Raw genomic sequence first — 57,671 nt, 5'->3', positions numbered from 1 at the left:
CTACTCCGGCTTGGCGCGCGACACCCGCTCGCTTCTCGACGCCCTGTGGCAGGACACCACGTCCCCCAGCCCAGCCGGCCTCACCGGCCGTGCTGTGTTGGACGTCGGCGGCGGCCCCGGCTACTTCGCCGATGCTTTTTCGGACACTTTCTACATCGGCATGGAACCCGACGTCTCCGAGCTTTCCGCCGCAGGACTTTCCGGCTTCGGCGCGGTGCGCGGCGACGGGGCGCACCTGCCCTTTGCCGACGACACCTTCGATCTCGTCTACTCCTCCAACGTGGCCGAACACATTCCCAACTGGCGCGCCATGGGCGAGGAAATGCTGCGCGTGGTCAAACCCGGCGGGCTGGTCGTACTGTCTTACACCGTGTGGCTGGGCCCCCTCGGTGGCCACGAGACCGGGCTGTGGGAGCACTACGTCGGTGGCGAATTCGCACGCCGCCGCTACGAGCGCACACACGGAAGACCGCCCAAGAACGTGTGGGGGACCTCCCTGTTTGCGGTCTCGGCCCGCGAAGGGCTCGAGTGGGCGGAATCGACCGGCCGCTTGCTCACCGCCTTCCCGCGCTACCACCCGCATTGGGCATGGTGGCTTTCGCGCGTGCCCGTCCTCCGAGAGTTCGCGGTTTCGAACCTGGTGCTTGTGCTGCGGGGATAGGCTCGCCAGATTCCATTGCAATTACGGGGTGCGTGATACATACTTGCCTAGAGGTTGCCGACAGTAGCAGCCCGTATTGATGATCTCCCTGAAAGAGAATGACCGCAATGCAACTCCCATCCCAACTTCAAGCTGCAATGAAGCAGATTCCTTTCACCCCACAAACGGTGGGAGCGCTTCTGGCGAGCGTAATTGCCCTGGTTTCCCTTGTGACAGCTGTCGCAGTTGGGGAATCTTCCTCGAAAGCACCAGCCGTCGAGCCCCGCGGCGAGAAGTCTGTGATCCAAGTCGTCACGGTAGATGGAAAGACAGCAGGTGTATGCGCACTCGGAGGCCTGCGCCAGGAGAAGGTGCACTACACCGACAAGAATTCCGTCTACTACTGGGAACTCAAGCCCGGCGAAGAACGCATTGACGCATCATGCCCCAGTGTTGATGCCCTTTCCTCCGGTAAAGGGCGTTTGGAAGGCCACGCGATAGTAAAGAGCTTCGAAGCACCGCAAGTTGTCAAAATCACTGTGCAATAGCGTCGGGACAGTTTACAAGCAGCGTCGTGAAACGGCTGCCCCATTCCACTTCCGGATTTGCGGGATCTGCTAACACGACGTGGCGACTCACCACGATCGCATGCGCTTTCCTATCAGTCGCCCTTTTAGACCGCAAACACCGTCTACCAGAGCGATGTTTGCGGTCTAGGGCAACTTGCGTTGAACCTTTCCATGGGTAGAATGGGGTAAAGAAAGTGAGGACAAGGTCCCTCGCTATGAGTGAGTAAAGGTCTACAGGACAATTCGCGCCTGTAGGCCTTTCCTCTTTTTCTACTGAGGCCGGGCCGAGTAAATTTTCTTGACGGTACTCGTGCCCGTGAGCCACTGCTCGAGAACTGGGTCTATACTCCCTACCAGCGAAAACGCGTCGCCGATCACATCGAGAACGTCAACATTGAGCAAACTATCCATGTGCGACACTCGATTACGCAGCAGATGAAGGTGGGCTACTCTCCAGTACGTCGTGTGCCCGTCAGGATCTACTGCATACGGAAATGCCGCTTCTAGTGCTTCTTCCCACATCCGAACACGATTCCTGTTCTCTCTCTTCTCCGGATCAGCATCAGGGGCATGGTTGGGGAGGATGTCTTTCCACATCCCAAACATGGTGTTCGCCAAAGCGTCATCATGCGTAATCTCAGCTCCATAGCGAGGATGATGCATTGAACGATCCCTCGCAGACTTCTCCGCTCGTCTCACCGCGTCTCGTCGCTTGCCTTGGGTAAGGCCTCGCAGCGGGGAAGCCGGAGCGTCGAGAAGCCAACTAGGATTTCCGGTTTCCCGACGGTTCCACTCCTGCAACTTCTCATTCATCGCGTTGCGAACAAGTACCTCAGTAATGCCCAGTGTTTCTTGAACCGATGCCCCCAACTCAACGCTCCATCGATACAGCGCAAGAGCCCTTTTCTTGTTGCCTTTCGCAGCAGAAAGATACGGGGCCATCCGAGCTGCCCCTAGGGCACCAACTACCGTATCCCTCGTGGCTGATTTCATAACTTAAATACTGCCACAGTAACTATGCAGAACAGCCCATCCGCGGAAATCACCATCCCGAAGAAAAGTCCCCGTCCTCCTCTGAGAGCACGGGATACAGCACAGAGCGAAGCTAGCAACACTCGCCGCAAAATTCGCAAAACAAAAGGCCCGCCAGTTCACACATTCAAACAGGCGGGCCTTTTGCGTCAGCAGACTAGGAGCGCGCTGCCTTCACGCGCTCGGAGAGCTGATCAAGCTGGTCGAACAGTTCCTGCGGTACGCGGGAGCCGAGGCCCTCGAGGTAATCGCGGCCGTCCGCCACGTCGTGAGCCCACAGCTCCGGATCCGGGTAGAGCGCCTCCTTGACGTCCTCGGCCGGTGTGTCCAGGCCGGTCAGGTCCAGGTCCTCCACCCGTGCGGTGTGGCCAACCGGGGTCTCCTCGGCCCCGACCTTGCCCTCGATGCGCTCCACGACCCACTTGAGCACGCGGGAGTTCTCACCGAAGCCCGGCCACAGGAAGCGACCGTCCTCGCCGCGACGGAACCAGTTGACCAGGAAGATGGACGGCAGACGGTCGCCACCGCGCTCGCCCATGTCCAGCCAGTTCTGGAAGTAGTCGCCCACGTTGTAGCCGATAAACGGCAGCATCGCCATCGGGTCGTGGCGCAGGGAACCCACCTTTGCTTCCGCAGAGGCAGCGGTCTGGCCGGAGGAGAGCATCGCGCCGATGAGGGTGCCGTGCTCCCAGCTCAGTGCCTGGGTGACCAGCGGGACGGTGTCCGGGCGACGGCCACCGAACAGGATTGCGTCCAGCTTCACACCGCGCCAGTCGTCGAACTCCGGTGCAGCGGTCGGGCACTGCTTGATCGGTACGCAGTAGCGGGAGTTCGGGTGCGCCGCCTTCTCGCCAGAATCCGGGGTCCAGTCGTTGCCACGCCAGTCGATGAGGTGGGTCGGCGGTTCGCCGTCCATGTCCTCCCACCACACGTCGCCGTCATCAGTGAGCGCAACGTTGGTGAACAGGGTGTTGCCCGGCTCCATAGAGCGCATCGCGTTCGGGTTGGACTTGTAGTTTGTGCCCGGCGCAACGCCGAAGAAGCCGTTCTCCGGGTTCACGGCGTACAGGCCGTCCTCCTTGAGGTGCAGCCACGCAATGTCGTCGCCCACGACCTCGGAGGTCCAGCCCTCCAGCGTCGGGGTGAGCATGGCCAGGTTGGTCTTGCCACAGGCGGACGGGAATGCTGCCGCGACGTGGTAGTTCTTGCCCTCCGGGCTGGTGAGCTTGAGAATGAGCATGTGCTCGGCCATCCAGCCCTCCTCCTTGGCCATCACGGAAGCGATGCGCAGCGCGTAGCACTTCTTGGCCAGGATGGCGTTGCCGCCGTAGCCGGAACCGTAGGACCAGATCTCCTTGGTCTCAGGGAACTGGGAGATGTACTTGGTGTCGTTGCACGGCCATGCAACATCTTCCTGGCCCGGCTCGAGCGGAGCGCCGACGGAGTGGAGGCAGTGGACGAACTTGTCGCCCTCAATCTTGTCCAGGGCCTCCTGACCCATGCGGGTCATGATGCGCATGGACATGACCACGTAGGCGGAGTCGGTGAGCTGGACGCCGAGCTTCGGGTCCGGATCACTAATCGGGCCCATGCAGAAGGGCACCACGTACATGGTGCGGCCCTTCATGGAACCAGCAAAGTGTTCCGTCATCTCTTCCTTCAGCGCGGCCGGTTTCATCCAGTTGTTGGTCGGGCCGGCGCCCTCCTCTTCCTCAGTAGAGATAAAGGTGCGGGACTCCACGCGGGCAACGTCAGAGGGGTTGGAGCGAGCCAGGAAGGAGTTCGGGCGCTTCTCCTCGTTCAGCTTGAGCAGGGTGCCCTTCTCAACCAGCTCTGCGGCCAGGCGGTCCCACTCCTCCTGGGAGCCGTCGGCGAAGACCACTTTGTCGGGCTGGAACAGCTCGACCGACTCGTTTACCCAGGCAATAAGTGCTTCATTGTCCGTCGGAGCCGTACCCTCCAAACGGTTCACTGCAGTGGTCATGTGCTCTCCTTCATAGTTCACGTCCGCTTTGCGTCCCCGCACATATCCTCGGGATTTCCAGCGTATCTGAATCGCGGGCGCGCCGGATAAAATCCACGTTTTCCCAGGTAGAACGCTTCACCCTGAAGTGACGCACACCATACATTCGCGTGCGAATTTGCGGCCAACGCATCCCCATTTGGGGGTATACGACCGCCGCAAAACAAACCCGGAACTGCGCAGCTTACTGGGCAAACGGGGGACCGTGCGGGGGTCAAACGGACACCGTTGCCCGACCTGCCTGGCGCCTCCCCCTGGAATGGGGTGGCAAGGGGGGCGTCGATAAGCGCACGAAAGCCCCTCACAAACTTGCGTCACCGCACGTCATGTGGACAATAAACACAATGAATAACGCTGATTTTTCCCAAACTCCCCGCGAGGGGACTGGCGAGCTGCCCGCCGGGCGCCCGCTGCAAACTGACTTTGGCACCGGGCTGGACTACCCGCGGCTCGGCTCGGTGACCTTCCGCCGCGGCACGCTCACTGAGAACCAGGAGGCCCTGTTCAACGAGCACTGGCCGTGCCTCGGCCGTGTGCTCACGAACGAGACGGACGGGCACATCGATGTGGACGAGTGGTTCGGGCGCGCGGGCCACCCCACGATCATGGAGATTGGCTCCGGCACCGGCACCTCCACCGCCGCGATGGCGCCGCTGGAGGCGGACACCAACGTGATCGCGGTGGAGTTGTACAAGCCCGGCCTGGCGAAACTCCTGGGCGCGGTCGTGCGCGGCGGGATTGAGAACGTCCGCATGGTGCGCGGCGACGGCGTGGAGGTGCTGGCCCGCATGTTCGACGAAGGATCGCTCGACGGCGTGCGCGTCTTCTTCCCAGATCCGTGGCCGAAAGCGCGCCACCACAAGCGGCGCATCATCCAATCGGGCACGCTCAACCTCATCGCCACCCGCCTTAAGCCCGGCGGAGTGCTGCACGTGGCCACCGACCACGCCGACTACGCCGAGTGGATCGACGAGCTGGTGGACGTGGAGCCGCTGCTGGAGTACAAGGGCTGGCCGTGGCCGGACGCCCCGCTGCTGACGGACCGCCAGGTGATTACTAAGTTTGAGGGCAAGGGCCTGAACAAGGACCACGTGATCCGCGAGTACCTCTGGGAGAGGAAGTAACCAATGGTTCTGCAGGACAAGACGCACCCGTACACCGAGGGCGCACCGGCCGGGCCGGAGTCCTACCTGCTGGTGTGGGACGCACCGAACCTGGACATGGGGCTCGGCGCCATCCTGGGCAGCCGCCCCACCGCCGCCTACCGTCCCCGCTTCGACGCGATCGGCCGCTGGCTGGTCGGCGAGGCGGACGAGCGCTCCGCGGAGACGGACACGCAGGTCGAGCCCGAGGCCACCGTGTTTACCAACGTCTCCCCCGGCAACACCGAGGCGGTGCGCCCCTGGGTGGAGGCGCTGCGCAACGTCGGCTTCGCCGTCTTTGCCAAGCCGAAGGTGGACGAGGATTCGGACGTGGACCAGGACATGCTGGACCACATCGAGCGCCGCTACGAAGAGGGTGTCCTGCGCGGCCTCGTGGTCGCCTCCGCGGACGGGCAGAACTTCCAGGAGCGCATCGAGGAGCTCGCCGCAGAGGGCATCCCCGTGCAGGTGCTCGGATTCCACGAGCACGCCTCGTGGGCCGTGAACTCTGACGCGGTGGACTTTGTGGACCTGGAAGATATTCCGGGTGTGTTCCGCGAGCCGCTACCGCGCGTCAACCTGGACCACCTGCCGGACGGCGGCGCCTGGATGCAGCCGTTCCGCCCGCTGTCCTCGCTGCTGCATAACCGCGACTAAGGAGGCCTCCCTCGTGTTTTACAGGTGGGGCCGCGTCGCCTTCCGCCACCGCCGGGTCATCCCGCTGGTGGTCATTGCCATCATCCTGGTGATGCAGGTCCTCTTCGGCGCCAAGCTGGGCGACCGCCTCTCGCAGGAGGGCTGGGAAGACCCCGGCGCCGAATCCACGGCCGCCGCGCAGATCGAGCAGGACACGTTCGGCCGCGACAACGCCGGCGATGTCATCGTGCTCGTCTCGGCCCCCGGAGGCGTGCAGGACAAGGCGCTTATCGACGCCGCGAATACCCAAATCGCCGCCATCCAGGACAGGCACGCGGCGCACATCGACCACGTCACCAGCTACTTTGCCAAGCCGAACCAGCAGCAGATCAGCGCGGACGGCACCCAAGCGTTCGCCGCGATCGGGTTGAAAGGTGATGGGGAGCAAACGCTCAAGGACTTCCGCGCGATCGAGCCGGACCTGCGCGCCATCGAGCTGCCAGGCGACGCGACCGTGCAGATCGCGGGCGCGACCGCCGTGGCCGACGCACTGGATGACGGCATGGCCAACGACATCGCCCGCGCCGAGAAGGTCGGCCTCATCTTTGTGGCCGTCATCCTGCTCTTCGTCTTCGGCGGCGTGGTCGCCGCGGCGATGCCGCTGATCGTGGGCATCCTGTCTATCCTCGGTTCCCTCTCGCTGCTGTCCGTCCTGGCGCAGTTCCAGCAGGTCAACATCTTCTCCCAGTCCGTGATCACGCTGCTGGGCCTGGGCCTGGCCATTGACTACGGCCTGTTCATGGTCTCCCGCTTCCGCGAGGAGCTCGACCGCGGCCTGGACGTCGAAGAAGCGGTGGCGGTGACCACCACGACGGCGGGCAAGACCGTGTTCTTCTCCGCACTCATGGTGGGCGTGGCGCTGTCCGGCCTGCTCATGTTCCCGCAGGCGTTTTTGAAGTCCGTGGCCTACGGCGCGATCAGCGCGGTCGTCCTTGCCGCGGTGATTTCGGTGGCGGTGCTGCCCGCGCTGTTCGGCATGCTGGGCAAGCGTATCGACATGTGGTCGGTGCGCCGCACCAGCCGCACGGCCCGTCGCCTGGAGGATACGGTCTGGTACCGCATCCCGGCGTGGGCCATGCGCAACTCCAAGAAGGTGGTCGTGGGCATCACCGCCCTGCTGTTCCTCATCACCGCCCCCGGCGCCGGAATCACCTTCGGCGGCATCAACGAGTCCTACCTGCCGCCCACACAAGAAACGCGCCAGGCCCAGGACGAGTTCAACGAGGCGTTCCCCGCCTTCCGCACGGATCCGGTGAAGCTGGTGGTGACCGGGGCGTCGAACGAGCAGCTGGGCAACATTGTCATGCAGACTCGCCAGGTCTCCGGCCTGGCCTCACCGCTGAAGCCCTCGCACCCCACCCAGGACGGCACCACGATCCTCTCCGCCCCGCTGGCGGACCGCAACGGCGGCCAGGAGGTCGTGGACCAGCTGCGTGACCTAGACGTCCCGGACGGCGTGCAGACGTACGTCTCGGGCACACCGGCGATGGAGGTCGAGTCCATCGAGGCGCTCCTCCACCGCCTGCCGTGGATGGCGCTGTACATGGTCGCCGCGACCTTCCTGCTCATGGCGCTCCTCTTCGGCTCGCTCATCCTGCCGGCCAAGGCCGTGATCATGAACGTGCTGGGCATCGGTGCCACGCTGGGCTTCCTCACTGCCGTCTTCGTCGGCGGCCACGGCGCGAGCCTGCTCAACTTCACTGCGGGCCCACTCATGAGTCCGGTGCTCGTGCTCATCGTGGCCATCCTCTACGGACTCTCCACGGACTACGAGGTCTTTTTGGTCTCGCGCATGGTGGAGTCCCGCCACAACGGCGCGTCCACCGACCAAGCGATCAAGGAGGGCACGGCGCACACCGGCGGCATCATCACCGCCGCCGCAGCCATCATGATCGTGGTCGCCGCCGCCTTTGCCATGAGCGACATCGTCATGATGAAGTACATCGCCTTCGGCATGATCTTCTCGCTGGCGCTCGACGCCACCATCATCCGCCTCCTGCTCGTCCCCGCCGTGATGCACCTGCTTCGCGACGACAACTGGTGGGCACCCCGCTGGGTCAAGCGCGCCTACGCCTCCCTCGGTGAAGGCGACGAGAGCAGCGCGGGCACTGCGGGCAGCCAGCCCGCGCCTGCCGCACCCGCGCAGCCCGCCGACGACCCGGAAACCCACCCGGGCCGCGCCGGCGTCTCGGTGGAAGAGAACCACGAACTCGTCCCGTTCCGCGAGCTCATGCGCCAGCTGGAGGAGCGCAAGGCCCTCGAGTACACCCAAAAGCGTGAGCTCGAACGGTAGCCGCGCGCAGGTACTGCGGTGGGTGCGCTGGCTCGCGCCCGTCGTCTTGCTCGCACTCCTCGTCGCCGCGTTCTGGGAGGAGCTCGACTTCCTCGCGGACTCGTGGCGGGCCCTGCGCCGCGCCGTCGCTCACGCGCCCGGCCCGATCGCCGGCGCCGTCGTCGCCGCGTTTGGCGCGATTGTCGCCATGGCCGCGGTGATGAAGATCCTGCTCAACGTCGACGCCAAGCGCACGGACATGGCGCGCACCACGGCGCTCACACTCGGCTCCAACGCCTGGTCCACCACCCTGCCCGGCGGCCCCGCGCTCTCCGCGTGGTTGACCTACCGCGTCCAGCGCTCCTGGGGCGCATCCCCCGGCCTGTGCGGCTGGTTCTTCGTCATCTCCGGCGCGCTGTCCACGGTGTGGATGGCGCTGATCGGGCTCGCCGCCGTCCTCTTCCTCGGCGCCGACCTGTCCGCGGCCACTCTGTGCACGTCGATCGTGCTCACCGTCCTCGTCATCGTCGCCATGTTCTGGGCCACCCGCCACCCGGCACTGCTGATCCGCTGGACCCGCTTCCTCCCCGGCTCCGTGCGGGGCAAGGTCGCCGACGTGATCACGCAGGTCTCCCACATCCGCATGACCATCGGCCAGTTCTTCTCCTCCGCGTTTTGCTCCCTGTGCAACCGGCTCTTGGACGTCGTGGTCTTCTACTTCTGCGTCTGGTCCGTCGTCGGCGACGCGCCCGGACTCCACGCGGAGCTCAACCGGGCGAGCCTCATGGGGGTCACGCTCGCGTTCATCATGACCAAGCTCGCCGGCGCCGCCCAGGTCACCCCGGGAGGGGTCGGCACCGTCGAGGCCGCCGCTGCCGCCTCGCTCGTCGCAGCGGGCATGACGCTTATCGACGCCACCGCCGCCACCCTCATCTACCGCATCATCTCCTTCGTACTCATCACCGCGATCGGCTGGGTCGTTCACATTGTCTGCTACGCCGGTCGTGGCTACATGCTCGGAACGCCGCGCGAAGTCCAGACGATGGGTCTATCGTACGACACATGAGCGTATCTGATGGTCTCGCAAGGTCCCTCGCTGGCGTGCGCAGCGTCGACGGAGAACGAGTCACTCCAGTGGGCTGGCATGCGCACAGCCAGGGCGTGGAGACCCTACTGGCGAGCTTCCGGCAGGTCCCCGCGGGCGAGCGCGTCCGCCTGGCCAAGCGCACGTCGAATTTGTTTCGCAAGCGCGTCGAGCCCGGCGCTGGCCTCGATGTCAGCGGCCTCGGCGGGGTCATCGCCATCGACCCGGTTGCTAAAACCGCGGATGTCCAGGGGATGTGCACGTACGAGCAGCTTGTCGACGCCACCCTGCCCTTCCACCTCGCACCCCTGGTCATCCCCCAGCTGAAGACCATCACACTCGGCGGCGCCGTCTCCGGCATGGGTGTGGAGTCCACCAGCTTCCGCAACGGCCTGCCACACGAGTCTGTCATCGAGATGGACGTGCTCACCGGCACCGGCGACATTGTGCGCTGCTCACGCGAGGAGAACGTGGACCTCTTCCGCGCCTTCCCCAACTCGTACGGCTCCCTCGGCTACGCGGTGCGCCTGAAGATCGAGCTGGAGTACGTCGCGCCATACGTGGAGCTGCAGCACGCACGCTTCCACTCCCTGCGTGACTTCCAGGAAGCGCTCAGCGCCGTCTCCGCCTCCGGATCGTGGGACGGCCGCACGGTGCACGGGCTTGACGGCGTAGCCTTCTCCCCGGAAGAGCAGTACCTGGTGCTCGCCTTCCAGGCCGACGACGCCCCGGGCGCCTCCGACTACACGCGCGACGCGATCTTTTACCGCTCCCTACAGCACCCCGAGGGCATCACGCACGACTTCCTCACGATCCGCGACTACATCTGGCGCTGGGACACCGACTGGTTCTGGTGCTCGCGCGCCTTTGGCACGCAGCGCCCGAAGGTGCGCCGGTTCTGGCCCCGCGAGCTGCGACGCAGCGCCTTCTACTGGAAGTTGGTCGGGCTGGACAAGAAGTACGATCTGGAATACCGCTTCCTCAAAAAGCCCAAGAACCTGCCGCGCACCGAGCGCGTCGTGCAAGACATCGAGGTCACCGACGCACATGTCGCCGAGTTCCTCGACTGGTTCTTCCAAGCCAGCGAGATCGAGCCCGTCTGGCTCTGCCCCATCAGGTTGCGCAGCGACTCGGCTGCGCTCTCACAGCTTGGTCTGCCTGAGCACGCCCCGTGGCCGCTCTACCCGCTCGAACCGGGCACAACCTGGGTCAACGTCGGGTTCTGGTCGGGTGTGCCCGCCGACCACGTCTCGCCCGCCCAGGAGCCGGGCGCCTTTAACAAGGTGATCGAGCGCAAAGTAAGCGAGCTGGGCGGCCACAAGTCGCTCTACTCCGAGGCCTTCTACGACCGACCCGAGTTCGAACGCCTCTACGGCGGCGACCTGCCAGAGCGGATGAAGGCCACGTACGACCCGGACCGACGCTTCCCGGGCCTGTTTGAGAAAACTGTCAACAACGCATAGCGCACAGGAGAAGAAAGCACATGAGCAAGTTCGTACCAATGACCGTGGCAGACATCGTGGATACCCTGTTCCCCACGTACAACCCGTTCCGCTGGGAAGCATTCGACGGGTCCTCCACAGGGCCGGTGGGCGCGGAGCACACGGTGCGCGTGAACAGCCCGGAGGGGCTGTCCTACATCGCCACCGCACCTGGCGACGTCGGCCTGGCGCGCGCCTGGGTCACCGGCGGACTCGGGGTCGAGGGCGAGCACCTAGCCCACCCATACGCGGTGTTTGATAAGCTGCGCAACCTCTACGCCCACTACAAGCGCCCGAACCCAAAGGAACTCTGGCGCATCGTGCGCTCCCTGCGCGGCATGGGTGCGTTCCAGATCCAGCCCGTGCCAGAGGCGGAGCAGGCCTCCTGGTTTGAGCGCACCGTTCGCGAGGGCCTCGCGCCCCACTCCAAGGAGCGCGACGCGAAGGTCATCTCCTCCCACTACGACGTGGGCAACGACTTCTACGAGCTGTTCCTCGGTGACTCCATGGCCTACACCTGCGCCTACTACCCCACCGAGGACGCCAGTCTGGACGAGGCCCAGGAAAACAAGTTCCGCCTCGTCTTTGAAAAGCTCCACCTCAAGCCGGGCGACCGCCACCTGGACATCGGCTGCGGCTGGGGCTCGATGGTGCGCTACGCCGCCAAGCGCGGCGTGAAGTCACTCGGCGTCACCCTGTCCAAGGAACAGGCCGAATGGGCGCAGGCGAAGATCAAGGAGGAGGGGCTCGAGCACCTCGCGGAGGTGCGCCACCTGGACTACCGCGACGTCTCCGAGTCGGGCTTTGACGCGGTCTCCTCCATCGGGCTCATGGAGCACATCGGGGTAAAGAACTACGCCTCCTACTTCGACTTCCTCTCCAGCAAGCTGCGCCCGGGCGGCGTGATGGTCAACCACTGCATCACGTTCCCGGACAACCACAAGACGAACAAGGACGATTTCATCGGCCGCTACATCTTCCCGGACGGCGAGCTCACCGGCTCCGGCACTATCGTGCGCAAGATGCAGGACCACGGGTTTGAGGTCGTCCACGAGGAGAACCTCCGCTTCGACTACATGCGCACGCTGCGCGATTGGTGCGAGAACCTTAAGGAACACTGGGACGAGGCGGTCGAGCTCGTCGGGCTGAACACGGCCAAGCTCTGGGGCATGTACATGGCGGGCTCCGAGTGGGGCTTCGAGCACGACATCGTGGAGCTGCACCAGGTGATGGGCATCAAGCTGGATAGCGAAGGCTCCCGCTCCGGCACGCCCGAGCGCCGCTGGTGGAACGACTCGGTATTCTAGGCGCGGTGTTTTCAGTACCGCGAGGCGCTAGCATGGCGGGTATGAAGAAAACGATTTCGAAGCCGTACGCCATCGCCGCTGACTACGTCGCTATCGCGGTGTTTGCGCTGCTCGCGCGCGCCGCGCACCAGACCGAGGAGATGCCGTTTAACTTCACCGGCTGGCTGTCCACGCTGTGGCCATTCGCGCTCGGAGTGACGCTCGGCTGGCTCATCGCCCGCGATAACAAAGGCGGCATCATTTGGCCGGTCACCGTCATCACCGGCCTGGTCATTTGGGGGATCCGCAACCAGTCCATCCCGCACTGGTCCTTCATCATCGTGGCCACCGTGATGTCCGCGCTGCTCATGCTCGGCTGGCGCGGCATTGCCAAGCTGGTGGCAAAGAAGGGCTAGAAGCTCGAGCCGAAGTTGTACATCGGGTCGCCGGTCTGGATGCCGTTGACAAACCAGACGAGCATGCTGATCAGGTCGCCGGCGAGATCGAGGGTGGAAGAGAGCATCGAATCTATACCTTTCTGGTGAGGAGATCGTACGGTTAGCCTATCGGCACCGTAACCATTTCGTTACAGCGGGCTGATCGTGTGCTTCTTCGGCAGATCGGACTCCCGCTTGGTGGAGAGCTGGCGCAGGGCTCGTCGTAAAGCAATGCGAGTCTCGTTCGGCTCGATCATCTGGTCAATGTACCCGCGCTCCGCGGCGACATAGGGCGAGGTCATGTTCTCGTCGTAGAAGTCCATGAACATCTTCTTCATCGCCTCGCGCTGCGCGGGATCCTCGATGGCAGCGAGTTGCTTGCCCTGGATCATCACCACGGCAGCAGAGGAACCCATCACCGCGATCTGGGCGGTGGGCCACGCCAGGTTGATGTCGCCGCAGAGGTTCTTCGAGCCCATTACGGCGTAGGCGCCGCCGTAGGCCTTACGCACAATCAACGCGACCTTGGGCACGGTCGCCTCCACGCCCGCGAAGGCGAACTTCGCGCCGCGGTGGATCAGGCCCTCGCGCTCCTGCTGCACGCCCGGCAGGTAGCCCGGGGTGTCCACCACGTAGACGATGGGAATGTTGTACGCATCGCAGGTGCGGATGAAGCGCGCGCCCTTGTCGGCAGCATCGGCGTCGATGCAGCCAGCCTGGTACATGGGATTGTTGGCCACAAAACCGACAGCGCGGCCGTCGATACGCCCGAAGGCACAGATGAGGTTCTCGGCGTAGTTCGCCTGGATCTCCACCAGGTCCTCGTCGTCGCCGAGCTGGACCAGCAGGTCCATCATGTCGTAACCGGCGTTCGTGTCGTCGGGCATGAAAGAGTCCAGCTCGCTGTCGTCGAGTTCCTCGTCCTCCGGTGCATCGACGACCGGGGCCGGGTCGAACGTCGAGGTAGGCAGGTGCGCGAGGAGGTCGCGCACGTAGTCGAAGGCCTCCTCCTCGGAAGCCACCACCGCCTGGATGTTGCCCGACTGCTCCTGCACGCGCGCGCCACCCAGCTCTGCGGAGGTGATGTCCTCGCCGGTCACCTCGCGGATCACGTTCGGGCCGGTCACATACATCTCGGATTCGCCATCGACGGCGACCACGAAGTCGGTAGTCACCGGGGCGTAGACCGCGCCACCGGCGGACTTGCCTAGCATGATGGAGATCTGCGGGCTGCGGCCCGACAGCGGGAGCTGGCGCTTCGCAATCTCGGAGTACATGGCCAGCGACGTCACCGCGTCCTGAATGCGGGCGCCACCCGAGTCCTGGATGCCGATGACGGGGCAGCCGATCTTGATGGCAAACTCCATCACCTCGACCACCTTGCGGCCAAAGGTCACGCCGACAGAACCGCCGTAGACGGTCTTGTCGTGCGCGTAGATCGCCACCGGGCGGCCGTCGATACGCCCGTAGCCCGTGACCACACCGTCGGAGTAGACAGCCTTGTCATCACCCGGGGTACGCGCGAGCGCGCCGATCTCCACAAAGGAATCCTCGTCAAGCAGAGCGGCGATGCGCTGGCGCGGAGTCGTTCGGCCGGCGTCATCGCGGCGCTTCCGGGAACGCTCCGACCCGGGGTCCTGGGCCTTCTCCAGCCGGGCGCGCAGGTCTGCAAGCTTATCGGCGGTTGTCATGCTCAATCCAATCGTTCATGTGCTTGCCCACGATCCCCACCGCGGGCTCGTCCACCACGGCGAGGTGGTCGCCGGGAAGGTGCACGATGGTCAGGTCGTCCACGATAGCGCCCCAGCCGCCGTCCTCGTCAATGTGCGCGTAGTTCGGCTCCAGCTGGATCGCGCCGTCGTGCATGCGCTCCGCGCGGAACAGCAGCACGGGCACGGTCACGTCGGCCCAGCGGGTGAAGTCCAGGTGGTTGAGGATTTGGTTGTCCACAAAGGACGCGCGCTGGTGCTCAAGCACCCCGGCGGCCAGGCCGTGCTCGGAGGCGTCGGTCGTAGCGAGGAACTGCGAAAGCATCTCTAACAGCGCGTCCTCGCCCGCGGTCTCGAGCAGGTCGTAGGGCACCTCGAAGTCCAGGCCGTACGTCTCCTTGGCAAAGGCGGCGTAGCGGCCCCAGCGCGCCTTCGTCTCCTCCGGCGTGTCCGGGATCGGCTCGCTCGGCTGCGTGGTGTCCAAAAGCGCGATGAAGTCGATTGTGTCATTGCCCAGCTGGTGCGCGACCTCGTAGGCCAGCGCGCCGCCGAAGGACCAGCCGGCGAGCACGACCTTGCGCCCCTTCGCCAGCTCGGTGATGTCCTTCACGTACGCCGCGGCACGCTCCTCAAGCGAGCCCTCGAGGCGCTCCACGCCGTAGACCGGCACGTTGTCGCCGAGTCGGCGCGCCAGCGGGGCGTACACGCTCGAGGACCCACCCGCCGGGTGGAACACAAAGACGGGGTTGACCTCGTCGGAGCCGTCGCGGAAGACGCGAATGTTGCCCTCCACCTCGGTCTCGAGCCCCTCGCGCACGATGTTCGCCAGCGGCTCCAGCGTCTCCGCCTCGAGTACCTGCTGCGCGGTGACCTCGATGCCGGAGCGCTCGGTGAGGTGGGTCGCAATGTCGTGCGCTTGGGCCTCGCTTATCGACGCCAACGTGGACGTCACACCAGCCGCGGCCTTCCCTGCGTACTTCGCCCAGGCGCCAAACACCATGCGCTCGGAGGCGTCGCGCGGGGCGACGCCGACGCCCTGCGCCGGTTCCGCGGATTCCGCCTGCGCGGAACGCTTGCTGGGCTCCGCCGGCTCCGCGGCCGGAGCTTCCGCCTGTGCGGAATTTTCGCGTCCAGCGACTGCGTCTTCGACGATGCGGATGACGTCGGAGACGGAGGCGTCGCGAAGCGTCTGCACCTGCAGCGGCGGGATCTGGAAGTCGTTTTCCACCTGGTTCTTGATGCGCATGCCCATCAGCGAGTCCAGGCCGAGGTCGATCAGCGGCAGCTCGTCGGGCAGGTCCTCCGGGTCGTAGCCCATGGATTCGGAGACGATGCCGCGCAGGCGGTCCGCCACCGTCTCGCCGGAGGCGGGGTCCCAGCGCACGGCCTCGACACCCTCGGCGCCTGCGGCACCCTCGCTCGCGCTCGGTGCGGTGGCGGCGTCACCCGTCGGGGCGATCTCCGCCACGCCCGCGAGCTGCTCATCGCCGCCGAGCGACAGCGTGGTGACAAACCCCTCCGCGAGCAGCGTGTCCTCGTTGAATACCTTCACGCTCGCGCCTCCCAGGCTCGGCTGGACCACCGTGGTGACCTCGCCGTCGGCGGGCAGGTAGCTGTGCTCCTCGCTCGCCACGACGCGGCCACCGGGGAGGACCTCGGCCGCCGCGGCCTCAATGAGCTGGTAGGGGCTAAAGACCTGGTCGGCCTGGGTAGCAAAGGCGACCTTCCCGCCGGGCAGGCGGACCTTGGCGCCCAGCAGGGACCCGCCCGCCGCCGAGGGGCGGGCGGCTGTCCAGTAGGAGTTTGTGTGGAGGGCGGTGCGGGGGGCGTCGATAAGCGAGCCCTCGCCGTAGAAGCCCGCGAACTTCACGGGCATGCCGCCGACGTAGAGCTTGGCGGCGAGATCCAGCAGCGCGCCGACTTCGTCCACCTTGCGCTTGTTGGTAAACAGCAGCTGCGCGTCCGGCTTGCCCGCGGCGAACGCGGTGTTCATCATGCCCATGAGCGCGACCGGGTTCGGGGTGACCTCCACCAGGGTGGTGTGGCCCGCGGCGAAGGCGGCCTCGGTGGCGTCCTGGAAGTAGACCGGCTGACGCGTCATGCGCAGGAAATAGTCCATGTCGTGCACGACCGCGCCCGCCGGGTAGACCTCGCCGCGGTCCACGGAGGTGAACAGCGGCACAGTCAGCGGGTGCGGCTCGATGCCGGCGATGCTGCCGGCCAGGTCGCCCAGGATCGGGTCGAGCGCGCTCGTGTGGCCCGCGCCGCGCACCTTCAGCTTGCGGGCGAACTTCTCCTCCTTGGTCAGCGCGTCCACGATGTAGTCCACGGCCTTGCCCGGGCCGCCGACGGTGGTCATGCCCGGACCGGCGTAGACGGCGGGCTCCACGCCCGCGGCCTCCGGGTGAGCCTGGATGAATTCGGCGAGCTGGTCGCGGGACAGCTCCACCACCGCCATCGCGCCCTCCTGGTCGGTGCCGGCGATCATGGCTTCGCCCTCGCCCATGAGGCGAGCGCGCTGGGTGGCAATGAGGATGGCGTCCTTGTCCGAGATGCCGCCCGCGGCGTAGGCGGCGGCGATCTCGCCCATAGACATGCCCATGGTTGCCGCCGGGGTGATGCCCATGGCGGCGAGCAGGTCGGTCTGCGCGATCTGGATCGCAGTGATGGTGACCTGGCCGGTCTCGGTGTCGTAGGTCTGGCCGTCGTCCGTGATGATGTCCAGCATGGACCAGCCGCCCTCGAACTGCACGTACTCGTCGAGCTCGCGCATGCGCTGCGCAAAGAGCGGGGAGGCGTCGAGCAGCTGCTTGGCCATCTTGCGGTGCTGCGAGCCGAAGCCCGAGTAGACGAAGACGGGGCCGACCGCGCCCGGCGCGTCGGCGGTGACGATGCCGGGGCCGATCTTGCCGTCGGCCACCTGGCGCAGGCGCTTCACGGCCTCCTCGGTGGTCGCGGCCTGCACGACGGCGGCGGAGCGGCCGTGGTTGCGCTTGGCCAGCGAGCGGGCGATGGGCGCGAGGTCCGCGTCGGCGCGGCCCTCCAGGAAGTCCGCGAGCTGGGCCGCGGCCTCTTTGCGGCGCGAAGGCAGCAGCCCGGAGACCGGCAGCGCGACCTGCTCGGCGGCGCCGGCGACGAAAGCGGCGGCGTCGGTGTTTTCGGTGTCCACGGCCTCTGCGGTGTCCGCTGCCTCGGAGGCAGCCTCATAGTCAGCGGAGTCGAAGTCGGTGACCACCACGTGCGCGTTGGTGCCGCCGAAGCCGAAGCCGGACAGTCCCGCGACGCGGCGGCCGGAGTACCGGGGCCACTCGCGCGGGTCCTGCACGACCTCGATGCGCTCCGCGTCAAAGTCCACGAAGTGGTTCGGCGCGGTGAAGTTCGCGCTCGCCGGGATGGTGTCGTGTTTGAGCGCCTCGATCACCTTGATCATGGCCACCACGCCCGCGGCGGATTCGGAGTGGCCCACACTCGACTTCGCCGAGCCGAGCAGCAGCGGGTCTGTGGCCTCGCGGCCCCGGCCGAGCACCTCGCCCAGCGCGGTGGCCTCGATCGGGTCGCCCAGGATGGTGCCGGTGCCGTGGGCCTCGACGAGGTCCACCTCGTGCGGGTCCACGCCCGCGTCCGCGTAGGCGCGGCGCAGCACGTCTACCTGCGCGTCCGGGTTCGGGGCGGTCAGGCCGTTCGAGTGGCCGTCGGAATTCGTGGCGGAGCCCTTGATTACGCCGAGGATCTCGTCGCCGTCCGCCATCGCGTCCTCCACGCGCTTGAGCACGACGAAACCGGCGGCCTCGGAGCGTACGATGCCGTCGGCGTCGTCGGAGAAGGCGTGGATGCGCCCGGTGGGGCTGATCACGCCCAGCTCGGAGAACATCAGGGACGCGAACGGGTTGGCCAGGATGTTCACGCCGCCGGCAAGGGCCACGTCCGCCTCGCCGTCGCGAAGCGCGCGCACCGCGTGGTGCACGGAGACCAGCGAGGACGAGCAGGCGGTGTCCACGTTCATGGACGGGCCGCGGAAGTCGAAGGCGTAGGAGATACGGTTCGGAATAATCGAGCTCGCCGAGCCGGTCAGCGCGTACGGGTGCGCCTGCGCCGGGTCGGCGCCCATGAGCATGCCGTAATCATTTGCCGAGGACCCCACGAACACGCCCACGGGCTTGCCGCGCAGCGAGTCGGCCGGGATGTGCGCGTCCTCCAGAGCCTCCCAGGCGACCTCGAGCATGATGCGCTGCTGCGGGTCCATGTTGGTGGCCTCGAGCGGGGACAGGCCGAAGAACTCGTTGTCAAAGGACGCAATGTCGTCGAGGTAGCCGCCGTCCGTGGACTCCTCCGCCATCTTGGTGCGCAGGTAGGGATCGCCCGTGTACTCGCTCCACCTGCCTTCGGGCAGCGGGCCGGTGGCCACGGTGCCGTCGAGAAGCAATTGCCAAAACGCCGCCTGATCCTTCGCGCCCGGGAAGCGGCCGGCCGAACCCACAATCGCAATGTCGCGCTGCGCGGGGGCAAGTGCTTCACGACGCCCACTCGTCCCCCCACTCACGCTCCCCTTCGGCTCGGGCGCGGTCAGCGCCTTGGCTAGGGAGAGGATGGTCGGGTGCTGGTAGGCGATAGTGGGGTCGACGCGGCGGCCGAGCGTGCGTTCGAGCTCGCCGGAGAGCACCACGGCATCGCGAGACGACAACCCGTAGGCCTCGAGCGACTTGGCCGGATCGACCGAATCGGCACCAGTAATGTCGGCGGCCTCAGCGGTCTGGGCCACCCATTCCTGCAGCCAGCGGATCAGTTCAGTCTCAGTCATTGCGCGTGAATTCATAACACCTAAGGTTATCGTCCTACTGCGGGTTCGCGTTAGCACGCTCCTGGAATTGCTTTGCGTTCACCCGGCGCGCGATCTTGCCCGACGATGACCGCGCGATCTCGTTCGGCGCGCGGAACTCCACCACGTCCGGGGACACGCCGTGGTGCGAGGACACGGCGGCGCGGATCGCTTCTTCCGCGGCGGCGTCGCCGGACGCGTCGGCGGTGTCGCCGCGCTCGACCAGGATGACCAGGCGCTCCACGTCATCGCCCGGGACGGAGAAGGCGGCGACGGAGTCCTTGCGCACATGCTCGGACGCCTCCATCACGGTGGCCTCGATGTCCTGCGGGTAGTGGTTGCGCCCCGCCACGACGACCAGGTCCTTCACGCGGCCGGTGATGTAGAGCTCACCGTCCACGAGTACGCCGAGGTCGCCGGTGTTGAGCCAGCCGTCCTTCGGCAGGCTCTCCTGGAGCGTCGTGCCGATGGTGTTGGCAAATGTGTCGGCGGTCTCCTCCTTGCGCTCCAGGTAGCCACCAGCCACGTTCGGTCCGTTGACCCAGATCTCACCCACCGAATTTTCCGGGACCTCGTCCTTGGTTGCCGGGTCAACGATGGCAAAGCGCATCCAGTTGACCGGCTGGCCGTTGGACGCGAACTGGACGCCCTCGCCTTCCGCCACCTCGGCGGCGGTGCCGGCCGCGAGCTGCTCGCGGTCGAAGGAGGTAAAGCGCGGCAGCTCCGTCGTCTTGCCGGCCTGCGGGGTGGATACCAGGAGGGTCGCCTCGGCCAGGCCGTAGGAGGGGCGCAGGACCTCGCGGCGCAGGCCCGACTTGCCAAACGCGGTGAAGAACGCGTCGACGCCCGGCTTGGTCACCGGCTCGGAGCCGATGATGATGCACTCGAGCTGGGAGAAGTCGTAGTCCTCGGCTGCCTCGGGCCCGTTGGGCGCAGCGTAGCGGGCGGCCATGTCCAGCGCAAAGTTCGGCGCGACGGTGTAGATGTGCATGTCCTCCGGGTCCGACTCGCGGCGGGAGAGGCGCTCCATCCAGCGCTTCGGCTGCTGCACGAAATCCTGCGGCGTGAAGATCTCCATCTCGTTGCCCAGGATGATCAGCAGCGTGGTGACCACGATGCCCATGTCGTGGTGCAGCGGCAACCAGGACACCAGGCGCATCGGCTGCTGCACGCCCACGCCGCTGTAGATCTGGATGACGTTGGACACAATGGACTCGTTGGTCAGCTTCACGCCCGCCGGGGTGCGGGTGGAGCCGGAGGTGTACTGCAGGAACGCGGTCTGGTTCGCGGTGTCCGCGCCGGCGGCACCCGCCGCCTCTGCCGCTGCGCGCAGCTCGCCCCAGCCCTGGGCCAGGGTGTCCGGCAGCGCGTCGACGGCGATGATGCGCGGGCGCTGCGCCGACGGCAGGTCGGCAAAGTAGGCGCGCACCGCGGCGGCGCCCTTCTTGTTGGTCAGGACCGTCTTCGCACCGGAGTCATACAGCACGGCGCGCAGGTGGCCCTCGTGGCCGGGCTCGTTCGGGTCATAGAGCGGGACGGGCACCTGGCCCGCGTACATCGCGCCGATAAAGCCGAGGATGTACTCGGGCGAGTTGGCCGCCAGGATGGCTACGCGGTCGCCGGGCTTGCCCACCTGGGCCAGGCGCACGGCGATCGCTTTGATGCGGGTGTTGACCTCACGGCGCGTGTACACAACGGAGTTGCCCTCGGCGCTATCGGAGTAGTCCCAGAACCTGATGCTCACGGCATCTGCCTGCCCGGCGTGCTCGGCCGCGGCGTAGAGCATCTCCGTCATGGCGGGGATGGTAAATCCCGGCGGGATCGTGATGTTTCCGTCCTGGTCGAGGAAGCGTGCGATGATTGCGTCGAGATCCATGTCTGGGCCCTCCAAAAATTAGTTAGTACCTACAAAGCATCTATAGTAGTGCGCGCCCAATCCAGCGTCCACTGTGGTGTGGTCGTTCCCGGAATCACATCCGGGTTTGTCGCATACATCGCGTGGTTTCCGCTTGCCATTACTAACTCCTGCGCACGCTCCAGCGCATTGCCTACGCGCGCGGGCGCATCGCACACGGTGTCCGCGGGTGCGCAGATCTCGAAGGCGCGGTCCGCAACCTCGCCAAACCCGCCGGGGCGCGCGCCCGTCATGGTCGCGCCCGGCGTCACGCCGTCGGCCACCAACTGCAGCGGCTGCAGCGCGATCTCCGCGCCCACGCCGGTCACCGGCGCGCCCGGGTTCACACCCACGCCGTTCTCGCGGCGCCCGTCCGCAATCATCACCGCGCCAAGCAGGCGCTCCGGCGGCACAGCGTTCATCCCGGTACCAATCTCGTTGGCAATGTCGCCCACGATCACCGCGCCCTGGCTGAACCCGGCGATGATGAACTTGGTGCTCGGGCATGTCGTCGCCACGTGCTTCAGCTCGCCGTTGAGCTTCGCCTTGCCCTCGGCGCGGGAGTCGTCATACGTCATCTCGCGCCGGCCATGCTCAGTCTGGATGTTCCGGAACTGCGCGGTGTACGGCACGGTAAACACGCGGACGTGGTTGATGTCGTACTCCTGCTGGAGCGGTTGCGTGATGGAGAGCATGAAGCTCTGCGGGTTGGCCTGCGGATTGAACGGGTCATCATCCGCCGAAGACTCCCAGGTGCCGGGCACGGAGACGAACTCGACGGCCGGGCACCAGTCCGGCTCGGCCGGTTGCTCCGGGTCCTGCGACCCGCCCTCAGTCTCGCCCTGGCCGGGCACCGGGGACAGCGCCGAATCACCGGATTGGTCCGACGCCTGCCACTGGTAGACCCCCAGCCCGATGACTGCGAGGACCACCAGGACGGCTGCAACCACAAAAACGTTGCGCCCTTTGCGCATGAAGTGCCTTTCTTAGCAGAGGTTCGCGCGCGCGGTGTCCGCAATCAGCGTGCCCAGGGCAGCGGGGTCCATGTCGGTGCGCCGCTGCGCCACGAGCTGGCCGGCGACCGCGTCGCGCGTGACGGTATCGTCCGAGCACACCGTACGCCCCGTGGCTGTGAGTTGGTCCTCAACTCCCTCCACGTTCAGTCCGTTCTCGCGGAGCTGCTCCAGGTAGGTCTCCTCCTGCGCGGTAAAGCCCGAGGCCTGCTGCGGCACCGAGGTCACCTCCTGCGCCGGTTGGTCCTCCGGCCGCGAGCCGGACTGGGCCGCCGGGGCCTTGGAGCTCGTCGCCTCAGAGCGGGTGGTGCCGGGGGCGGCGGTCGAGGACTCCGCCGGGGCGGAGGAGGACTGCTCAGCGCTTGCCGACGCCTTCGCGTCCTCGCCGTCAACAGTGGTGGAACCGGAGCAGGCGGCGAGGGAGAGGGTGAGCGTCGCTAAGCACAGGGCTCCGAGACGCCTCATCGCTTCACCACCGTGCCATTGACCTGCTCCAGGGTGCCGTGCTGGAAGCTGATGGTGAGGCCGCCGGCGCTGATGTCCTGCATGTCCGAGGTGGGCCAGCCCAGCTCGCCCTGCTCGTAGCCGCGCTTGCCCCACTCGTCGAAGATGTCACCGTAGTAAATGACGTGCGCGCCGGACTCAGCGGACCAGTAGATGTTGCCCTTCTCAAACGGCTGGAAGAAGCCGCCCTTGATGGCAATCTCGTTGCCCGTGGGGAAGCCCAGGTCCGAGGTGGCGGTGCCCATCTCGCCGTACTTCGCGCCGATCGCGCCGTGGACGATGTGGTGGGTGCCGTCCGGGTTGCGAGTGAGGAAGCCGCCCTGGAACTGCTGGACGTAGCCCTCGCCAACCTTGTTGGCTTCCTTGACCGGGTACTTCAGGTCGCCCGTCTCAAAACCGTTCTCGCCCCAAGCCTGGAACATGTCGCCCGGGATGGCGTACGCGCCGGTCTCCGGGGTCCAGTAGATGGAACCGTTTTCGAAGTGCACGAAGCGGCCGACGCCGTCCGGGGTAGCCTGCTCGCCCGTGGTGGGGAAGCCGAGCCAGCCCTGCGCGCCGCCCAGGCCGCTGTACTTGGCCAGGATGGCGCCGTACAGGGCGTGCGCGCCGGTGTTGGGCGCCCAGAAGGCCGTGCCGCCGCGGAAGTCCTGGGCCTTGCCCTGCTTGTCCTTGCCCGCGTCGTACTCGTTGTTCACGCAGGAGCCGATCGAGCCGTCCGCGGTGACCTCGGCGATCGCGCCAACCGGGGTGCAGTCCGCGCTACGGTCCGCCTCGGCCACGCCGAGCGAGTTGGCGATGTAGGGCCACGCCTGCGTCATCTCGAACTGCCAGTACTCCCAGGAGTGCACGCCGGACGGGCGGAACTTCACAATCGGCTTAACGTTGGTGCGGCTGGCGTAGTCCACGAAGGTCTGGGTGGACAGACGCGAGAGCACCTCGAGGCCCACGCCCGCCGGGTTGGCCGCGCCCTTGGCCACGGAGTCTGGGCTGCCAAAGTCGTCGCGGCCCGAGCCGGAGGAGACGTAGACCGTCTTGCCCTCCAGGTTCTCAATGCCCAGCTTGGGGTCGTGGTCGACCCAGTCCTGCGAGCCGAGCGGGCCCCACATGGCCTCCGCGTCGTAGCCGCCCGCGTCCAGCTGCGCCGCCTTGATCGCCGACGGCATACCGGTGGTCGTGGTGTCCAGGTAGCCGGAGAAAGAGCCGACGAAGTCGAACAGGTGCGGGTTGCGCTCCGCCAGGTTGATTGCCGCGGTGCCGCCCATGGAGATGCCGGTCAGCGCGCGCTTGTCGTTGGAACGGAAGCGGTTGTGCAGGATCGGGATGAGCTCCTTGGTAAAGAAGGTCTCCCACTTGTAGTTCTTGCCGTTGTTTGGGCGCTGCCAGTCGGAGTAGAAGGAGGACTCGCCGCCCACCGGCAGGATCACGTTGACGTTCTTGTCGGCGTAGAACTGCTCGATGTTGGTTTCAATGGTCCAGCCGTTCTCGTCATCACGCGCGCGCAGGCCGTCAAGCGCCCAGACCTCCGGGAACTTCGCGTCCGGGTTCTGGTGCCAGTCGCGCGCCAGGAGGATCTGCACCTGCATGAGTTGGTCAGGCATCGCCGCGGACTTGATAAACACGGCGACGCGGCGGTTGGTCAGCCACTCGATGCGGTCCACGCTCACACCGTCCGGCAGGCCCGGGATCTGCGGGTGCTCGTCGACCTCGATCGGGGTCCGCGCCGGCGGATCCTTCGGACGGATCGCGTCCGAGAGACCGCGGGAGTCGCCGAACGTGCTGCTGCCACTGCTCAGTTGTGCCTGCGCCTGCGGGGCGACGCCGGGAAGCGCCGCTGCGACCATGAGCGCCGCGGTGGGCACTGCTGCTACCCGAGCGATACGGGCACGCAGCCTCGTGTTGGGGGAACGGTGTTCGCGCATGAAGGTGTCCTGCCTCATCAATTCGTCTGGTCATGGGGGCGTCGCGCCCCTGCAGGCCGGTCCGGGGGTTCCCCTCCCCCGGCGTAGCCAGTGCACGAGCGCTTGTGTAACCCAAAGGTTAAGTTTGACTTGAGACTTTACACGGTGACACGCCGGGAACTTTTGGGGCAAATGTTTTCCGTGTGACTGCGCCGCGCAGTGCCAGAACGCACGAAGGCCCCGCTCCCACGAATGCGGGGAACGGGGCCAGCGGCAGCCGGGGTTTACCAGGCGTTCATCACGTTGAGAATGCGCGGCTGAGTGGCCACGAGCTGGGAGCCGAACTGATCCCAGTTGTGCAAGCCAGTCGGCGTGAACACGGCGGTGTGCTGTACGCCCGTCACGGTCGCCTTCGCGCTCCACAGGTGGGTGGTGAAGTTGGCAATGGACTCCAGCGCGATTCCTGACGCGCGGTGCTCCGGCAGGTACTTGTCATCGGCCGGACCTGGGACCGCGCTACCGGAGGACACGTAGACGTCCTTGCCGCGCAGGTTCCCCATATTCAGGAACGGGTCGTTCTCGTAGCGGCGGGGATTGAAGATGGAGCCCCACATGGCGTTGAGGTTGTACAGGCCGCCGTCGAGAAGCGCGACGCGTAGCGCCGTCTGGCCACCAGGGATGGTGGTGGTGAGGTAGCCGGAGTACGAGAGGACCTGGCGGAACTGGTTCGGGTGCAGCGCGGCAAGGTTGATCGCGGCGGTGCCGCCCATAGACAGGCCAAGGATGGAGTTGTTCGTGGGCGAGACGCCGAAGTTGTCCCGCAGGTAGCTCGGCAGCTCCTGGGACAGGAAGGTGTCCCACTTGTAGGTCACGGGGTGGTTGAAGTCGTACGTCGCGGGCGCGTTCCAGTCCGTGTAGAAGGAGGACTGGCCACCGACCGGCATGACGAGCGTGATGTTGTTGTCTTTAAACATCTGCGCCGCGTTGACGTCGTTGACCCAGGCGTTGGTGATCTCCGTGGCGCGCAGGCCGTCGAGCATGTACAGGCCCGCGTTGCCGCCGCGCTGCGCCGGCTGGATCTGCACGGTGATGTGGCGGCCCATCGCGGGCGACCAGACGGTGCAGCGCTGTACCCAGAAGCCGACGCGGTCCCACTCGCACGTACCCGTGGAGTCGGGGCGCAGCCAGTCGCGGTTTGCTGCCGAGGCTTGCGGGGCGCTCACCACTGCGCCCAGGGCGGTCAGCAGCGCCATGAGCAGCGCAAGCAGACCACGCTTCGATTTCGTCGCGGACATTACTCTCCCAACTTCGGTGAATGTTTTTCAGCTTTTGGTTACAGCAACGTTACCAAGTTGAGACCGTAAGAGCCATTCAATTCACCGGCCAGGCGATCTGCGTCCCCGAAACCCCAGGATCCTTGCCCTTTTTGATCTCCCGGATCGTCTCGTCCGAGAGGTAGACCGTTGGATCCTGCTCAAGCTGGAGCGAGCGACCGTCACCCAGAGAATACTGCACATTTTCCCAGAAACGGTGCCAGCTCATCGGCTCACGCGAGCTGGCCAGCAGGTCCGCGATGGGCTCCTCGCGCAGCGCCGCGCGCACCGCACGCGCCTGCTCGCGGTCCACGTCCTTGGGCATCGAGTCGATCTTCGTCGCGGAGTCCGCCACCTGCCACTCCATGGGCAGGTACTTGTCGTGCCCGACTCGCCCCTCCGGGTCGCGGGGCATGCGCGCGGCCAGCGGCGTGGCCAGGCCCACCGAGTCCAGCACGCGCATCTCCAGTGGCGCGTTCATGCTCGTCATGCCCAGGTTGGTGAGGTATGCCGTGGTCGGCAGGTCCAGCAGGTCGCTCCCCTTGGCCTCGTCCTCGTCCATGCGGGGGCGCCAGTACCAGGAGTATTCGTCCGGGTGCGTGCTCAGCCGCGCGATGTTGAGCTGCCCTGCGTCGTGCTCCTGCCCGTTCTCCACCGCCTCGGTCCACGATTCCATCAGTTTGGAGCCGAGGAAGTCCTCCGCGTGCAGCGGCGGGTCGGCCGGGCTCTGGCCGATTGCGTAGGACCAGAACTCGCGCTCGTCGACAATGTTCAGCTCCTTCTCGCCGCGCTCGTACGCGAACCAGTCGATGGGGTGCGCGCGCACGATCGTCACGCCGGCGAACACCGTCGCGGCAAGCGTCAGCGCGATGGTCACGCGCGTCAGCGGCACCGTCATCATCGGCAAGAGCAGGGCAAACAGCGGCAGCAGCAGCATGCGCCCGTGCATGAAGTCGCCGCCCACGCGCAGCACGTACAGCACGTGCACGAGGGCGCAGCCCGCGGTGAGCAGGACAATTGCTAATCGACGCCCCCTCGCACCCCGCAGCAACCACACCGCACACCCCGCGACGACCAGCAGCGGCAGCCAGAGCCAGTAGTAGCCAACAAAGTCCCAGAAGTAGGTCCCGCCCCGGGCCCACTCCGCGTCCGAGGCGGACTTGGCCACCGCCGTGTGCGGGGTGAGCAGGCCGTAGAAGCCCATGCGGAATAGCTGGTACGCGGCGGGCACCGGCAGCGCGGCTGCGAGGATGCCCGCCCACTTGCGGGGACTGTACGCCAGCAGCACGATGCCGGTCACCCCGCCGTAGAGCGCAAGCTCCGGGCGGACCAGCCACGACAGGCCGCACCAGAACGCCAGCCAATACCCGGACACCGGGAGGGCGCGGCGCCCAATCGGGGCGGCCCACTGGACCAGCAGCGCCCACCACACGGCGAGCCACATGATGCACAGGCCCCACTCCAAACCGGAGGTGGCAAAGTCGCGCGCAGGCGGGAGCGCCAGGTAGATGAGGATGCCAAACGGCAGGACAACGCCGCGGGTGGCGGCAGCCTGGTCCCAGAACCGGCCCGAGCCCACGGTGGCCACGACGGCGCCGATGACGGTGCAGGCGAGCGCGAGCCACATCGCCACGTCCTCGAGCCGGGCGCCCGTGAGCCAGCCGAACGCCGTGATGAGGTACTGCCACAGCACTGAGGTGTTGGCCTCCACGCGCTCGCCGATGTTGAACACGGGGCCGTTGCCCGCGAGCAGGTTGCGCACGGTGCGCAGCACGATGAGTCCATCGTCGGACATCCAGCGGCGGGTAAATCCTCCCCAGAACGCAAAGATGCCCGCGATTGCCGCTGCAGCGAGCAGCGAAATGCGGGCCTGTTTGTTCATTCCAGCGATACTACTAAGCCACCGCCGGAATGACGTAAACCGCCATGACGATGCAGAGGATCCACGCCAGGGCGAGCAACTGCAGGACGCGGTCCTCCAGCGCGATCTCGTCCGGCGCGCCGCCCTTGCCGCCGTCCACCTCTGCCGCGTAGCGCAGGATCGCGATGACGAACGGGACCATGGAGATCTGGTACCAGATCGCGGCCGGGCCATCGGTGTCGTTGGACAGCTGGAAGCCCCACAGCGCGTAGCTCATCACGACCGCCGTTGCGGACAGCGTCCACACGAAGCGCAGGTACGTGGCCGTGTAGCCCTCCAGCGCCTTGCGGATCTTCGCGCCCGTCTTCTGCGCCAGCAGCATCTCCGCGTAGCGCTTGCCCGACGCCATGAACAGGGAGCCGAACGCGGCCACCAGCAGGAACCACTGCGACAGGGCGATGCTCGCGGCCACGCCGCCGGCCATCGTGCGCAGCATGAAGCCGGACGAGACCAGCGCGATGTCAATCACCGGGATGTGCTTCCAGCCGAAGCAGTAGCCCAGCTGCAGGGCGATGTAGATGCCAATGACCAGCGCGAGCGCAGGGCCGTCCGTGGCCAAGAAGGACAGGCCCAGGGCCAGGGCGATGAGGATGGCAGCCATGCCGAAGGCCAGCTTGATCGGCAGCATGCCGGAGGCGATCGGGCGGAACCGCTTGGTCGGGTGCTCGCGGTCCGACTCGACGTCCAGGGCGTCGTTGACCAGGTAGATGGAGGACGCGCCGAGGCAGAAGACGATGAATGCGAGTGCGACGTCGATAAGCGTGCGGCCCGTAAACTCACCGGCGGCGAGCGGGGCGGAAAGCACGAGCACGTTCTTGACCCACTGCTTGGGGCGCAGGCCCTTGATCATCGCGTCGGGCAGGTTCTTCGGCGGCTTGCGCTTGGTGCTGATGTCCACGCCCGTGGTGTGCGGCTCCGGCTTGAGCAGGGGCTCGTCGTATTCCTTTTCCGTCATCGGGTTGTCCTTTCCACCTCAACTGCAACCTTGGCCACCGCCGCGCCCAGCGCAGCGCCCGCCAGGGTGTCCGTAGGGTAATGCACCCCGAGCACGTTACGCGAACACATCATTACCGGCACGAGAAGCCACGGCAGTTTCGAGCCCGTAATGTCCGCGAGGTGCACCGCGGCCGCCGCCGTGTTCGTCGCGTGCGAGGAAGGAAACGACAGCTGCGACGGTGTCTTCACGCCGATCTTCACGCCCGGATCGTGGGGGCGCGGCCGCCGCACGATGCGCTTGAGCACCACGCTCGCCGCGTGCGCAACGAAGGTGCCCGCGCCCAACGCCAGCCACTTCCGGCGGTTCGCGCTTGTCGACGCCGCGCCCACCGCAGCCACGCCCATCCAGCCCAAGTCGTGCTCGCCGAAGTGGCTCAGCGTGCGCGCCACCTTCGTGGTGGCCGGGGTAAACGCGCGGTCTTGCAGGGCGATGAGCAGCTCGGCTTCTCGGGCGTCGAGCGAGTGCTTGTTACTGGGCTTTCTGGGCTTACTGGGCATCGAAGATCTTCCCCCACTCCTCGTGGCTGGTCAGGCGTGGCATCGCGGCGCGGTACTCGGACTGCAGGTCCGCCCACCGCTCCTTGATCTGCGCCTGGAGTTCCTTGGTCTGCTTGAGCAGGGCGTCGCTCGTAGCCTTGTCGCGCTTTCGGAAGGCCACGCCCGTACCGCCGGCGGTGGATACCGTAGCGGAATCGACGCGGGCCAGCGTGTACCAACGGGCCTCCTCGGCCGTGAGGTTGAGCTGCGGCGCGTCCCAGTGCGCGCGGTCCTCGGTGGTGAACTGGTGGCGCAGCGCCTTCACCGCCCACGGAATCTTCTTCACCTTGGCCAGGCGGCCGCCGATGTTGCGGGTGGGCACACCCGGCGCGCCGGTGGGCGCGGGCAGGTCCGCGGCGGAGCCGATGACCTGGGCGTCCGGGTACTGCTTGCGGATTTCCTGGATCCTCGGAAGCGAGGACTCGAGGATGCTGAACAGCTGGTCCGGCCCCTTGAGGAAGTCCTGCATAGCCTCCACCTGGATCGCCATGGTGGAGTACTCCATGCACATGATGTGCTTGTAGGTGGACTTGAGCATGTTGCGCAGGATGCCGTCGGCCTTCTCCGGGCCGTACATCGCGGCGACGATGAGGCGGTTGCGCAGGTGGAAGTAGGCCTGCCAGTCGATCGCGTCGTCCTTGTCCGCCCACGCCATGTGCCAAATGGCCACGCCCGGCCAGGTCACCGTGGGGTAGCCGGCCTCCTTGGCGCGCAGCGCGTACTCGGTGTCGTCCCACTTAATAAACAGCGGCAGCGGCAGGCCGAGCTGCTCGGCGACGGCGCGCGGGAACAGGTTCATCCACCAGCCGTTGTAGTCCACGTCGATGCGGCGGTGCAGCGCGCGCGAGGTGGTCTTGCGCGGGTCCAGCTCCTCTTCCTGGGTGCCCACGTAGCCCAGCGGGTACTTGGAAAAGTCGTGGTCGTAGACGGCGTGCTCGGCAGCGCCCCACATGAAGGTGGAGCGGTCCACGGCCTCGCCGGTGGTGCGCAGCTGCGCGCGGTCCTGCAGGTTGAGCATCTGCCCGCCGACCAGGATCGGGGTGCGCGCGTAGCGGGCTGCCTGCACCGCGCGCACGATGGAGTCGGGCTCGATCGCGATGTCGTCGTCCATGTAGAGGATGAACGGCGCGTCCGTATTGTTCAGGCCCTCGTACATGATGCGGCTGTAGCCGCCGGACCCGCCCAGGTTGCCCTGCGGGAAGATGCGCAGCTTGTCACCGAGCGCGGCCTGCGCCTCCGCGAAGTCCGGCTCGTCCGCCGGGTGCTGGTTGCCCTGGTCCGGCATGAGCACGTGGCTGATGCACGCCTCCACTACCGGGTCCTCGGCCAGCGCGTGCAGCGCGTTGACCGCGTCGCGGGGGCGGTTGAACGTGGGGATGCCCACGGCTACCTGCTTGGGCTGGGGAGGGATCGTGGTGGCGTCGTGAAGCACCTGCTCCTGCGGCGCCTGGTCGGCGCACCACGCGGCGTTGGTGACGGTGGCGTCGGACTCCGCGGTGATGTCGAACCAGAGCCAGCCGCCGTCCTCGAAGTTTTTCAGCGGGAGCGGAATCTCTACGTGCTGGTCGGCGACCTCAACGTTGGTCACGCTGATGCGCACGCCGTCGTGCTTCGAGCGGTAGACGGAGATGGTGGCCGCGCCCTGAATATCCAGGCTCAGGACCACGCGGTCCAACTGCGACCAGCGACGCCAGTAGGAAGCCGGGAACGCGTTGAAGTAGGTCTCGAAGCTGACCTCCTGCCCTTCCGGGACAGTCAGGGTCGTGCGGTCCGACCAGCGCACGCGCTGCTTATTCTGCTCCGCCTCAACGAGGTACAGCGAGCGCACGTCGTGCGGTTCGCCCTTGCGCGGCATGAGCACGCGCGCCAGCGTCTCTACGGCAATCTGCGTATCCAAGAGGTCTCACTTCCACTGTATTTGTGTACTGGGTTTGTGTACTGGACGTATTTCAGACAGTTCCTCCCCAGCGTAATGGCTCGCGGCCCGTTTGCTTCGTGCGGCTCGCGCGGCAGCGGGGTTTTCGGGTTGGGATGACAGAGCGGTTGCGCAGCGCCGGAATAGTAACAGTAGTAAGAATAGTAAGAATAGTAACGAGTAAAAACGAGGTGCCTCATGCCACAGCTGCCGCGACGCCCCCGCAACCCGTACACCGCCACCATGGGCAAGACCCCTCCCGTCGTGGCGGGCCGCGACTCCTACGTCCAGGACTTCGCCGAGGCGCTTTACGACGGCCCATCTCCATACGTGACGTATTCAACCATCCAACGGTCCGAGAATTGTCCGACCTGATCGCCGACATCGTCGGCAGCGACGTAGAAGAAGGCGAAATTTAGAGTTCATGCCACACCTGTTTCACTCACCTGACAAGCCACTTGCCCCCAACCCAGTGCTACGCACAAGCAGCCTAATCTGAAAGGAAACATCATGCCCAGTACTCCCCACACCACCCCGAAAGATGCAAAAGCAGGACGGCTGAACATCACCGACCTGATGAACATCGGCATCTTCTTCGTCATCAACTTGGTAGCCGGCGTGGTCATCGCCTTCATCGGCATCACCCCCATCACCTACGTGATGATCACCAGCGTTCAGGCCCTCATCCTGGGCATCCCGATGATGCTGTTCTTGGCCAAGGTGCACAAGCCCGGCATGGTCTTCATATTCCTTCTTCTCAGCGGCCTCGCCAGCCTGCTGCTTGGTTTAGGCATATGGCCACTGCTGCTCAGCTTGGTCATGGCCGTGTTTGCCGAGTTAATTTTGCGCGCCGGCAAGTATACGAGCGCAATACACAGTGTGATCGCCTATGCCTTTATAGCAGTGTCACCCACCGCATCATATATTCCGCTTTTCTTCACCACTCGGCGCTACATAGAGAGCAGCGGCATGCAGACCAAATATGGTGCTAGTTTCGCGGATGGCCTCACCTCTATTGGCCAGATGACTTGGCTATTCCTCATCATTGTGATAGTAACCTTCGTCTGCGGGATCCTCGGCGGGATCCTCGGCCGGCGCATCTTCACCAAGCACTTCCAGCGAGCAGGAATCGCCTGATGTCGCCCACTTTGCCCGGATCAGGCACGCACACAGCGGGACTCCATCTGGACCCACGCACCACGGTGCTGGTCATCCTCGTGGTGTCCTCGGTGCTCATCTCACCGGCCGGGTCCAGTGGGGCGCTGGGCAGCACCGCCCGGTGGATGCTCATTGCCGTTCCCGGGGCACTTTTCCTCGCCTCCGGCATGGTGGCCGCTGCACTGCGATACGCACTCACCTTCGCGGTGCTCGCCGGCTTTCCTGCGGTGGTGGTACAGGCCCTGCCCGAGCGCCACATCATCGTGGACGTGTGCGCTACGTGGTTCGCAGGGCTTTCGCTCATCCTCCCTGGCATCACGTGCTGCTGGTACCTACTACGCACCGTCTCGGCCAGCGAATTCATGGCCGCGATGCAGCGCATGCGGAGCCCCGACGCCCTGACCATCCCCACGTCCATCATGTTCCGGTTCTTCCCGACGATTCTCGAGGAATACCGCGATATCCGCACCGCCATGCAGATGCGTGGCATCTCGGGCCTGCGCAACCCGATCGCTATGCTCGAATACCGCTTTGTGCCACTGTTGGCGTCCGTTGTGAGCATCGGCAACGAGCTGGCTATGTCTGCAGTGACCCGCGGATTGGGCTCGCCTCGCCGACGAACCACGCTGTGCGAGATAGGCTTCCGCGTAGGCGACGCAATAGTCATAAGCGTGCTCGTCGTGTCCCTGATCCTACTACTGGTAAATATAGTGATGCTGCCGTGATAAAGCTGCACGATGTGTCACTATCCTATGGTCAAAACACAGCGGAGCCGGTGCTGCACCACGTAAATCTCACCGTGGCGAAGGGCGAACTAATTCTAGTGTGTGGCGAATCAGGCTGCGGTAAGTCCAGCCTGCTACGCCTGATAAACGGCGTGGCGCACACGTTCTGCGACGCCCAGATTTCGGGGGAGGTGCTGCTGGACGACGAAGACATCACTCATGCCCACCCACACGACATCGCCGAACGCGTAGGCTCAGTGTTCCAAAACCCCAAGTCGCAATTTTTCACGCTGGAAGTAGCCAGCGAACTCGCCTTTGGCTGCGAAAACCTCGGCGTGGCGCCCAACGAGATTCGACAGCGTATTGGGGAACTTTCCGCAGATTTCGGCATGGTTCATCTCCTCGACCGGCACCTGTTCACACTTTCCGGCGGCCAGAAACAAAAAATAGCATGCGCTTCAGTGGCCGCGATGCACCCACAGGTACTACTACTAGACGAACCATCATCAAATCTCGACCTCGCCGCCGTCGATGAGCTGCGCCGCATCGTCGCGCAGTGGAAGACACAGGGCCGCACCGTCCTGATCGCTGAGCATCGGCTTTCCTACCTAGTTGACATCGTGGACCGAGTGCTGGTTATGCAGGACGGGCAGATCGCTCATGATCTCAGCGGCTCGGAGTTTCGCACCCTAGACAAGGCCGAACTGTACCGCATGGGCTTGCGCTCAGCGCAGCAGGTCCCCGAGGTGACCCGCGAGCCACGCCCTTCAAGTGGCACGATGGTGCTCAAAAAGCTACAGTTCACCTACCCCAAGGCTACAGAGCCATCCCTGAGCATCAGCCACACGGAGTTGCCGCAAGGACAAGTCATCGGCGTGGTAGGACGCAACGGGGCCGGAAAATCTACCTTTGTGCGCGTTCTGACTGGCCTGGAATCTAAGGCCACCGGCGTGGTGGACATCAATAACCGCTCGCTCTCGGGTCCCCGGCAGCGCCTGCGCCAGTCCTATTTAGTAATGCAGGACGTAAACCACCAGCTTTTCGGGGAGAGCGTGGAGTCCGACGTAATCATCGGCACCAGTGGACCGGCTGGGAAAAACGAAGCGCGCCTTACCGAGGTGCTTGGTGCACTTGATCTCGCGGACAAGCGGGCCCGGCACCCGATGTCGCTTTCGGGCGGCGAACGCCAGCGCGTGGCCATCGCCTCAGCAGTCCTAAGTGAGCGCGAGGTAATCGTCTTCGATGAACCCACCAGCGGGCTGGACCTGTGCCGCATGCACCGGGTGGCCCACCTGCTAGACGCCCTAGCCCGGCAGGGCAAGACCGTTTTGGTAGTAACCCATGACATGGAGCTGGTGGCGCGGTGCTGCGATCTTCTCCTGCGCGTGGAAAAAGGCCGCCTTACCGCCTGCGAACCGTGCGATGATCTCGCACTGGCGCGCACGGTGCGGTATCTACGCGGCCGCGACAGCTAGTCCCTACAGCTTCCAGCTGGTGGCGTCGCTCTTTTCACCCCAGAAGCTGCGGTAGCGTGGGGAACTCTCCATGAGTTCCTCGTGGTTGCCGATAGACTCCACGGTGCCGGAGGGACTCATCATCACAATCTGGTCCGCGTCGCGGATGGTGTGCAGCCGGTGCGCAATGACGACGATGGTGCGCTCGGCAGAAAGCGTTTTCATACCGCGCATCACAAGGTGCTCATTCTGCACGTCTAGAGAGCTAGTCGCCTCATCAAGCAGCACGATCCGCGCGTCCTTCAGTAGCGCACGAGCGATGGAGACACGCTGACGCTCACCACCGGAGAGATTCTGCCCGCCCTCGCTAATCAGGGTGTCAAACCCCTGCGGCAGCTGCCGGGCAATCTCGGTGACACCGGCCAACTCCGCTGCGCGGAGCACCTCCTCCCGCGTTGCATTGTGGCAGCCCAGGCGGATGTTTTCATACAGTGTGTCCTCGAAGAGGTACACGTATTGGAACACCATAGCCAGCGAATCCAACACCGCCCGGGAGCCAAGATCGCGAATATCCACACCACCGATACGGATGGTCCCCTGGTCAACGTCATAGAAGCGTGCCGCAAGTTTTAGCAAGGTGCTCTTGCCGCAGCCGCTGGGACCCACCAACGCAGTAGTAGTTCCGGGCGCCACGCGGAAACTCACGTCGCGGACCACTGGGGTGTTGGGTTCGTAGCCAAAGCCCACCCCATCGAACTCGATGCCATAGTCGCGTGGCGCCGCCGGAACCGCAGGCTCCGGCAACACCCGCGCATCGAGGATCTTTTGGATCTCATCTAAGGTATTGCGCGCGGATTCCAAGCCCTCGCCGTAGGGTATGCCCGACATAGCAACGCGAGCCAGGATGAACACCAACACAATGACGCCAATGTAGGTGCCTGCTTCTAGCCAGTGGTTGAGAAGTAGCACGGTGGCCAGGGCATCAATGACCACGGTACCGACCATGATGATTAAAGCCAGACGACCCATGATCATCTCACCTGTCTTCTGGGTGTGCTGCTGGGCGCTAAGCTGCTCTCGAATCGAGGCGCGCACGGCGCGCTCCCCCAGCGAATCCGGCCCAGCCATGCGCAGCACCGGCTGCACCTGGGCGAACTCCAGCACCTCCGCGGCGCCGTGCTCGTTGCGCTCGCCCTTCTGGCGCTCTGCCACGCGGTACTGCCGCATTAGGCGGTTATAGGCGAACCACACCACGGCAGCCACTGCAACGGTAACCAGCCCCAGCCGCCAGTCCACGGCGATGAGAAACACGCAAGCCAAACCGGCCGAGGCAGCACCGTGCAGCATGGGCCGCAGCATCATTGCCGGCGCGTTAGCGGCAAACAGCGCACCGCTGGTGGCTACAACACCGATCTGGCCGGCGCGATCTTCTTCAAAATAGCCCAGGGGTAGCTGTGCCGTGCGATCGGCGATAAGCCGGTGGATGCGCAGCACGTAATCATGCCCCAGGTCCTGGGCAATAACCTCAGTGGGCCAGTCTGCGGCGGCGTAGACGAGGACGGAGATAATGATCCAGGGCAACCATGCTGCGGCCTGCGCGGGATCTTCGCTAAACAGCGTGTCCAAAAACAGTGCAATGAGGATAAAGCCAATGGCCAACGCCACCGCGGAAATCCCAATTAGCGTAAGGACCAGCACCAGACGGCGACGATCAGCCGGACTGCCCAGTGAATAGAGCGTGCGGATCATTATTTTTCCTCCCCTTGGATGCCCGCCTGCGCGGTTTGGTAGCGTGCCCACATCGTGGCGTAGCCCTTGCCTGCCGCCACTAACTCTTCGTGAGTGCCTGCTTCGGTGACCTCACCGTTTTCCAGCATGAGGATCCGGTCAGCGCCGGTGATCGTGTGGAGCCGGTGTGCGATAACTACTAGCGTGCGCCCGGCCACCAGCTCGGTAATGGCCCGCTGGATCGCGGCCTCGGAGTCCGGATCCGCAAAAGCGGTGGCCTCATCCAACACGAGGATCGGCGCGTCGAGCAAGATGGACCGGGCAATAGCCAGCCGCTGCTGCTCGCCACCGGAAAGCTGCGCGTCCTCTCCCACCACCGAGTCGTAGCCGCGCGGCAGATGGGTAATGCGCTCATGAATCTGGGCGGCGCGGGCGGCGCGAACCACGTCTGCGTCGGTGGCCTCCGGGTGAGCGAGGCGAATGTTATCCCGCACGCTCATCCGCATAAGGTAAGGGTCCTGGAAGACGAACCCTACCCTACGGTAGAGCTGGTCAGATCGGAGATCAGTACTAGGGACGCCACCAATGCGCACCGACCCCTCCGTGGGGTCTAATAGCCGGGGGATGAGCGCGGCTAACGTGGACTTCCCCGAGCCGGAAGGTCCCACCACCGCAGTGATGCTGCCGGCGGTAAGTTTTTGGTTAATGCCGGAAAGCACCGGGGTGTCCGGCACGTAGGAGAAGCTTAAATCTTTCAACTCAATTCCGGCGTTTGCAGGCTCCCTGCCGCCAGCAGCGGGCGGCAATACCGGGATGTTGAAGAACTCGGTGAGATCCGCCGCGGCAGCCTTCGCCTCCGAAAACATGATGTTAGTGCGCGAAAGCATAAGCAGAGGCGCGGCGATGTTGTTGATGAACAAAAACGCTGCCAGCACATCGGCCACTGGTACGCCCGCAGACGTGATGAGCCACGGGCTGGCCGCGGCTACCACCAGCAGGCCAAACCCGGTGGAGGTGAAGATCTTCATCAAAGCGGTGGGGTGTACGGTGGCGTGCAACCACTCGCGATAGAACCCACCAAAACTCCGGGAACGACTAAGGAAAATGCTCTCGTCGTAGCCTTCCGGAACAAACACCTTGATAACCGGGATGCCGCGCACCAACTCTACGACGGCGGCGTCTAGCTGCTTCTGGCTGGACTTAAATTTCTCCGCCTTTTCTTGAAACTCGCGCATCATAAACGGCATGGTGGCCACTGCCAACAGCAGTGGTACCAGGCCCAGCAGGCCTATCCGCCAGTCCACCACGAACATGTATCCCAGGCTCAATAGCGGTACGAGTACACCGGCCGAATAATCGTGCGGCGCGTGGGCGATGAGCTGGTGGATCTTGGTGACGTCGTCTTCGATGTAGGTTTTCACAGTCCCCGAAGGTGTCCGCGTAAACCAAGACAGCGGGAGCCTACCCAGCTTGGTAATCTGCTGCTGGCGTAAGTGCTCGCCCAAAAGGCCGTCGGCCTGGTGGCTTACCTGGAGGCTCTTCACGGTTGCCTGTCCATGTAGGACGGTGGCCACCATGAGCGCCGCGACTAGCAGCCACAGCTTTGACGCATCTATCGGCTCTCCCTGGAAGGACAGCATTACGGTGCGCACCAGCTCAACCAGCACGATTACCGGCACCAGCGACAAAACCGCCGCCAGCACCGCCAATAGCAGCGACACCGTGATCTGCCGGTGGGCAGGTTGAGATATTTGCCTAAATGTAATGGGTGGTTTTTGTTCGGTCATCGGGGCCTCTTTACTTAACAGTCACAATCACGCATTGTTCCGCGCTAACCAGGCAGTGTTCCCAGTAATTCCCGCTAGAAAACCGGCAAGCAGGTCGAGGAACTCGGTTCCAGTATCGAGCGGGAAGAAATGCCCACCCGGCAGGACCTTCAGTTCAAAACTACCGCTGGTAAAATTTTCCCACCGGGAAAGCATCTCTGGGCTGACAGCTGGGTCGCTATCCCCCGCCAATGCCAGCACAGGAGAGCGAAGCACCGTGGTTGCATGGTGAAAGCCCTCGTGTAACACATAATCGCGACGAATGTCAGCGAGCAGCAGCTTCATCACATCATCATTGGCAAGGATCTCAGGTGGTGTGCCACCTACCTTCTCAAACTCCCTGCGCAGCGCACCGAACCCCATTGACGAGTGGTATTCCCCAGGCACGGTTTCTCCGGGCGCCTGCCGTGCGGCCACCACCACGGCTTCCGGTATAGTGGGCCTATGCATCTGCTGCAGGCAGGCAGCAACCTGGTAGGCCAGCGCTGCCCCCATGGAGTGGCCGTACAACGCAATCGGCGCGCCCGCCGCCAGATCTACTATCTCGGTTGCGCACATATCGGCGAGCTTGTCAAAGTCGCTTACCCATTTCTCTCGGCGACGGGTTGCCTTTCCGGGAAGCTCCACCGGCACCACGTCAATGCTTGGGTTGACCCCCACCCATCCACGATAGACGGAAGCGCTGCCTCCTGCGTGATGGAAGCAAAACAAGAGGGTTCCAGTGCGATGTCCGGCCACAAACGGAAAGACTCCCTCGCAGCTGATTTCTGTCATTTTTCGCCTTTCGCTAGGTCGGACTGATTAAGCACGATTTCTACTGCTGCGACGGTACCCGGGTCTGTGGCAAGCAACTCGGGCATCCTGCGGGCTGCGGAGTCGTATGCTCCACTTACCAAATCGGCAATTCCGGCGGCCAGGGACTGGGCACTCAGTTCGCCTCGCTGGGCGTCAATATAGTTCGGCCCGGCACCGTTTCGACAAACTGCGTTGGCATGGAAGTGTTGGTCACCACCGAATGCAACCGCAAGGCACGGCTTGCCGGCGCGCAGGATCGCCCCGGTGGTGCCCAGTGAGCCGTGGCAGATGCCTGCACGGCACCACGGAAGCACAGTCGCGAACGGGACCCGGGCGACGGTGAGGATTCCTTCTCTCACACCAGGCTCATGATCGGGATCGACGATTATCGCCCGCAGACCATGCTCGATGCACGCGTCTCGAGTCCATCGTTGAAGGTCATAAACGCGATCTGAGACCATACTCCCAAAGCTTGCCAGAACCGGGGCCGAGCCGGCAGCCACAAACTCCTCGACTGCTGGGTCTAGGGCGAGTTCACTGTGGTGCGGGTCAAGCCACTCGCCAGTGACGTGAATGTGGTTTTTCCATTCCGGCGCCGGCGGACTCAACGCGGGACTGAATTGGTAGATCGTGGTTGGTGGAGAGGAGAGCGCTCGCTGACGCAGCCCCAACCTACGGCGCCATGCCGCTATCACTGGGCGCATCGCCCAAGCCATCAGAGTATTGGACATCCAGTGGGTGACCAGAGCTCCGACAGAGCCGTCCAGTTTTCGCGGATCCACGAGGCTGTAACGGAGGCAGGGTTCGCTAGGGAAAACCTGCACCCGAACGCTGGGGACTCCGCGTGCAGCCCCTAACAACCGAGCAACTTCACTGAATTGGGTGTACATGACCACGTCAACGCCATCCATGGCATGCTCTAACACATCGAAAACGTGGGCTTCAGATATCATCTCACGGATACCTAAGACAGTGTCCATCATGCCTTTACTATCGCCCAAAAGGCGCTTCATTAACGCCCGGTAATCACCGGGTAACTCGATGTAGTCCACCCCGTTTGCACGAAAACTCCCGCCGAATTCGCTAAACCCAGCCAAAACAAACTGGTGGCCACGATCTCGAAGTGCGACACCAAGGTGCGCAAATGGCAGCATATCACCCTCAGAACCCAGGACGACCGCGAGAACTTTCACAGCCGTCTCAATCCGTAATCCAACTAGGCCACTCAGGAACCCAAGACTCCCCCATGAGCTTATCTTCCGGGCCAATATCACGAATGACTCGGCACGGATTACCGGCTGCGAGTACCATGGGCGGAATATCTCTTGTCACAACACTGCCAGCACCAATTACTGCACCATGCCCAATCGTGACACCCGCAGTTACCGTGCAATTGCCACCAAGCCACACATGGTCTTGTATGGTGATCGCACCCCCGGTACACACCATGTATTGCCGCTCTACGGGGTCTAAGGCGTGATTGCCAGCAAAGAAGGAACACCATGGACCAACCATGACCTCATTGCCAAATGTCACCGGGGCCATATCAAGTACCGTCGTTCCTCGATTGAAGGTCACGCCATCTCCGACCTTGATTTTCGAGCCATATTGGACATGAAATGGCAGGAAAACCATTAAGCGCTCCCCCAGTTCACCAAGCAGGTCTGCCATCACTGCCTGCTTCTCCGCTGTTTGAAGTGGACGAAGCTGGTTGAGATCGTGACACTTCTCCGCCGCCTCCATCATCTCGTAATAGAGATCCGGGTCCTCAATAGGGCGGAAGGGCTGACCGCAGAGAATCTTATCTTCGATTTGCTCTCGAGAATCCATGGATACTCCTTTGCGCTTGAGAGGCGCGAGCCACAATACGAATTACGGTCAGCCACGCGGTTTGACCCTGACTAGTCGGAATACCCAGATTCTTAGCTCACACTTGGTAGCTTACAGGCCTTCGACTTAATTGTCAAGCATGCCATGCCTAATTATGGTATGCTCAACTTTGCAGCAACCTGCAGCGTCGCCGCCGATCAGCCGACCTGTGCAGCCCTCTCCTGCGGGGCGCTGTGCACGACCCGGTGCCGCTAGACATACATCATTTTCTAAGGATTAGTTGGCACTACCCCAGGCGCTTGCTCCGTGGACCACAATCCATCGTTCGCGGGCAATAATCGGTTTTCCTTCTGCGGTAGGAGAATCGGTGCGCCGTCTAATAGACCGTTGACGTATATCCAGGGATGAATCATGAAAGAAAACCCCACCACGGCAACCGCTAGCGGTGACCCCAGCGCCACCGCAGTCCCCTCAACCAGCGCCCACGCAAAAGGCCGCGACCTGGTGCTTGATGTCCAAGATCTGCGATGTAGCCTGGGAAAAGTCAAGAAGCGAACGGAAATCCTGCGCGGTGTGACCCTCGCCATTCCGCGCGGGGGCATCCTCGCCGTCCTAGGCGCCAATGGTGCCGGCAAGACAACCTTGGTCAATGTCCTTTCCACGCTGCTGCCCGCCACGGGCGGAACCGCCATCATCGATGGCCACAACTTAGCCACGGATCCTTCCAAGGTGCGCGCTTCCATCGCGCTGACCGGGCAATACGCCGCAGTGGATGAGGAGCTTACCGGCAAGGAAAACCTCATCTTCTTTGGCCGCCTGGCAGGGCTTAAAGCTAGCGATGCGAAGGCCCGCGCCGCGGAACTTCTTGAGCGCTTCGATCTGGTTGGCGCCGCCGACCGCCTGGTTTCGGCATACTCGGGCGGCATGCGCCGGCGGTTAGATATCGCCGCCTCCCTCACTGTCCCGCCCGCGCTGCTGTTCCTCGACGAGCCGACCACGGGCCTCGACCCCGCCGCGCGCAGCTCCGTGTGGGATACCGTCCGCGGGCTGGCGGCCGACGGCACCTCGATCCTGCTTACTACCCAATACCTGGAAGAAGCTGACCAGCTCGCAGACCGCGTCGCCGTGCTCGCCGGAGGCAAGGTGCTCGACGAAGGCACCCCCGCCGAGCTCAAGGACCGCTATGGCACCACGGTGTGCCTCATCACGATGTCTAGCCCGGACGATGCCGCACGCCTCACCCACACCTTGCAAGAACACCGCATCGACTGCCGCCAAGAGGACACCGTATTGCGCGTCGATGCGCCCGATGGCCACCGCACCCTAGTCCGGGCGCTGGCCTTGTGGGATGGCGACGACACCTCGGTCGCGGACGTCTCCTTGGTTCCGCCCTCCTTGGACGATGTCTACTTCGCTATCGCCGGGTCCGGCGACATCGCGCAGCAGGCTCCCCACACCGGTGGAGGCTCCCAGTGAACGCGCTCGGAGCAGTCGCTGCCTCGTGGCACCGCAATGTCCTGCGCACCGTCCGCAACAAGGCCGTAATGGTTTCCGCCGTGGCAATACCCAGCCTGTTCATGGTCATCTTTTACGCCACCTTCGCCAAGGCTTCGACGGAACTCGGCATCGATTACGCCGCCTTCCTCCTGCCCGCCGGCGTTATTCAGGCGATTGTGTTCGCCGCCGGGGGCTCCTCCTTGGCGATTACGCGTGACGCCGAAAACGGCATCCACGACCGCATCCGCGCCACCGGGACGCCCGCCTGGGCCACGGTCGTCGGCCGGCTGCTGGCAGATCTCACCCGCGCCGCGTGGTCGTGCAGCATCGTCGTCCTCACCACGATCCTGCTCGGTGCCCGCTACGCTGCCGGACCGGGTCGTATTATCCTTACCATCGCCCTTTTCGCCGCCCTCACCATCATCCTCTCCGCGTTTATCGATGGCTCCTGCCTGTTGGCCCCCAAGCCCACCTCGGCGTCCTTGCTCTTCCAAAACCTCGTGCTGGTCATGGTGATGTTCTCCACCGCATTCGTGCCTGCGGATGCGCTGCCCGGCGGCATTGGCCCCATCATCCGGCACGTACCGCTATCTCCCATCTTGGACACCGCCCGCAACCTACTAGGTGGCGCTGCCCTGGGGGCGCGCGGAGTCGAAGCACTGTGCTGGCTCATCGCCATGACCGTCGTTGGCGTATGGGGCTTTATCACCGCTTTCCAGGGGAGGAAACATGACTAACCACACCACCGCCACCGTGTCGCACGACACCACCTGGCTGTCCACTGTCGCCACGCATTTTGGAAGGCACCTGCGCGCCGCCCGCCGCGATAGCGCGGTAATTACCAATACCGTGGCTGGTCCCGTTTTGATGTTCCTGGTCATGCGGTGGCTGTTTGGCGACCTCATGGCGGCCTCGCAAGGCTCTGCCACGCTCGACGCGTTACCGCTTACCATCGCGCTCATCCTTTCCAGCGAACTGATGAATGGCACCTCCGCCGCCGCGCAGATAATTAAGGAACGCCAACGCGGTATCACCACCCGCATCGCGACCACGCGCTACGGCACCAGCCCGGAGATCTTCGGCCGCTGGTGTTTCGATTCCTTACGCAGCCTTATCTCCGGCTGCGCGGTGCTGCTGGCTTCCGTGGCTTCTGGCCTGCGTATTCACACGCTGGCCGGGTTTGGCTGGGTGCTGTTAGTCATCATCTTCGGCGCGGTGGTGGCCGCCTCGCTATCGGCCATGGTGGGCGCGATGTGCGCCACCCCGGAGGCCGCCATTGGCCCGGCCCCCATCATCATGGCGGCCATGGCACTTAACGGCGGCCTCGTGCCCGTGGAGCAATTCGCTGGTGTGGTTCAACCCATCGCCCGGTGGAATCCGCTTACCTTCGCCGCCCGCGCCGGCGCCGCCATCGACGGCACGCCAAGCGCCGAAATCCTTGCCACCGGCCAGCCCGGCACCGCAGTCTGGGCTTTCGTGGCCTGGATGGTAGCACTCACCGTAGTGCTGCTAGCCGCCGCAGCTGCGTTCCGCCGCCCCACCATGTCGTAAATAGCGCCGGTTAGCGCGACAGTGCTACTTGTCGCGCGGCGGCGTCCCCAGCGGCGCGGTAGCGCTACTTGCCGCGCAGGGCGCGCCGCCGCGATAAAGAGCTGCGAATCTTTACCCGCGGCCGCGCTAAGGCGGGTAGTGTCGCCGCCGGTTACCGGCAACCAGGCGGCCTCGCCCGGGGCTAGCTCCAGGTCGTTTACCGTGACCACACCAGAAGTAGCCAGGGCGATGGCCGGTCCGGGAAGCTGCGTGGAAACCGTGGTGCCGGCGGGCAAATCGTAGCGGGTCACCGCAAACTCCTGCACCGGCAGCGGGTACTCTACTACCGTCGCGGTGTTGGGCGCGGCATCGGCAACAGCGGCGCTCTCCGCGCCTGCACCATCGCCCAGGGAGGTGTTCCTATATAGTTTGTCAATTCCGTGGGTGAGTTTGTTGGGGGTGTGAAGGGTTTCTGCTTTTCCTTGTGGATGTTGTTTTCGGGCACGGTGAGGAGCCGATTGGGCTTGCTGTGCAATCGGCTTGAGGTGAGGGTCTGTTGGTTCTAGGCTGCTGCGGCCTCCTGGACTGTGGAGATGTCTCGGTAGAGCTCGCCGTTTCGCATCATGGCGAAGAGGACGTTGAGGCGTCGGCGTGCGAGTGCGACGACTGCGGCGTTGTGTCTTTTGCCTTCTTTGCGTTTTCGTTCATAGAATTGCCGGGAACGCTCGTGGAATCTGATCGATGCAAAAGACGATTGCCATAGGGCGTTCTTTAATTTTTGTTGCCAGCGCGGTTAGGCGAATTCGACATGATGGACGTTCCCGACTGATTCGTCCGCGGTGATAGGCCTGCATAGGACGCTAGGTGCGCTGCATCGGGGAAGTCGGACATATCGCCAACAGTCATGAGTATCTGCGCGGCGCTACGAGGGCCGATGTCGGGCATGGATAAAAGAATCTCGGTCTGCGGAATGTCCTGAATCAGCTTGAGTACCTGCGCTTCTATTTCTTTACGATGCTCTAGTTTGGTTAGTGCATCTGTGGCGGACATTGCTACGCCAAGTTCGGCGTATTCTGCGCCGGCAATGGATACGGTCTGTTCGTGGATGGCAGCAAGCATGGCATCGATGGCTTTAGGCCAAGGCGAAATAAACATCATGGTCCACGGCCCAAGCAGCATAGCTAACCCCTAACATGTCTACTTTTCGGGAGACAGGCCCGTACCTAACGAAAAGACATGTACACAGTGGGTAAAACAACACGCGTACTGCACTGTGTAGTGGTTAGCGAAATGGCGGTACGCGATGAGGGGTGCCCACTCCTTACCGTCGACGCTCCGGCGCCGTACAGACCCGGCATCCCCAGTATTTTGAAGAAAAGATAACCCCGCAGGTTTCCCTGCGGGGTTTCGGTACTAGAACGGTGTCTCATTGGTGCCAGCGCCTGCCAGTGCGGCTGCCGCAGCGTCGTTGCCTCGACGGGCAGCACGCGCCGCAGACTCAGCCTTAGAGTCGATGAGCTGCACAGTATCAATTCGTGCGAGCAGCGGGTAGTGCTTCACGCCTTCCTTGTCGGTAAAGACATCGGTTTTCAGCGAGTAGCTCACTGCAATGCGATCTCCGGCATGAATGCAGCTAAAGACGCCGGGGTTATCAGCGTCCTTGACGTAGCCGGTCAGCTCAACCATCTCGGACTCAACCTCGCCGGTGGACTTGTTTTTGAAGGCGTTGCGCGCATAGACATTGAGTTTCACCGTTGCGCTGCCGTTTGCGTGCTCGAACAGCTTGGGAGCGCGTGCTGCATTGCCGGTGATGACGCCTGCGTTGAATGGGTTGGACATTAGTTTTCTCCTTATGAGTAGTTGACTGTGTAGTCTTTCGATTTTGTGTTTGAGCAGTGGTTTTACCGCTGCTGCTGTGCCGTGTTAGAGCACGACTCAGGGAAGGCTGGCCCCTCTGCTTCCAGGTCGCGCAGTTCCTGCGTTGAACCCGGGTCAGCTTCCTCGCCGTCGATGCCGTCTGCGAGCATGTAGAGCAGTTCTAGGTCCGTGTGCGTGTAGTCGCGCATGATGATGATGGTGCTGAAGCACATCCCGCGCCCGATCTTCAAGATGCTGCCTATTTAAGGTCTGGAGGGGACCAAGGCCCGAATAGCAGGGCTTTGGTCTCAACCCACAGCTGCAGTTCCAATTGGGATAACCGTGGAGCAATACGATTGCAGCAGCTCATCATCGTGACTGACTAGAACTATGCCCATTCCCTCGCTGTTGAGTTCTTGCAGAACGCTCATCACTTTGGTCGCTGCTTGATAATCAAGCGCCGAGGTAATTTCATCGCAGAGCAGGAGCTTTGGGCGCACGGCTAGAGCACGTGCGATTGCAACACGCTGCCTCTGCCCTCCAGAGAGTCCACTTGGCTTACGCTGTGCGAGCTGCTTATCGATACCGACTTTATCGAGTAAATCTATTGCCGCTCGGCGTGCGTCACGGCGACCCCTTACCGACACCCGGGCTGCACGCTCTACGGCATCGAGCGCGGTCATTTTCGGGTTCAACGTAGAGGCAGGATCCTGCGGAACTATCTGCATCATCAAACGATTCTTCCGTGGCCATGTACGCTTAGCTTCACGAGTTACACCAGCACATTCAATCTCACCCGACTCTGCGTGGTTTAGCCCGATTAGGCACCGAAGTAGTGTCGACTTTCCGCTTCCCGACGGTCCCTTGACCCCAACCATAGTGCCACGCTGTACAGCGAAAGAGAGGCCCTGAAAAAGAGTCACGCGTTCATTATTCACGCAGCTCAGGTTGGAAACTCTTAAGACTGGAGACGCGCCCGCCCCTGCCCCCGCCCCCGGCATAGATTCACCAATCGAGGCTTTGGAGAGTTCTGTGACCTGGATGCCTTTCGTTACTGAACGCGGGCTGTGGCCAGAAGTCGTCTCTACACTCTGGCGTTCCACGCGCTGGGTGATCGAATCGCTTTTTTCCGTTCCATTCCCGACAGCCACGACCGAGTCAATGCAAATCGCAAGCTTAGGAACCTGGTGGGCGGTGAAAATGACCGTAACGCCACTATCCGCGAGGCCTCTTAGCAGATGAGCGATTACCGTCGAAGTATCGGAGTCAAGGCCGGCGAAGGGCTCATCAAGAGCGATGGCTTCAGGCGAACGCGATAGTGCCCGAGCCAGTGCCACCCGTCGCTGCTGTCCACCAGAAAGCTGGTGAATACGTCGGGAAGCAATGCTGGCTGGAAGATCTACACGCTGCAGCAACGCTGCAACGTCGGCCGCTGGAGCTAGCTCCCGGAGCATCCGGGCTACTGACATCAATGGTGGCAACTCGGCGCCCGGATCCTGTCCTACGAAAGCAATGTGCTCACGGCGAAAATGAGCTAATTCACATGATGAAAGCTCCAGCGGGTTTACGTCTCGCCACTCACTGGACTCGACAGAAACCTCACCAATTACTTCCGATCTCTCCGGTACCGCACCAATCAATGCCTTTAAAAGTGAGGTCTTCCCGGAGCCGCTCACCCCAGTTAAAACCGTAATTTCACCCGCTCGGGCAGTGAGCACTGTGCGGGGTAGGATAACGTGCCGACCTTGCCTCACGGAAATATCTACATCAATCACGAGATAGACACATCCTTCAATTCCTTCTGGTCCCCATTAATTAGTGCCACTACAGCAATCGATGTCGCAGCCAATGCAGCAGCCGGTGCAAGCACTGACCACGGGTTAAGAGATATTCCGCTTGCGTTGTCACGCACCATCGCTGACCAAGCGAATTCACCTAAACTTCTCCCGACCCCAAGGAAACTCGCTGTTGCCAGAACATACAGTGCCTCGATAATGCGAAGACTCCACACCGAACGAAGTACAGCCGAAATATTGGGAATGATGTCCCGAAAAATTATCGAGACGGTCGTTGCGCCACTGCCCTGTGCAGCCTGAACATAGCCAGCGCTAGCAACGGGATAGGTTGCGGCAGCGACTACGCGGGCGGCGTATGGAGTACCGACTGCGACAGAAACGCTGATAAGTAAAGGCAATCCTCCATTGGGATATAACACAGCGGTTAAAAGCAAAAGAATTACCGCCGGCACCAAGATCGTGGCATCCGCCACTGCTTCAATAAAGAAACCCAGTTTTGGCCTTAGCGCCCCCAAGATACCGAGTAGGGTGCCAAATACCGTGGTTAAAGAACCGACGATTATTGCAGTTACGACCAAGGACTGGCCGCCAACAAGCACCGCAGCGCCCACACTTCTCCCCAGGTGTTCTGTTCCTAGGAAGCCCTCCTCGTTACCGTTAGCGAAGGGCACGCCATGCGCCGACAGTTCAATGCCAAACAAACCAGCAGCGACCGGTCCGCCTAACACTAGGGCGATAAAGGCCCCCGCTAAAAACCTTCGAATCATAGTTGCACCTTCGGGGTGAATGCGACTTTTATTGCATCTGCCACAGTCAGCAACACCAATATGATCGCCCCTGTTACAGCAAGTACGGCAAGAATCACCGAGATATCCCGTTGCGCGACTGCATTAGACACCAAAAGCCCCACTCCAGGATGGTTAAATAACGCTTCGACTGTGACTGTCCCTGCTACCAAAACACCTGCTGTTGTAGCCATTGAAGTAGCAAATGTCGGTGCGGATAGCGGCAGGATATGTCGAAGTGCCAGCTGATTTCCCACGATTCCGTTTAGCTCAGCATTGCGGACCGCAGTGTTGTGAGAAGCATCCTCGAACGCTGCGAAAAGCATTCTCGAATTCCAGGCCGCCTGAGGAATTACCAGCGCCATAACCGGTAATGCGTACATACTTATCTGGGTTGGCAAGCCTTCCGCGGTGATAGTGACCGCGGGAAACCAACCAAGCCAGAGAGAGAATACCGCTACCAGAAACACACCAACGACAAACTCTGGTAGCGCAATTAATGCCACTGTCGATCGGTCAATAATGTGCGAAATCCAGGGTTTTTCAGCACGTGAAGCCCAAAAAATGGCGATTGCTACCGAAAGAACAGCAGTGACTAAAAATGCCATACCAGTTGTTGCCAGCGTCACAGGCAGCGCTGAACTCAGCAGATTAATAATCGGTACTCCGTTTACGGAAGTACCAAAGTCGCCCGCAAACGCACTTCCCAGCCAGCTCAGGAAGCGGGCCATAAGCGGCTTATCAAGATTCAGGTTTCTTTCTAGCGCTGCCAGAGCTTCCGGGGTCCGGTTTGCGCCCAAGATTGCGGAGGCAGCATTACCGGGCAGTCGATCAATCGCTACAAAAACAAGTCCGAGAACTGCGAAAAGTAAGCCTCCACGAATTATCAGCCGAGGAATAAGCCAACGCGCGATTTCCGCTGACACACTAAGCCTTCTTGACAGTTTCAAGGAGGAGACGACCATAGCCTGGAGCCTTAGGCAGACCACTCAAATTCGCTCTCGCAAGATCGACGCCGTCGGATGCACCCCAGACCAGATACCCGGATCGCTCGAACTCAATCTTCTGCAGCTGGCGGCTTAGCTGGTTAATTCTCTCAGTATCGGTGCTTTCCAGTACCTGGTCATAGATCTCGTTGAATTCAGCATCATCAAATGCGGTCTCATTAAAGGCCGCGTCACCGTCGAGAACCTTCCCGGCGAAGAAGAGCACGGAATCGTTAGTTCCCCAATAGCCACAATATAGGTCTGCCTTGGTCCATGTCTCGTCGTAGAAAGTACCCGAATCCTGCTCCACTACATTGAGAGTCATGCCGATTTCTTTCACCTGATCAGCGATAACCTTCATCGCCTCTACTTGACCCGGAGCCTCAGGGGTAACGTACAAGTCATACGTTTTCTCAAGGTCAAAATCTGCCTCTTGGAGGAGATTCTTCGCTTTCACAACGTCACGCTTACGCACTAACGAAGAATCCAGGTTCGAATCTGCCGTTCCAAGAATGTCGTTTGCAGGGGTTCCATAACCGGAGAGAGCTCGTTGGATGATTTGCTCCCGATCAACTGCAAGGCGCAGCGCCTGACGAACTCTCACATCTGAGAAAGGCCCATCTGAGGTACGCATGATTAGTGGAATAACCGAGTCATTCATCCGGCGCACAATCTTTATATCTTCATTTCCTTCGACGGATCGGGCCGCAATAGGACCCGCAGCTTGAGCTAAGTCAATTTGCCCGGACAACAGCGCATTAGTCATTGCGGTGGAGTCTTCAAATGGAATGACATGGACCTCAGCAACTCCTGCTACTGTTCCGTGATAGTTATCGAAACGCTTGAGCTTAGCAGAACCATTTTCCCAACTGACCAGCTGGAACGGCCCCGATCCAATGGGCTTTTCAGCAGAAGAACCCTTCTTCATCACGAAGGTCATCAATCGCGCAAGCATCGGAAGCTGTGAATTCGGTTCCGCAGTTTCCATCACAACGACGTTGGCTCCAGCAGCACGAATGCTATCAGGCATCACTGGAAGCCGGAATGAGTTTTCCTCATCCGAAAGCATCTTCTTCAACGACCACACGACATCTTCAGATGTGACCGAGGAACCATCATGGAAGGTAGCACCGTCGGCAATCATAAATTCCCACTCAGTCGGATTATTCTGTTTCCATTCCTGCATCAGGCGTGGCACTACAGTTTCTTTCTCGCCCGGCACCGTCAGAGCCTCCCAGATCAGGGAGCTAATAAGCATATCTGAATCATTAGGCAAAAGCTGGTAAGGGTCTCGTTGAGCGCTTGCCGCTTTCCCGAGAGCCCCAACACGCAGCACATTAACGTTTTCGACTTCATCCCCACTGGCAGCCCCATCCCCTGCCGTCGACTCTCGTGACGTACACGCCGTCAGAAAAGTGCCTGTCCCAATAACTGCCATTGCAGCGAGGAATTGGCGTCGAGAAAAATTGGTCATGATGGTTCCTTAATCTCTAAGAAAGACTGCCCACAGGAGAAAAGACATTACTAACAACTACAGCAGCAGTAAAGCTTAGGCAAGCCTACTAACGAAATTCTTTTAAGAATAATTATCTAGGTCACCCTTTACAGCATAGGTTACCCTCACCTAATCTCTTTGTCAAGCAGAATTTGCACCTGAGCCAAGAACTCTCACACAGGATCGTTAAAGCTGCCGACGAACTGGCTGCGACACAGAAGATTAGCTCTCCCGACTCGTACAATGCCATCAATCATCTTTTGACTGATGAGCTGGAGGAACTGAAAGAACTAATTCTGCTCTCCCCTACTGCCCATGCCACTTCCATCCATGGACTTCCCTTCCCTGCAGTTCACGGACCTACCCCAGCCACGTGGCAGGAATGCGTTGGCAAGGTCCGAACCTGGAGATTCGTTCTTGCGATTATCGCTAGCGCTGTCGGTCGCCCATTCGGATGGTTCGGACAGCAGAAAGGCCGTATCACCACAGACTTGGTGCCGACCCGCGGCCAGGAGAACCAGCAAGTTGGCGCCAGCAGCAACACCACATTGACTCTGCACACGGAAGATGCTTTTCATCCGCGGCGCGCGACGCACTTCGCTTTATTTGGTCTTCGTAACCCCAAAAATGTCGGCACTACGCTGGCCCCCATCGATGAAGCATGGCATCTACTCGATGTAGATTCGAAAAAAATTCTAACCGGGGACGGAGCCATCATTATTCCAGATGCATCTTACGGTGATTACGAATATGCAGCTCCTACTGCCATGACATCAATCTGGAAAACTGATGGCAATTTAGGCATGAGGTTTGACCCCGCCTACACAGACAAAAATTCTGGAACCTTACAGTGGTGGGAGGCATTTGAGAAGCTTCAACAGGCTCTTCACACTGTCACCTATACGGTGCCTATAAAGCCAGGTCAGATGGTCATCATCAACAATGACCGATGCGCCCACGGACGAGTACCTTTCGTAGCCAACTACGACGGGACCGACCGCTGGATGCTACGCATCAACATTATGGGAACCAAAAACACACGCCCCATCAATGAAATCAACGAACCCGGCTACGGCCAACACATCCGATTTATGGATGGTGAAATCCTATGAAACAGCGAACTAACCTGACCGTCCTCAGCAGATCAGAATTAGCTCAAATAAAAATTTCACCCGAGTCCGTACTCGAGTCGGTGAAATCCGCTCTCATCGAGCTCGACCAGCCAGGAACTCTGTGCCCAGGGAAAATCAAAGTTGAAGTACCTGAAAGCGTGAGTTACTCGATGGTCGGCAGAAGTCGTTCTTCAAATTCCGTCGGATTCAAGACTTCCTATACCCATTGGAGCAAAACTCACCAACAAAGCGCCAGGGATAGAAGCTATTACACGACCCTCACACTGTACGACGATTCCAGCGGATATCCTATTGCACTTCTCGACGGCGCTGCGGCAGGAACTCTCAGAACCCCGGCAGTCTCAGCGCTATTGGCACAGTATGCTGGTGCAATTCCTCAGAGCGCTCTCATCATCGGTTCGGGAACCCAAGGACAAAACGCAGCCCCTTTTCTCCTTGAAACCTTTGAAACATTAAACACGATTTATCTCGCCGGCAGCCACAGCGTGGGACTAGAGAAAGGCGCCAAGATTGCATCAACAGCAGCAGTGAAGCTTGGCCGAAAAATAAGAATCAAGATTGTAGACGATCCTACAACTGTGAGTTCAAACTGTGATCTCATTATCGGGGCCGCTGGACCTGAGACTCGTTGTACTGTCACAGCATCCGATATTCCCCGGCACGCAACCGTCGTTGTTGTGGGCTACGGAATCGCCCCTGATATCTGTCATCAAGCGAGCAGAGTCATCACGACGAGTATCGAACAGATGAATGTTACCGGTCGCGATTACGCTGACACCGATGGTCGGTTGCCGAATGTCCATGCCGAACTATCCGATTTGCTCCGCAAAGGGCGCAAACTGCCTCGTATTGACGAAACTACGTTTTGCTATAACAGCGGACTAGTTCTAACCGATATCGCTGTCGGCCAAATCCTCGCCAAGGAAGGTCTTAAGCAGGGATTCGGGACGGAGATATCCCTGTGGTAAGTGCCATATCATGCAAGATTGATGTTCCAAGCTGGCAAACGGCTCTGATTGGCTCAGGGAAACTTGACTTCATTGCTGAGCTTTCCGACACCCCTTTTCATGTCCTTTGCCCAAACCAATTTGCTCAAACACTTTCAGCCTGGCATACAACCGCTAAGGAAGTCGGCATTAAATTCGGTATCCGGTTTGGCAAAAAGGCAAATAAGTCCGCGCACTTCAGTCGCGAGATAGCACTGAGTGCTCTTCGTGGTTTCGACAGTGGAATCGATGTCGCCAGCGTCGAAGAGTTCCAATCATCTCTGGCCGCTGGTGTACCAGGAAATAAATTAATCATTACTGGTGCTACACCGAGTCGAGAACTTATCCATTTGGCAGTTTGCCACGATGCAACTCTAACGATTTCCAATGAAGTAGATTCAAGAATAATTTCCCAATTTGTCGACGAAATCGATACGCCTAATCAGCTCCGAGTTCTTCTCCGGATTGCGAACCAAACCCCCTCCACACGGTTTGGTATGAGCATCGATACCGCCTTGTCTCTAACCGCTCGTCTTAGCCAAGGCCGTGCCAACATCGAAATTACCGGCCTAAGTTTCCACTGCAACGGTTATGACCTCCACGAGAGGATAAACATGTCGCATCTGGCAATCGACACCCTACTCAAGGTGCGCTCCCTGTCTCCACGGGCCGACACTATTTCCATTGGAGGTGGATTTCCCACAAGCTCAGTCGAGTATGGAGTCTGGCGAAACCTGCAATCTCGACTAAAAAACGAAATGTTCATAGATTCGGATAAACCTAAAGACCAATATCCGTTCGGATCACCTTTATCCGGACAATACTCACTACGGTTTATAGCTAATCAACATCGCCCACTGACACGTCGAGATATGGAGTCCACTCGACGCAGCTCGGACTCCATGGCTCAGCGCGCTCATCGTCACAACATAAAGATTTTGGCAGAGCCTGGACGGTCTTTATGCCAGTTCGCGGGTGCTAGTTTCTTTCCTGTTCTTTCGTGTCACGCATTGCCCAATGCTGCACGGACAGTAACTGTCGTACGTGGAACTAGTCTCAGCCTCTCAGAGCAATGGTTCAACTCGGAGTATTATCCGGACCCATACCTTGTGCGCAACGGAGTCATTATCGACTCGGGAGTAGCTACCGCAACAGCAGTTTCCGGATCAACGTGCTTAGACAGCGATTATCTCAGCAAAAGAATGATTCAACTCCCCGACAGGCCTCGACCTGGAGATTTCCTAGTCTATCCCGACACAGCCGGGTATCAAATGGACTCGAACGAGTCTGCTTTCCACGGATATCGGATTCCTCAGAAATACGCCTTTAATCCTGTCACCATGACCATCACGGAAGATCGCTAGAACAGAGGCCAAATAAAGATGCCAAAAAGAATTTATACGCAGATGTCTCAACTCATTGGCAATACTCCTCTGTTCGAGCTTGTCTGTACGCCCCAGAAAAGTCGCGTTTTGCTTAAGCTCGAGCAATTCAACCCAACTGGAAGTGCGAAAATCCGGATGGCCCAGTCGATGATTAAGGCGGCAGAGCAGGATAACCGACTTCAAGAGCATGGCACTATCGTTGAATCGACTTCCGGTAATACTGGACAGGGCTTAGCACTTCTTGCACTTGAGCGCGGATACGACTTCGTAGCAGTCGTCGATAATCATTCTTGTAAAGATAAATTGAACTCCATGCGTGCAATGAATGCACAGATGTGCTTCGTTTCCAATCAAGATGACGATTCGCTCGCCACATCGGCTAGAGAAAACCATGCTGAGGAGCTCGGCAAACAACACGGCTGGGTATTCATGAAGCAGCATGACAATGTCGCAAACTCGATGGGTTATTACCCTGCAGCTGATGAAATTTTGAATGATCTTGGGGAAAGTCCGACTCATATCATTAGTGCCGTAGGCACAGGTGGAAGCCTCTTTGGAGTTACTGAACGTCTCCATCAATTGGGACACCGTCCCACTATTATAGGCGTCGAACCGGAAGGTTCCATTGCATTCGGTGCTCCTGGACACGACTATTGGCAATCTGGAACGGGCACCCCCGAAGGTGCAGTTATCGGCACTTCAGTTCGCTACGACTTACTCGACTACGGAGCAAAGGTATCCGACAAAGCAGCTTTCGCTGCATGCCGAACAATCGGAAAGCACATGGGGCTTCTACTGGGAGGATCTGCTGGCGGAGCCGTAATAGCAGCCCTCGAGCTCCTGCCGGGCTTTCCCGCTGGCTCTACATCGTTGACCATGGTGTACGATGGAGGGGAAAAGTATCTAGATACCGTATTCAACGATGAGTGGATGTCCGAACGTGGTTTACTCGATGTCGCCCTCGAGGACAAAATTTGGGAACAAGTTATGTCATTGCGCGCTGGGGAAAGCCCAATTTCGCTAAATTCAACACGAGTTTCATGGTCGAAGGAAAAGTAGTGCCCGGAGCTACCTCTCAGAAACTAAACCGCCAGATTTTGGCGTTGTCTCTTCCCCTTGCCGGCACACAGCTTGCGAATATCGCAATTTCAACCACCGACACTTTCATGATGGGCCAACTTAGCCTCGGGGCTCTTGCTGGCGGAGGTTTGGCAGTTGTGTGGTTTAACCAGATACGCACAATGGCCGTGGGCCTATTAACACCGCTGGGCAATAGAATTGCGTCGGCTCATTCACTCTACGAAAGCAAATCTCGCGAGCGAGCGGACTCCGAACTATCTGCCGCTACGCTGCAACGCGAAATTCGCAACCTCTCACGCGCCGGCTGGCTATTAGCAACTGTCAGCGGTCTAGTGGGAGCACTGGTTCTGATGGCGATTGCCTACGCCCTACCGTTTTTCGGCCAGTCCGCTGAGATTAGTTCCGCAGCCACTTCCATGATGTGGTTGCTCGCGCCAGGTCTTGTTCCTTGTTTGTGGTTCCAAGTCTCCCGTCAGTTTTGTGTAGGCCTCGGCAAACCAAAATCTCTACTGCACATCACCGTGGCGATGATTGTAGTGAATGCAGCATTGAACTACGCACTCGGTTTCGGGTTCGGGCCTATTCCTGCATTGGGTCTGCTAGGCATTGGACTGTCCACCACACTGGTTCATTTATTGTCGGCCCTAATTTATCTGCGAATCACCATCCGAGATCCCGACCTCTCAACTTTTCTTGCCCTCGATTTCTGGAGTGCCGACGGAGACACGATGCACGGAAGGCTCCGTCACCTCGTCCGCACTCAGCTTCGTCTGGGGCTTCCAGTCTCAGCAACCTACGGAGCCGAAGCGGGCATGTTTTCTGTGCTGGCGATGGTCATGGGATCCTTTGGCACAGAAGCACTCGCAGCGCACAACGTCGTCTATCAAATAACCTTTATTGTTTTCCAGATTGGTGTTGGGTTCTCCCACGGCAGCTCTATTCTTGTGAGTCGCGCTTGGGGTCTGAATGACAACTCCCTTGCACGCCAAGTCGGCATTCGAACTCAAACGATGATGGCTGCCATCGTTGCTGTTGCTTCCGTCAGCTTTCTTTGCGCTCCCCGCCTCGTACTTTCCCCATTTATAAGCAGCTCCGAGAAATCCAATGCCACCGAGACATTAAGCATCGCATTGGGGTTGTTGGCTATTGGCGCAGTGATGGAATTTGTCGATACTGCACAAAACATAGCTATCGGTCTCCTGCGCGGGATTAGCGACACCACTACTGGTTTGAAGGCATCCCTCACTGGTTATTGGATTATAGGTTTGCCAGCTGCTTTAATACTTGCTTTTCCCATCGGTCTAGGGCCTCACGGGGTGTGGTGGGGATTGGTCATCGGGCTTGCCAGTTCTTCAATAATCCTTTGGAGAGCTTTCCTTCTCGCGACGCGTAAAGACCTTACCGTGAAACTCTAAAGAACTCGTCCCTCAAAGCGATATCCACGTCGCAGGTATCCGGTCGTTCACGTTCGTGTGCAACACTTAAAAGCATGGTTGACAAGCAGGCCGACACCTCATCATGCAGCGAAGCCCAACAGGCTTCGCCAGCTTTTGACGAAACTACAGAGTTTTCCACAAACCGGCTCGCAGGCGAGTTCACCGACGAAGACCGTTACGAGATTTTCAATGATGACCAGCTCTCCCTCAAGGCTGCCTTGATTTACCTGGTCGCAGCGCTTGTGGGCGGTTCGGTTATCGCTCTGGCGTCCTGGTTCGCCTTCCACCGCACTTCAATGTATCTCCTTTGTGGATTTATCTTCAAACCGTTTTTTGGAGACAGCTCTGCTGTCTAGACACCGCTCCCCTAACCACAGAAGTTGACTATCTTCGCTGGTCACAGCACTAACAGAAAAGAAAACCCCACTGCAGCAATGAACTGCAACGAGGTAAGAAAATTAAGCGTCAAACAAGATGTGACGCGCCTTCACGGCCCCCTCGTACACGCTCGTAATAAGTTTGGTGCCTAAGCCCAGGTCAATGGTCCTAGCAACCAGTGCTGGAAAATTCTCCGTCTCGCTCAGCTCAGTGGCACGGTGCGCAGCCACGCCTGCTAGGCCAGTTTGTCCTGTAGCTTGCGCGAGAACAGCCACGGTGGCTGTCACTTGCGAGCGCATCCGCGCCCAGTCTCGCGGCACGGCACGCATAAGAGATTCCGCGAACTCTAGTCCCTCTTGCGGCTCGTCCAGCAGCGCTGCGAGCAGTGGATCGCGCAGTGACGGCGAGGTAAAGCATGAAGCGTCCTGGGTTTAGTTCCTACCTCTGCTAAGGAAGGATTGGCACTATGCCCAGAAAGTATTCCGCCGAATTCAAGGAGAAGGCGATCCATCAAGTCCTAGAGATGGTCCGTCTGGAGTCCTGCTCACGGCAACGCGCGTACGAGGAAGTCGGAGAGCTCCTTGGCGTGTCCCACCACACGTTACGCGCCTGGTACCGTGACAGCGTCGCCCA

Annotated in this window: 46 protein-coding genes and 3 pseudogenes (1 of these 49 running past the window's edge); 23 read left to right on the top strand and 26 right to left on the bottom strand. The window is 61.7% G+C overall.

Going from position 1 to position 57,671, the window contains the following annotated elements; all coding sequences use genetic code 11:
* Together FPP74_RS08315 and FPP74_RS08310 are read left to right on the top strand one after the other, a co-directional pair.
* Nucleotides 1–661 carry the 3' portion of a class I SAM-dependent methyltransferase gene (locus FPP74_RS08315; protein WP_095536027.1) on the top strand. It extends 89 nt beyond the left edge of the window, so only the last 661 of its 750 coding nucleotides appear in the window; the start codon falls outside the window, past its left edge; it ends in the stop codon at nucleotides 659–661.
* A gap of 107 nt (nucleotides 662–768) precedes the next feature.
* Entirely contained in the window at nucleotides 769–1,188 is a 420-nt protein-coding gene (locus tag FPP74_RS08310; RefSeq protein ID WP_133064763.1) for a hypothetical protein, read from the top strand.
* A gap of 291 nt (nucleotides 1,189–1,479) precedes the next feature.
* Here FPP74_RS08310 and FPP74_RS08305 read toward each other — a convergent pair whose 3' ends face one another.
* Together FPP74_RS08305 and FPP74_RS08300 are read right to left on the bottom strand one after the other, a co-directional pair.
* Nucleotides 1,480–2,151, bottom strand: coding sequence for a hypothetical protein (locus FPP74_RS08305; RefSeq protein WP_095536026.1), 672 nt, complete (start codon nucleotides 2,149–2,151; stop codon nucleotides 1,480–1,482).
* Between the two features lie 247 nt (nucleotides 2,152–2,398).
* Nucleotides 2,399–4,225, bottom strand: a complete 1,827-nt coding sequence (locus FPP74_RS08300) for a phosphoenolpyruvate carboxykinase (GTP) (RefSeq protein ID WP_144717912.1) — start codon at nucleotides 4,223–4,225, stop codon at nucleotides 2,399–2,401.
* A gap of 383 nt (nucleotides 4,226–4,608) precedes the next feature.
* Here FPP74_RS08300 and trmB point away from each other — a divergent pair, with 383 nt between their 5' ends.
* The 7 genes from trmB to FPP74_RS08265 are packed head-to-tail and all read left to right on the top strand — an operon-like array spanning nucleotide 4,609 to nucleotide 12,641.
* On the top strand, nucleotides 4,609–5,388 hold the full coding sequence (gene trmB, locus FPP74_RS08295; protein ID WP_144717910.1) for a tRNA (guanosine(46)-N7)-methyltransferase TrmB: 780 nt from the start codon (nucleotides 4,609–4,611) through the stop codon (nucleotides 5,386–5,388).
* 3 nt (nucleotides 5,389–5,391) lie between these two features.
* Nucleotides 5,392–6,063: an NYN domain-containing protein gene (locus FPP74_RS08290; RefSeq protein WP_144717908.1), complete on the top strand. Its 672-nt coding sequence runs from the start codon at nucleotides 5,392–5,394 to the stop codon at nucleotides 6,061–6,063.
* A 13-nt stretch (nucleotides 6,064–6,076) separates the two neighbouring features.
* Nucleotides 6,077–8,395 (top strand): MMPL family transporter, encoded by a 2,319-nt coding sequence (locus FPP74_RS08285; protein WP_144717906.1) that lies wholly within the window; start codon nucleotides 6,077–6,079, stop codon nucleotides 8,393–8,395.
* On the top strand, nucleotides 8,379–9,440 hold the full coding sequence (locus FPP74_RS08280; RefSeq protein WP_144717904.1) for a YbhN family protein: 1,062 nt from the start codon (nucleotides 8,379–8,381) through the stop codon (nucleotides 9,438–9,440). The genes FPP74_RS08285 and FPP74_RS08280 overlap by 17 nt, the downstream gene beginning before the upstream one ends.
* A complete protein-coding gene (locus FPP74_RS08275; RefSeq protein WP_144717902.1) occupies nucleotides 9,437–10,921 on the top strand; it encodes an FAD-binding oxidoreductase in 1,485 nt (494 codons plus the stop codon). Before FPP74_RS08280 ends, FPP74_RS08275 begins: the two co-directional genes overlap by 4 nt.
* A 20-nt stretch (nucleotides 10,922–10,941) precedes the next feature.
* A complete protein-coding gene (locus FPP74_RS08270) occupies nucleotides 10,942–12,246 on the top strand; it encodes a cyclopropane-fatty-acyl-phospholipid synthase family protein (RefSeq protein WP_144717900.1) in 1,305 nt (434 codons plus the stop codon).
* Nucleotides 12,247–12,287: 41 nt separating this feature from the next.
* Nucleotides 12,288–12,641, top strand: coding sequence for a DUF3054 domain-containing protein (locus FPP74_RS08265; protein ID WP_233125517.1), 354 nt, complete (start codon nucleotides 12,288–12,290; stop codon nucleotides 12,639–12,641).
* A gap of 170 nt (nucleotides 12,642–12,811) precedes the next feature.
* On the opposite strand, the gene FPP74_RS08260 is transcribed toward FPP74_RS08265, so the two are convergent.
* The 11 genes from FPP74_RS08260 to FPP74_RS08210 all read right to left on the bottom strand — a co-directional run bounded on the left by FPP74_RS08260 (nucleotide 12,812) and on the right by FPP74_RS08210 (nucleotide 31,160).
* Nucleotides 12,812–14,353, bottom strand: coding sequence for an acyl-CoA carboxylase subunit beta (locus FPP74_RS08260; RefSeq protein ID WP_144717898.1), 1,542 nt, complete (start codon nucleotides 14,351–14,353; stop codon nucleotides 12,812–12,814).
* Nucleotides 14,337–19,169: a polyketide synthase Pks13 gene (gene pks13, locus FPP74_RS08255; protein ID WP_144717896.1), complete on the bottom strand. Its 4,833-nt coding sequence runs from the start codon at nucleotides 19,167–19,169 to the stop codon at nucleotides 14,337–14,339. The genes FPP74_RS08260 and pks13 overlap by 17 nt, the downstream gene beginning before the upstream one ends.
* Nucleotides 19,170–19,203: 34 nt before the next feature.
* Nucleotides 19,204–21,063 carry a FadD32-like long-chain-fatty-acid--AMP ligase gene (locus tag FPP74_RS08250; RefSeq protein ID WP_144717894.1) on the bottom strand — a complete coding sequence of 620 codons (1,860 nt, stop codon included), beginning with the start codon at nucleotides 21,061–21,063 and terminating at the stop codon, nucleotides 19,204–19,206.
* 29 nt (nucleotides 21,064–21,092) lie between these two features.
* The gene (locus tag FPP74_RS08245) at nucleotides 21,093–22,055 is read right to left on the bottom strand and encodes a cutinase family protein (protein ID WP_095536011.1); all 963 of its coding nucleotides are present in this window, start codon (nucleotides 22,053–22,055) and stop codon (nucleotides 21,093–21,095) included.
* 12 nt (nucleotides 22,056–22,067) lie between these two features.
* Nucleotides 22,068–22,559: a DUF732 domain-containing protein gene (locus tag FPP74_RS12485; RefSeq protein WP_095536010.1), complete on the bottom strand. Its 492-nt coding sequence runs from the start codon at nucleotides 22,557–22,559 to the stop codon at nucleotides 22,068–22,070.
* Nucleotides 22,556–24,517 (bottom strand): alpha/beta hydrolase-fold protein, encoded by a 1,962-nt coding sequence (locus FPP74_RS08235; RefSeq protein ID WP_144717892.1) that lies wholly within the window; start codon nucleotides 24,515–24,517, stop codon nucleotides 22,556–22,558. Before FPP74_RS08235 ends, FPP74_RS12485 begins: the two co-directional genes overlap by 4 nt.
* Before the next feature lie 263 nt (nucleotides 24,518–24,780).
* Nucleotides 24,781–25,791 (bottom strand): alpha/beta hydrolase family protein, encoded by a 1,011-nt coding sequence (locus FPP74_RS08230; RefSeq protein ID WP_095536009.1) that lies wholly within the window; start codon nucleotides 25,789–25,791, stop codon nucleotides 24,781–24,783.
* A gap of 76 nt (nucleotides 25,792–25,867) precedes the next feature.
* Nucleotides 25,868–27,691: a hypothetical protein gene (locus FPP74_RS08225; RefSeq protein WP_144717890.1), complete on the bottom strand. Its 1,824-nt coding sequence runs from the start codon at nucleotides 27,689–27,691 to the stop codon at nucleotides 25,868–25,870.
* A gap of 13 nt (nucleotides 27,692–27,704) precedes the next feature.
* Nucleotides 27,705–28,685, bottom strand: a complete 981-nt coding sequence (locus FPP74_RS08220) for a decaprenyl-phosphate phosphoribosyltransferase (RefSeq protein WP_095536007.1) — start codon at nucleotides 28,683–28,685, stop codon at nucleotides 27,705–27,707.
* On the bottom strand, nucleotides 28,682–29,224 hold the full coding sequence (locus FPP74_RS08215; RefSeq protein ID WP_144717888.1) for a phosphatase PAP2 family protein: 543 nt from the start codon (nucleotides 29,222–29,224) through the stop codon (nucleotides 28,682–28,684). The genes FPP74_RS08220 and FPP74_RS08215 overlap by 4 nt, the downstream gene beginning before the upstream one ends.
* On the bottom strand, nucleotides 29,214–31,160 hold the full coding sequence (locus FPP74_RS08210; protein ID WP_255456105.1) for a glycosyltransferase: 1,947 nt from the start codon (nucleotides 31,158–31,160) through the stop codon (nucleotides 29,214–29,216). Before FPP74_RS08210 ends, FPP74_RS08215 begins: the two co-directional genes overlap by 11 nt.
* A 216-nt stretch (nucleotides 31,161–31,376) precedes the next feature.
* Here FPP74_RS08210 and FPP74_RS12260 point away from each other — a divergent pair, with 216 nt between their 5' ends.
* The 4 genes from FPP74_RS12260 (at nucleotide 31,377) to FPP74_RS08195 (ending at nucleotide 34,536) form a co-directional block, all read left to right on the top strand.
* The gene (locus tag FPP74_RS12260; protein ID WP_158522222.1) at nucleotides 31,377–31,553 is read left to right on the top strand and encodes a hypothetical protein; all 177 of its coding nucleotides are present in this window, start codon (nucleotides 31,377–31,379) and stop codon (nucleotides 31,551–31,553) included.
* Between the two features lie 135 nt (nucleotides 31,554–31,688).
* On the top strand, nucleotides 31,689–32,315 hold the full coding sequence (locus FPP74_RS08205) for an MptD family putative ECF transporter S component (protein ID WP_014307391.1): 627 nt from the start codon (nucleotides 31,689–31,691) through the stop codon (nucleotides 32,313–32,315).
* Nucleotides 32,315–33,061, top strand: a complete 747-nt coding sequence (locus tag FPP74_RS08200; RefSeq protein ID WP_014303365.1) for an energy-coupling factor transporter transmembrane component T — start codon at nucleotides 32,315–32,317, stop codon at nucleotides 33,059–33,061. Before FPP74_RS08205 ends, FPP74_RS08200 begins: the two co-directional genes overlap by 1 nt.
* On the top strand, nucleotides 33,058–34,536 hold the full coding sequence (locus tag FPP74_RS08195) for an ABC transporter ATP-binding protein (RefSeq protein ID WP_144717886.1): 1,479 nt from the start codon (nucleotides 33,058–33,060) through the stop codon (nucleotides 34,534–34,536). Before FPP74_RS08200 ends, FPP74_RS08195 begins: the two co-directional genes overlap by 4 nt.
* 3 nt (nucleotides 34,537–34,539) lie before the next feature.
* Here the strand turns inward: FPP74_RS08195 and FPP74_RS08190 are convergent, their stop codons facing one another.
* From FPP74_RS08190 to FPP74_RS08170, 5 genes are read right to left on the bottom strand one after another with little or no spacing between them, the layout of a single operon-like run.
* Nucleotides 34,540–36,264 (bottom strand): ABC transporter ATP-binding protein, encoded by a 1,725-nt coding sequence (locus FPP74_RS08190; protein ID WP_095275745.1) that lies wholly within the window; start codon nucleotides 36,262–36,264, stop codon nucleotides 34,540–34,542.
* Nucleotides 36,264–38,030: an ABC transporter ATP-binding protein gene (locus FPP74_RS08185; protein WP_034970331.1), complete on the bottom strand. Its 1,767-nt coding sequence runs from the start codon at nucleotides 38,028–38,030 to the stop codon at nucleotides 36,264–36,266. Before FPP74_RS08185 ends, FPP74_RS08190 begins: the two co-directional genes overlap by 1 nt.
* Before the next feature lie 27 nt (nucleotides 38,031–38,057).
* Complete coding sequence (locus FPP74_RS08180; RefSeq protein WP_023018093.1) at nucleotides 38,058–38,843, bottom strand: thioesterase II family protein; 786 nt, start codon at nucleotides 38,841–38,843, stop codon at nucleotides 38,058–38,060.
* Nucleotides 38,840–40,057, bottom strand: coding sequence for a glycosyltransferase (locus FPP74_RS08175; RefSeq protein WP_066511036.1), 1,218 nt, complete (start codon nucleotides 40,055–40,057; stop codon nucleotides 38,840–38,842). The genes FPP74_RS08180 and FPP74_RS08175 overlap by 4 nt, the downstream gene beginning before the upstream one ends.
* 7 nt (nucleotides 40,058–40,064) lie before the next feature.
* Entirely contained in the window at nucleotides 40,065–40,694 is a 630-nt protein-coding gene (locus FPP74_RS08170; protein WP_014303359.1) for a sugar O-acetyltransferase, read from the bottom strand.
* Nucleotides 40,695–41,105: 411 nt separating this feature from the next.
* Between FPP74_RS08170 and FPP74_RS08165 the strand changes: the two genes are divergently transcribed.
* Genes FPP74_RS08165 through FPP74_RS08155 form a run of 3 tightly spaced genes read left to right on the top strand, consistent with a single transcriptional unit; the run spans nucleotide 41,106 to nucleotide 43,742 of the window.
* A complete protein-coding gene (locus FPP74_RS08165) occupies nucleotides 41,106–42,170 on the top strand; it encodes an ATP-binding cassette domain-containing protein (protein WP_014303358.1) in 1,065 nt (354 codons plus the stop codon).
* Complete coding sequence (locus FPP74_RS08160; RefSeq protein ID WP_014303357.1) at nucleotides 42,167–42,928, top strand: ABC transporter permease; 762 nt, start codon at nucleotides 42,167–42,169, stop codon at nucleotides 42,926–42,928. The genes FPP74_RS08165 and FPP74_RS08160 overlap by 4 nt, the downstream gene beginning before the upstream one ends.
* Nucleotides 42,921–43,742 carry an ABC transporter permease gene (locus FPP74_RS08155; RefSeq protein WP_014303356.1) on the top strand — a complete coding sequence of 274 codons (822 nt, stop codon included), beginning with the start codon at nucleotides 42,921–42,923 and terminating at the stop codon, nucleotides 43,740–43,742. Before FPP74_RS08160 ends, FPP74_RS08155 begins: the two co-directional genes overlap by 8 nt.
* Before the next feature lie 541 nt (nucleotides 43,743–44,283).
* Here FPP74_RS08155 and FPP74_RS08150 read toward each other — a convergent pair.
* From FPP74_RS08150 to FPP74_RS08120, 8 genes and pseudogenes are all read right to left on the bottom strand, one after another.
* Nucleotides 44,284–44,849: pseudogene (locus FPP74_RS08150) on the bottom strand (transposase); the annotation flags it as partial.
* Nucleotides 44,850–45,134: 285 nt separating this feature from the next.
* Nucleotides 45,135–45,560 (bottom strand): single-stranded DNA-binding protein, encoded by a 426-nt coding sequence (locus FPP74_RS08145; protein WP_144717884.1) that lies wholly within the window; start codon nucleotides 45,558–45,560, stop codon nucleotides 45,135–45,137.
* A gap of 62 nt (nucleotides 45,561–45,622) precedes the next feature.
* The gene (locus tag FPP74_RS08140) at nucleotides 45,623–45,829 is read right to left on the bottom strand and encodes a hypothetical protein (protein ID WP_095275783.1); all 207 of its coding nucleotides are present in this window, start codon (nucleotides 45,827–45,829) and stop codon (nucleotides 45,623–45,625) included.
* A gap of 57 nt (nucleotides 45,830–45,886) precedes the next feature.
* A pseudogene (locus tag FPP74_RS12515) lies at nucleotides 45,887–46,477 on the bottom strand (ABC transporter ATP-binding protein); the annotation flags it as partial.
* Between the two features lie 365 nt (nucleotides 46,478–46,842).
* Nucleotides 46,843–47,254 (bottom strand): annotated as a pseudogene (locus FPP74_RS12510) (ATP-binding cassette domain-containing protein); the annotation flags it as partial.
* A gap of 95 nt (nucleotides 47,255–47,349) precedes the next feature.
* Entirely contained in the window at nucleotides 47,350–48,141 is a 792-nt protein-coding gene (locus tag FPP74_RS08130) for an ABC transporter permease subunit (protein ID WP_070851612.1), read from the bottom strand.
* Complete coding sequence (locus FPP74_RS08125) at nucleotides 48,138–49,085, bottom strand: ABC transporter permease (protein WP_246821926.1); 948 nt, start codon at nucleotides 49,083–49,085, stop codon at nucleotides 48,138–48,140. The genes FPP74_RS08130 and FPP74_RS08125 overlap by 4 nt, the downstream gene beginning before the upstream one ends.
* Nucleotide 49,086: 1 nt before the next feature.
* A complete protein-coding gene (locus tag FPP74_RS08120; protein ID WP_095275788.1) occupies nucleotides 49,087–50,619 on the bottom strand; it encodes an ABC transporter substrate-binding protein in 1,533 nt (510 codons plus the stop codon).
* 281 nt (nucleotides 50,620–50,900) lie between these two features.
* Here FPP74_RS08120 and FPP74_RS08115 point away from each other — a divergent pair, with 281 nt between their 5' ends.
* The 7 genes from FPP74_RS08115 to FPP74_RS08080 all read left to right on the top strand — a co-directional run.
* Nucleotides 50,901–51,752 carry a TauD/TfdA family dioxygenase gene (locus tag FPP74_RS08115; RefSeq protein WP_255456104.1) on the top strand — a complete coding sequence of 284 codons (852 nt, stop codon included), beginning with the start codon at nucleotides 50,901–50,903 and terminating at the stop codon, nucleotides 51,750–51,752.
* Nucleotides 51,749–52,741, top strand: a complete 993-nt coding sequence (locus FPP74_RS08110; protein WP_046648446.1) for an ornithine cyclodeaminase — start codon at nucleotides 51,749–51,751, stop codon at nucleotides 52,739–52,741. Before FPP74_RS08115 ends, FPP74_RS08110 begins: the two co-directional genes overlap by 4 nt.
* Complete coding sequence (locus FPP74_RS08105; RefSeq protein ID WP_076772194.1) at nucleotides 52,735–54,123, top strand: alanine racemase; 1,389 nt, start codon at nucleotides 52,735–52,737, stop codon at nucleotides 54,121–54,123. Before FPP74_RS08110 ends, FPP74_RS08105 begins: the two co-directional genes overlap by 7 nt.
* Before the next feature lie 18 nt (nucleotides 54,124–54,141).
* The gene (locus FPP74_RS08100) at nucleotides 54,142–55,203 is read left to right on the top strand and encodes a PLP-dependent cysteine synthase family protein (protein WP_095275793.1); all 1,062 of its coding nucleotides are present in this window, start codon (nucleotides 54,142–54,144) and stop codon (nucleotides 55,201–55,203) included.
* On the top strand, nucleotides 55,119–56,639 hold the full coding sequence (locus FPP74_RS08095; protein ID WP_255456103.1) for an MATE family efflux transporter: 1,521 nt from the start codon (nucleotides 55,119–55,121) through the stop codon (nucleotides 56,637–56,639). Before FPP74_RS08100 ends, FPP74_RS08095 begins: the two co-directional genes overlap by 85 nt.
* 74 nt (nucleotides 56,640–56,713) lie before the next feature.
* A complete protein-coding gene (locus tag FPP74_RS08090) occupies nucleotides 56,714–57,016 on the top strand; it encodes a hypothetical protein (RefSeq protein WP_255456102.1) in 303 nt (100 codons plus the stop codon).
* Between the two features lie 488 nt (nucleotides 57,017–57,504).
* The coding region (locus tag FPP74_RS08080) for a transposase (protein WP_144717136.1) at nucleotides 57,505–57,671 on the top strand (167 nt) is incomplete at its 3' end.

Origin of the sequence: Corynebacterium sp. NML180780 (genome assembly GCF_007786415.1) — a bacterium.
Lineage (GTDB): Bacteria > Actinomycetota > Actinomycetes > Mycobacteriales > Mycobacteriaceae > Corynebacterium > Corynebacterium gottingense.
Note: the sequence above shows the minus strand (reverse complement) of the source record. Positions and strands in the feature narration are given on the sequence as shown.

Coding starts and splice junctions, on each gene's coding strand:
- FPP74_RS08130 (WP_070851612.1), bottom strand. CDS start 48,141: ATGATTCGAAGGTTTTTAGCGGGGGCCTTTATCGCCCTAGTGTTAGGC.
- FPP74_RS08180 (WP_023018093.1), bottom strand. CDS start 38,843: ATGACAGAAATCAGCTGCGAGGGAGTCTTTCCGTTTGTGGCCGGACAT.
- FPP74_RS08265 (WP_233125517.1), top strand. CDS start 12,288: ATGAAGAAAACGATTTCGAAGCCGTACGCCATCGCCGCTGACTACGTC.
- FPP74_RS08290 (WP_144717908.1), top strand. CDS start 5,392: ATGGTTCTGCAGGACAAGACGCACCCGTACACCGAGGGCGCACCGGCC.
- FPP74_RS08310 (WP_133064763.1), top strand. CDS start 769: ATGCAACTCCCATCCCAACTTCAAGCTGCAATGAAGCAGATTCCTTTC.
- trmB (WP_144717910.1), top strand. CDS start 4,609: ATGAATAACGCTGATTTTTCCCAAACTCCCCGCGAGGGGACTGGCGAG.
- FPP74_RS08250 (WP_144717894.1), bottom strand. CDS start 21,063: ATGGATCTCGACGCAATCATCGCACGCTTCCTCGACCAGGACGGAAAC.
- FPP74_RS08275 (WP_144717902.1), top strand. CDS start 9,437: ATGAGCGTATCTGATGGTCTCGCAAGGTCCCTCGCTGGCGTGCGCAGC.
- FPP74_RS08270 (WP_144717900.1), top strand. CDS start 10,942: ATGAGCAAGTTCGTACCAATGACCGTGGCAGACATCGTGGATACCCTG.
- FPP74_RS08090 (WP_255456102.1), top strand. CDS start 56,714: ATGGTTGACAAGCAGGCCGACACCTCATCATGCAGCGAAGCCCAACAG.
- FPP74_RS08110 (WP_046648446.1), top strand. CDS start 51,749: ATGAAACAGCGAACTAACCTGACCGTCCTCAGCAGATCAGAATTAGCT.
- FPP74_RS08225 (WP_144717890.1), bottom strand. CDS start 27,691: ATGAACAAACAGGCCCGCATTTCGCTGCTCGCTGCAGCGGCAATCGCG.
- FPP74_RS08145 (WP_144717884.1), bottom strand. CDS start 45,560: ATGTCCAACCCATTCAACGCAGGCGTCATCACCGGCAATGCAGCACGC.
- FPP74_RS08235 (WP_144717892.1), bottom strand. CDS start 24,517: ATGCGCGAACACCGTTCCCCCAACACGAGGCTGCGTGCCCGTATCGCT.
- FPP74_RS08155 (WP_014303356.1), top strand. CDS start 42,921: ATGACTAACCACACCACCGCCACCGTGTCGCACGACACCACCTGGCTG.
- FPP74_RS08190 (WP_095275745.1), bottom strand. CDS start 36,264: ATGATCCGCACGCTCTATTCACTGGGCAGTCCGGCTGATCGTCGCCGT.
- FPP74_RS08230 (WP_095536009.1), bottom strand. CDS start 25,791: ATGTCCGCGACGAAATCGAAGCGTGGTCTGCTTGCGCTGCTCATGGCG.
- FPP74_RS08185 (WP_034970331.1), bottom strand. CDS start 38,030: ATGACCGAACAAAAACCACCCATTACATTTAGGCAAATATCTCAACCT.
- pks13 (WP_144717896.1), bottom strand. CDS start 19,169: ATGACTGAGACTGAACTGATCCGCTGGCTGCAGGAATGGGTGGCCCAG.
- FPP74_RS08205 (WP_014307391.1), top strand. CDS start 31,689: ATGCCCAGTACTCCCCACACCACCCCGAAAGATGCAAAAGCAGGACGG.
- FPP74_RS08245 (WP_095536011.1), bottom strand. CDS start 22,055: ATGCGCAAAGGGCGCAACGTTTTTGTGGTTGCAGCCGTCCTGGTGGTC.
- FPP74_RS08165 (WP_014303358.1), top strand. CDS start 41,106: ATGAAAGAAAACCCCACCACGGCAACCGCTAGCGGTGACCCCAGCGCC.
- FPP74_RS08100 (WP_095275793.1), top strand. CDS start 54,142: ATGCCAAAAAGAATTTATACGCAGATGTCTCAACTCATTGGCAATACT.
- FPP74_RS08215 (WP_144717888.1), bottom strand. CDS start 29,224: ATGCCCAGTAAGCCCAGAAAGCCCAGTAACAAGCACTCGCTCGACGCC.
- FPP74_RS12485 (WP_095536010.1), bottom strand. CDS start 22,559: ATGAGGCGTCTCGGAGCCCTGTGCTTAGCGACGCTCACCCTCTCCCTC.
- FPP74_RS08200 (WP_014303365.1), top strand. CDS start 32,315: ATGTCGCCCACTTTGCCCGGATCAGGCACGCACACAGCGGGACTCCAT.
- FPP74_RS08300 (WP_144717912.1), bottom strand. CDS start 4,225: ATGACCACTGCAGTGAACCGTTTGGAGGGTACGGCTCCGACGGACAAT.
- FPP74_RS08120 (WP_095275788.1), bottom strand. CDS start 50,619: ATGACCAATTTTTCTCGACGCCAATTCCTCGCTGCAATGGCAGTTATT.
- FPP74_RS08170 (WP_014303359.1), bottom strand. CDS start 40,694: ATGGATTCTCGAGAGCAAATCGAAGATAAGATTCTCTGCGGTCAGCCC.
- FPP74_RS08220 (WP_095536007.1), bottom strand. CDS start 28,685: ATGACGGAAAAGGAATACGACGAGCCCCTGCTCAAGCCGGAGCCGCAC.
- FPP74_RS08305 (WP_095536026.1), bottom strand. CDS start 2,151: ATGGCCCCGTATCTTTCTGCTGCGAAAGGCAACAAGAAAAGGGCTCTT.
- FPP74_RS12260 (WP_158522222.1), top strand. CDS start 31,377: ATGCCACAGCTGCCGCGACGCCCCCGCAACCCGTACACCGCCACCATG.
- FPP74_RS08260 (WP_144717898.1), bottom strand. CDS start 14,353: ATGACAACCGCCGATAAGCTTGCAGACCTGCGCGCCCGGCTGGAGAAG.